Genomic DNA, 57,671 nt, shown 5'->3' on the forward strand with positions numbered 1-57,671 from the left:
ACACGGAACGCGACCGCCACCAGCGCCACGACGTTGACGATCACCCACGCCACCCATAACCGCGCCAGCCGCTGCCTGGTGACCCCGACGTCGAGATCGTCATGCATGGCGGCGGCCTCCCGCAGCAGCAGACCGGCACCGACGACGTTGACCAGTGGGACCGCCGCGAGGATCGCGACGAGCCAGCGCCGACGGGGATCGGCGAGTCCGTGCCGGCCGTAGGCCTCGATGCGCAGATGAATGACCCAGCGCGCGAAGAGGACCGAGGCGTAGGCGAACGCGGCCAGGGCGGCGAGCCCGCCGACGATGACGAAGAACCCGGTGGTCCGCTCCAGCCAGCCCGGGACCGGCGTGGACCTGTTGACGACCAGCAGGACATAGCGGGCCAGGTGTGCCACCGCCGCGACCGCGAGGGTGACCGCGAGCAGCCGCAACGCGAAGGACAGGACATCCGCGCGCGTTCGCACACTGGTGCGGGAGTCCTCCTCGGCAGCCACCGGGGCGTCGCGCAGCCCCCAGCGCGGCAGGTAGACGTAACGCGGAATGGGCCGCGGTCCCAGCGGAGCCGCCGACCGTCGGGCCGGGATCGCCTCGGGTGGCCGTCGCGCCACCCAGCGCACATGCCGGCTGCGATACAGCCGGGCGCTGCGTGGACCGCCGGGAGCCGGAGACGGTGAGGGCGGGCGGGCAGGCGGATGAGCAGGCGGCACAGCCGCACCGGCCGAAGGCGCAGGCGTTTGCGGTCCGGACGCACGGATCAGATCCGAGTCGACGACATCGAGCGGTCCACCGCATCGCGGGCAGCGCTCGCGGCCCGGTCGATGCGGCGCCTGAATCCGGCAGCGCGGGCAGAGATCGATCATGCCTACCCGAGACCGCCCGCCTCGACCGGCTTACCGTTCTCGATCCACGCGAGGATGCCGCCTCGCACGCAGCTGCCCTCGAAACCCATCTGATCGAGATACTGCAGCAGCCGCATCGAGCGGCCACTCGAGTGGCACATGACCAGCAGATCGGCGTCGAGATCGATCTCGTCGATCCGCGCCGGAACCTCGCCGAGCGGGATGTGCAGCGCGCCGCGCACGTGGCCGGCGGCCCACTCGTCCCGCTCGCGGACGTCGAGCAGGACCCGGTCGACCTGATCGGTGAAGTCGTCCGGAAGCTCCGTCACCGGCACCTGTCGGATATCGCCCATGCTCACCAATCCATGGTGGCACAGCTCCACGAGCCCGGGCACGACTGTGGACAAGTGCCCGGCCCGGCATCTGGAGTTGACACCCGAGGATCCACCGAATCGAGCACTATGATGACCTGCATACATCTATCCACATGCCGGTTTGACAACCGGCCGCTCCAGATGCGCGCACTCACCATCAACCTGTGGATGAGACTGTGGAAACTGTGGACGAACGATCGCCCAAATCGGACACGGGTGTGACCGCCATCACCTACCATGTGACGCCCGTCACCGATCTGATGCACTTCTGATGCAGAGTGTTCAGCACAGTGCAGATGGGTGCCACAGTCGCCGCGTCCTGTGGAATCCTTTCGCAACCTGTGGATAACTTGGGGAAGATTGTGCAGAACCTCTGCCGAGGCCCCCCGCGGGAGGGTCCCGACGGGATGTCCTCAGGGCGGCGGGCCCGCCGTCAGCGCAGGCGCGTCACGACACCGCGGTCCATCGCCGCGATCGCCGCGGTGACCGCGCTCTCCACCACCGAACTGGTGGTCAACTGTCCCCCGGTGATCCGGCTGAGCAGAGGTTTGGGAGCCTCGATCAGGGTGATCTCGGCGTCCGGGTAGCGCTCGGCGATGACCGACCGCATGACGCCGATACCGTCGACGAGGCCGACCTCGGCGGCCCGGCTGCCGACCCAGACATCGCCGCTGAACAACTCGTCGTCGGGCCCGGTGAGCTGCTTGCCCCGGCGCTGCCGCACCCAGGTGATGAACGCCTGATGGAGCTCGGCCTGCAGGCCCAGAATCCACTCGACGTCCTCGGGACGTTCCGGGGAGAAGGCGTCGAGGCGGGCCTTGTTGTCCCCGGATGTGTACAGACGCCGCTCGACACCCAACCGGGCCAGCACATCGGCCAAACCGAATCCCGACGACACCACGCCGATCGACCCCACGATCGAGGTGTGCGCGGCGAAGATCTCGTCGGCCGCGCAGGCGATCCAGTAGCCTCCGGACGCCGCGATGTCCTCGCAGAAGGCGAGCACCGGGACGGCTTTCTCCGCGGCGAGCTGGCGGATGCGTTCGGCGATGTATTCCGACTGGGCCGGTGAGCCGCCCGGCGAATTGATCATGACGACGACCGCTTTGACGTGTTCGGTCTCGAAGGCCCGTTTCAGGATCGGTTCGACCGACTCGATGGTGAGGCCGTGACGACCGGTCGGAGCGGTACCGATCACCCCGTCGAGGTGGACCACGGCCACCCGGTCCGGAAGCGGATGCCGCATACGCTTGGCCAGCTTCTTCCACGGTCGACGGTTCATATCGCCGAGTGTAATGGTCGCCGTCGACCCCCTAGACTTTCCGCGTGCACATCCGGTGGCTCACCGCATCCCTCGACTTCCCCTCGGATCAGTTCGGCGCCGAGGTCACGTTCTGGCGCGCCATCTCCGGCAGTACCGTGTCCCCGCCCCACGGTCGCAAGCGTGAGTTCGCCTCGCTCGAACCGTTCAACGGCGACCCGCACCTGCGGGTCCAGCGGGTCGACACCGGGCCGGGTGGGCTGCATCTCGACCTGCACGTCGACGATCCGCGGGATGCGGCGACGACGGCGATCTCGTTGGGGGCCAGCGTGGTTCGTGATGCCGCGGGACTCGGCCACGTCACCATGCGGTCACCGGCCGGTTTCGGATTCTGTCTCGTCGACTGGCAGGGTGAGTCGAGACGGTCGCGACCCATTCGGTGGCCGGGCGACACCATCAGCATCATCGATCAGGTCTGCATCGACGTCCCGGCCGCGCTCTACGACCGCGAGACGGTGTTCTGGGCGGGACTCACCGGTCGGCCCACCGAACCGACCAGCCGACCCGAACTCACGTGGCTACGGCGCGATCCGTCGCTTGCGATCGGTATTCTCCTGCAGCGCAAGGGCGCCGACGACGATTCCACGACGGCGAGCGGGCATCTCGACATGGCGTGCAGCAATGTCCCCGACGAGGTCGCCCGGCACGAGGACTGGGGTGCGCGGGTTGTCGACCGGTTCCCCAACTGGACGGTCATGGCCGATCCGGTGGGTCGGCGTTACTGCATCACCCGCCGCAACCCCCGCACCGGGCGGTGAGCCGCGACATCACTTCGTGCAGAACTCTTGCAACCGTTGGGTTTCCGCGTCGAGGTCGGCGCGCACAGCGCGCGTTGGATCGATCATCAAGGTGGTCTCGACCTGCCCGTCGGCGATGCGCCAGGTGCCGGCGAGGCGGCCGTCGACGAGCACCAAACCGGGCATTCTCCCGTTCGGGGTGGCCAGTGCCCGGTATCGGTCGTCGTCGGCGATCCGTCGTCGATCGGCTTGTGCGACGACGACATTGTCGTAGGGGGCGAGCAGCCGCACCGGCGCCGGAATGTCCTCGTCGACGATGTCGAGGCCGTCTAGATCGAACAGTTCCTCACCGTCGGGCCCCGTCATGGTGACGAGCTCCCAGTCGTCGACCATCGCCTGCACGACCCGACCCAGACCGGTGAGACCCGACCAGGTCCCGATGCCTTTCAGGGTGGCCGGCCCGAACCCTCGCAGATAGAGGCGGATGAGGTCTTTGCGGGCCTCGTCACCGGCCACCGCCGGCTCACCCGGTCCGGCCCAGTCGTCGAAGAGCCGATAGGTGGGCGCGGCCTTCCCCCGCCAGAGCCCGCGCGGGGGTATCTGCACCAACGGAAGGCCGCAGCGGGCGATGCCGACAAGGGCCGCGGGCGGATCGTCGGGATGGCGCGCACCGAGCGCGCGGCCGAGTTCGCTCGACGACAACGCGCGCCCGGACAGCAACTCGGCCGCGTCGTCGAGGACCGCTGCCGTCGTCGACCCCGTCAATTTCCGGGCGTGGAGCGCCATCTCGGCGGCCAGCACCGGCGCGGCGACCGGCCGTATCCACCGGGCGTCCTCGGTGTCGACGAGGAACACCGTCGAGCGCAGCAGGGCGATCCGCACGACCTCTCGCTCCGTGAGCAGGTCGTCGAGTTCGGCGGGATCGAAATCCGTTATTCGCGAACACAATCCGTAGAATGGCGCTTTCGGTTCCTGAGCCTGCAGTCCGACGCAGCGGTCGAGGACCTCGATGGCGTCGTCGTCGACGCGGCGCAGCAGGTGTTGCCGGTGCAGGACGGTCCGGTTCCACCGTCCCGCGGTGATCCGGTCGACCACCTCAGGCCGCGGGATAGTGCAGGCCGGTCGCCGCATGACAACGGTAGCCGTGCGGGTTCTTCGCGAGGTACTGCTGGTGATAGTCCTCGGCATGGTAGAAGTGCCCGTCGCCGGCCTCGGCGAGTGGTGTGATCTCGGTCGCGATCGGACCCAGCCCGGCGTCGGCGAGGACCTGCCCGAACTTCCCGGCGGTCCGTCGGGCGAGATCGGCGTCGGCCGGCGACAGCGTGAAGATGGCCGACCGATACTGCGTACCGATGTCGTTGCCCTGCGCCATCTCCTGGGTCGGATCGTGGGTCTCCCAGAAGATCTTCAGGATGCCCTCGAGGTCGAGCACCGCCGGGTCGAAGACCACCAGCACCGATTCGGTGTGTCCGGTCCGCGCTGTGCACACCTCCTCGTACGACGGATTCGGCGTATAGCCACCCGCATAGCCGACCGCGGTGGTGTGGACACCCGGAACCTGCCAGAAGATCTCCTCGACACCCCAGAAACAGCCGCCGGCGAGCACGACGGCGGCGAGATCGGCACCGAAGTCACCGATTCCGTTGCCGTCGGGATCGGTGACACCCCGCATCGGGTGGTGCAGGACGATGTTCTCGTCCGCGACCCGGACCGGGGTCGCGCGCCCCGGCAGGGCCTGCTCGGCGGCGATCATCCGACGCTTGTGCGATTGGGCGGAAAAAAGCTGGTCGAGCCACGACATGGGGCAATCCTACGCGTGGCGCGATGTCCTCGGGTTGAACGATTTCCGACGGTCTGCCTATCATGTGCCACACACAACGGCCTGTGACCACAGTCACTGGCCTCAGTGACTCATCGCTGTTGGATGAAGCGCCGCCCGGATGCGGCAGAAAGTCGCGATCAACGACGACGCGCGATCAACGACGACGAAGGGTTTCCATGTCATCACACGCGAGTACCCATCTCCTCCGCGTTTCGAGTCGGAGGCAGAACGCCCCGCGTGTCAGCTATGACGTCCGGTCCGCCTGTGTCTGGACCGCCCTCAGCATCATCGGACTCATCGCCGTGCTCGTCGTGTTGATCATGATCTGAGGCCGCCATCGCGGCGGCCGGAGTGTTCACCTGCACTTGACCACGATTCCTCACGTGTTGTTGCATTCCCCCATGCCGTGCGGAAGGGTGGAAGTACCCGCGTGACCGACGTCGAACGTCTGTTTTGTCACGCGCGCAGTGAGAACGAGCAACACCTCAGAGAGGAATACCGTGGCCGAATACACCTTGCCGGATCTCCCCTATGACTATGCGGCACTCGAACCGCATATCTCCGGCAGGATCATGGAGCTCCATCACGACAAGCACCACGCCACCTACGTGAAGGGCGCCAACGACACCCTCGAGAAGCTGGCCGCGGCCCGCGAGGACGGCACCATCGCCGGTAAGGTCTACGGGCTCTCGGCGACCCTGTCCTTCCACCTCGGTGGGCACACCAACCACTCGATCTTCTGGAAGAACCTGTCCCCCAACGGTGGTGACAAGCCCGAGGGTGACCTGGCGGCGGCGATCGACGACCAGTTCGGCGGCTTCGACAAGTTCCAGGCGCACTTCACCGCGGCCGCCACCACCCTGCAGGGCAGCGGTTGGGCGATCCTCGGCTACGACACCATCGGCAAGAACCTGGTGATCCTGCAGCTTACCGACCAGAGCGGCAACATCCCCGCGGCGATCATCCCGGTCGTCATGCTCGACATGTGGGAGCACGCCTTCTACCTCGACTACCAGAACGTCAAGCCGGACTACGTCAAGGCGTGGTGGAACGTGGTGAACTGGGCCGACGCCGCCGAGCGCTTCGCGACCGCGTCGTCGCAGGGCGCCGGGCTCATCGTCCCCGCCTGATCGACCGGTTCCCCATCGACGAGGTTGCCGTGTCGCCCGATCACCGGGCGACACGGCATTCTTTGTCTCACAGCAGGATCGTCACGACCACCGCGGCCACGCAGGCCACACCGACCACCGTCAGCACCACCGCGTCGACTCGCCGGGGACGCGACGGATAGGCGGTGAGCCGGCCGGTGCCGCCGCGGGCGGTGATGGCCTCGGCCATCTCCGCGCTGCGCCGCAGGGCGCTCGACATCGCGGCCGTGATCATGTCCACAACGCCCATCTCTGCCGCCGGGTGCCCCGACCGTGCGGGCGCCGACGGGCGCAGTCGGTGCGCCGCACGCAGCATGCGGAGTTCCTCGATGAGCAGCGGTAGGCCCCTCAGGCACAACGCGATCGCCACCGCCCATTCATCGACGGGCAACCGCAGCACCCGCAACGGACGCATCAATGCGGCGATCGCCGGGGCGATCTCGGCCATCGGGGTCGTCCAGATCACCAGGATCGAACTCGCGATCAGCACCAGTCCCAGGGTGACCGCACGCAGGTAGACGACGAGCGCCGGCGGCCCGAAGGTCAGATTCAGGGCACCGCCGGCGACGATCAGACCCCAGAACCACCAGGGCGGACGGGGGATGGCGCCGATCGGGATACCCGCGGTGATCGCGGTCACCAACACGACCACCGCGACCAGGCCGAGCGCGGGCCACGACGGCAACACCCAGGTCATCACCCCGAGCGCGAGGACGACGAGGAGTTTGGTGCCCGCCCACAGCCTGTGTACGAACGAGTCTCCGGGCACCTGCCGGAGCGGAACCGTGTGCATCGTCATTCGCCCCACCCCCGTGACGCCAGATCGGTCTGTTGTGCCGGATCGTCCTGTTGTCGCAGAACGGTTCTCGTCGGCGGTCCGGGGCGCGGCGGTGGCGGCGTGACCGATCCGTTCGTCAACTGCACCCGCCGGCTGACCACGCCCTCGAGTTCGGCGAGGTCATGGGAGATGATGACGATGGTCATCCCGTCGGCCCGCAACCGGGCCAGCAGCGCGACGATCTCGGCGCGAGCGTACGGGTCGACGCCGGCCAGCGGTTCGTCGAGGACCAGGACCTTCGCCCGGCGGGCGACGAGGCCCGCGAGGACCACCCGGCGCATCTGGCCGCCGCTGAGCGAGTCGATCTGACGTGCGGCGATCGCCCGGGGCAGACCGACGAGTTCGAGGACCCGCGCCACCTCGGCGGTGCCGACCTCGACGCCGCCTGCGGCCATGATCTCGTCGGAGACCGTCTGTTTCTGCAACTGCAACCGCGCATGCTGGAACGCCAGCGCCACCTCGCCGACATGGTCGGTGACCGGCTTGCCGGACAGGGTCGCCGAACCCGTCGTCGGCGCGAGCAGCCCCGCCATGATCCAGGCCAGCGTGGTCTTGCCCGACCCGTTGCCGCCGACGATGAGCAGGCCCTCACCCCGGTGGACGGTGAGGTCGACGTCGTGCACCGCTTCGACCTGCCATGGCGATCCCGGGAGGTAGGTGTATCCGACCTGGTCGAGGACCAGCAGCGGTTCGCCACCCGGTGCCCGGTGTCCGGCGACCGGGGCCGGTAGCGCGGCGCCCGGCGGCTCGTCGTCGCGGTCGGAGGCCCTGACCCAGTGCGGGGTCTCGGGCATCACCCGTCCGTGGTCGAGGTGGATGACGCGGTCGGCCGCGGCGGCTTCCGCACCGCGGTGGGTGATCAGCACGACGGCCACGCCGCGGCGGCGCGGCAGATCCGCGAGCAGCGTCAGCAACTCGGTGCGACCGTCCGGATCGACCATCGACGTCACCTCGTCGGCGATCAGCAGAGCGGGATCCCGGGCGAGCGCGGCCGCCACCGCCAGCCGCTGCTGCTGTCCGCCGGACAGATCCGACGTTTCCCGCTCACCGAGACCGTCCAGCCCGACCTCGGCGAGCAGTGCCTCCACGTCGACCTCAACGCCCGGCGGCAGACCCCAGACCACATCGTCGGCGACCCGTGACCCGAGCATCTGGGTCTCCGGTCGCTGCATCACCAGCGCGGTGCCGCCGTGGCGGCCCAGTCCCGCGGCCCCGGGCCGGGTGACGGTGCCCGAGTTCGGGGCCCGCCCGGCCATGACCTTCACCAGCGTCGATTTGCCGGACCCGTTGGCGCCGACCACCGCCACGAACTCGCCGGCGCGCACGGTCAGGTCGATGTCACTGAGCACCCACGGCCCGTCCGGCCGATACCGGAACCCGACCTTCGACAGGGTCAGCGGTAGGGGCGCGACCGCGTCGTCGACGCCGACGCGTCCGGCATCGAGGGTGTCCTCGGCGGGGACGTCGGCGAGCCGGTTGATCACCCCGCCGAGCAGCCACCAGGCGACCGCCAACGACAGGGCCGCCCCGACGGTGCCCGAGACCCACACCCAGATCCACCAGTAGTCGACCATGCTGTCACCCAGCGACCGCACGGTGTCGGCGGCCGACGTCAGCGATTCCACCTCGGCGAGCAGATTCGCCAACCCGCCGACCGTGTTGTGCAGCGCTTCGAGCGTCAAGTTGCGCAGCGGCACCAGAATCCACAGGATCAGCACCGACACCCCGCCGATCAGCGGAGCCGCGACCAGTCCGGTCAGCGCGATGGACGCGCCGCCGCGCCCGCGCCGTTTCGTGTTGCCGACGAGACCACCGATCAACGCCGACCCGACGACGCTGAATGCGGCTGCGGTCCCGGCCATGGCGAAGCTGACACCGGTGGCCGCCACCGACGCCGCGATCAGCGCCCGCGGGCGGGTACGCGCCGCGACCAGCGCCAACGGCACGGGAGCGACCAGGCCGACGGCCGAGGCGAGCGGGATCACCGCGGCCACCACGATGGCTGCGACGGTCAGGCCACCGAAGATCGCGACCGACGCCATCTCCATCGGACGCAATGGACCCGTAGTTCTCACCCCATCCAGTGTGCCTTCTGTCCGATTCCGGACCGGCGGCCCAGCCGACAGAATGGGTTACATCGTGTAAACGAACCGTCACAACACCCGTGTTCGAGTTGTCAGCGACCGGCCTCGGGAGGATTCTTTTTCCACAGGCTTCGCACGCTCCACGCGAAGCCGCTGTGGGAGACATGCGCAGTGGGAGACATGCCCTGTGGCAGAGGGGAGTCCAACGATGACGTCGTCCATCCCGATCGGCCTGACACCGTTCCAGCACGGGGGTCACCTCAACGGGATTCTGATCTCGGGGCGTTGGCCCTCCTCGACGCTGGAGTGGACCCAGACGCTGGTCGCCTCGGTCCGCATCGCATGCCGGCCCGGCTTCCTCCCGACCACCACCATCTTCGGTGTCGTCGAGGAGCGCCCCGACGACACCGACACCGACGCCGTGGGCATGATGGTCGCGGTGGGCAACGTCGTCGACGACAGCTTCATCGAGGCCGGCCGTTTCCTGAGCAATCCGCCCGCCCTCGTCATGCTGCACCCGCCGTCACAGACCCGTCCCTCCCTGCCGGAGTGCTCGCAGGTGGCGTCGGGCTGTGTGCTACTGCCGGGGCTGCCGGAACTCGGCCTCGAGCACCGGGCCGGATGGGCGGAGGCCGAGGCCGACGGCACGGTGGTGACCCTGCGCAACCAGGTCGGCATCGACCCCAACGCCGACCCGGACACCGCGGTCCTCGCGATGCTGCTGGCAGCCTGACCTGCGGCGTCGGAGTTAGGGCGCCCAAACTTATTGTTTTGTGGCCCCTACCTGCGGAAATACGGCCAGTCGACGAGTTGCACGCTCGAGTGTGGGCACCCTAACCTGAGTGTCATGATCGCTGCCCTGTTGCTGAGTTTCGGCGTGATCTTCGTCGCCGAACTCGGCGACAAGTCACAGCTGATGGCCATGACCTACGCCCTGCGCTACCGCTGGTGGGTGGTGTTGACCGCCATCACCGTCGCCACCGCCGCCGTGCACGCGGTGTCCGTGTTCTTCGGTCACTTCCTCGGCATGTCCATCCCGTCGGATCTGATGTCGATCCTGGCCGGGCTGGCCATGCTGGTGTTCGGGCTGTGGACGATCCGGGGTGATCATCTCGACGACGACGAAACCACCCGCGCCGACCGCGTCGGCAAGTCGGTGTTCCTGGCGGTCATGTCGTCGTTCTTCCTCGCCGAGCTCGGCGACAAGACGATGCTCGCCACCATCACGCTGGCGACCGACGGCGACTGGCTCGGGATCTGGATCGGGTCGACGATCGGCATGGTCGCGGCAGACGCGCTGGCCATCGCCGTCGGGGCACTGCTCGGCAGGCACCTGCCCGAACGCATCATCGCGCGCGGCGCTGCGGCACTGTTCTTCGGGTTCGGGGCGTGGCTGTTGTGGGAGGGCCTCGTCGGCGCCGCACCGGTCACGGTGATCTCCACGCTGACCGCGGCGGTGGTGCTGCTCGGGGTCGGCGCGGCCTACCTCCGGCATCTGCGCCGCACCGCGGCGATGACACCGCCCACCGATCGCGACGAGGAAACCCGAACGATCGCTCGGTGATCTCGAGGGCTGCGCGGGACCGCCCACATCGGCCTGACTAGGGTGATCGGTGACACCGGTCCCCCCGCCGGTCAGTTCGATCCCTGTGCACCCCGAAAGGACTCCCTCATGGACGTTTCCGGATCTGCCGTTCTGGTCACCGGCGCCGCCTCCGGCCTCGGCGCGGCGACCGCCATGCGCTTCGCCGCCGCCGGCGCGGACGTGTACGGCATCGACCTGCAGCCCTCGGTCAACAAAGCCGAGAAGTTGCCCGGGGTGACCCTGCTGCCCGCCGACGTCACGAGCGAGATCGAGGTCAAGGCGGCGATCGACACGATCTCCGACACCGGGACCCCGCTGCGTGTCGCCGTCAACTGTGCCGGGGTCGGCTGGGCCGCCCGCATCCTCGGCAAGGAGGGGCCGCACGATCTCGGGCTCTTCCAGAAGATCATCAACATCAACCTGGTCGGCACCTTCAACGTGATGCGTCTGGCCGCCGCGCAGATCTCGACCGAGTCGACCGTTGACGCCGACGGGCAGCGCGGCGTGATCATCAACACCGCATCGGTGGCGGCATTCGAGGGGCAGATCGGTCAGATCGCGTACGCCGCATCCAAGGGCGGCGTACATGCGATGACGATCTCGGCGGCGCGTGACCTCGCCCGCGTGGGCATCCGGGTGTGCACCATCGCGCCCGGCACCATCAAGACCCCGATGCTCGCGGGAGTCACGCCCGAGTTCCAGAAGACGCTGGCCTCGGCGATCCCGTTCCCGCCGCGTCTCGGTGAGCCCGAGGAGTATGCCCAGCTCGCCGAGTTCATCGTCGAGCACAACTACCTCAACGGCGAGACGATCCGCATGGACGGCGCGATCCGGATGGCCCCACGCTGAGCTGACCGTCCTTCCCGACTCGTTCGGGTCTCGTCAGCGGCTGTGCGCAGGCTGCTGTGCGACGGCTCTGGACAGCTGCAGAAGGGGTACGGCGTCGGCATCGAGGTCGGCGCCGTCCCCGGGGACGAGGTCTCGCACCGCACCTCGCGGTGGCTGTCCGTCGCGGTAGTCGGCGACGGCCGACCGGAGCATGACGACGCGGTCGTGTTCGTCGGCGGTCGCGAAATCCTCCGGGACACCGGGGCTGAGCTGGGTCAACGCATCCCGGATCTCGACGACCCGGCGGTGGAACATCATCGTCGGCGGAACCGGACCGTCGGGGGGCAGGACGACCTCCGGCACCGCGGAGGTGACGAGTTCCCACAGCGGGACGAGTTCGGCGGCATCGTGACGGTGGCGGCGACGGGCCCGCAGCCCGTACCAGCGGGCATGCAGCATCGGGTAGCTGATACCGACCAGGAATGCGACGACCCCGAAGACCGAACAGATCCGGCTGGCGGTGAGCAGCCAGGGGAAGTCGAAGAGCCTGGTGACCCCACCGACCACGAACAGGATCTGCAGCAGTGAGCTGACCGCGAGGAGGGTGAGCCCACCGAGGAGCAGACCGAGAGACACGCGCAGATACCCGTCGGCCAGTTCCAGAAAACGTCTGATGCTGCGGACACACACGATGAAGCCGTAGGCCAGGTAGCCGCTGGCGATCAGGACGAACGTCGCGTAGGCGACGTTGCGGACGGTCCACTGCGACAGGGACTCCAAACGCAGGTCGATCGGGATGACGAGCATCGTCACCTGCAGACCGATCAGCGCCACGACCAGCGGAATCGCCTCGTACTCCGCACGGCGCTCACGGGTCGTCGAACGGCCCGGGAAGAAGAAGACGACGATCAGCGCCGCCACACCCAGCGCGAGCAACGCGTAGAACAGCACCCGTTGGGCACCGGTGAACAGCGCGGTATTGAGGGCGTCGGCGACGTTGTCATTGGATACGACGAAGGCGAGGGTGATCGCGGCGATCGCGACCGTCATCGCCACCGCCTGCAGCCCGCCGCCCTCGCGACGGATCTGTTCCAGCCGCCAGGCCAGCGCCGCGGCGAAGACCACCGCGGCGAGCACATTGACCACGCCGACCACGATCACGCCGAAATCACCCCGTCACATCCAGCCCTTGTGCCCACCCAGCAACCGTTGAATCCCGCGCAGGTCGGCGTTGTCCGATGTGGCACCGACGGTAGCACTGGCCTCCCCGGCCCAACTCAGAATCATCGACGCGAGCATCTCGGCCTCCCACTCGCGGTCGTCGGAGTAGCAGGTGCGGCGTAGCGCGGCATCGGAATCCTCCTCCGACGGTCCGGCCAGCGCCGCGGCCGAGACCGCGCCAAGCATCTGATGACCGGCGATCAGGTGGCCGAACTCGTGGACGATGATCTGGTCCTGGTGCAGCTTGGATGTGTTCGCCTGGTAGAAGAAGTAATCCGCGTCGGAGGCGGCGAGCCAGACCCCGTTGGGCATCCCGGCGGGCAATGGATGCGCGATCAGACGGATCGGACGTCCACGACGCTCACCGTAGCGGTCGCACAACTGGTGGACGTCGAGCGGCAGATCGAGATCGAGACCCCGCAGGGTCTCCCGGACGAGAGCACGCAACGCACGTCGATCACGCATCAGGTACCGGTCCCGGAGCGATGCGGTCGATCAGTCTTTGGAGGTCTGTCCGCCGACAACCCGGAGATGTCCCTCGTCGGATGCCGGATCGGCGAACCCGGCGGCGGCGATGTCCGGCGGATCCTTCGGCAGACCCTGCTGTTCGCGCAGGACCTTGATGAGTTCGTTGACGACGGTGACCGAGTCACTGGACAGACCGGCCAACCGGAATGCGGCCAACTGCACGTCGGTGTCGGCCTGCAGGCGCATGAGGTCGATCTCGTCGCGCGTTCGTTGCGCGGCCCGATCTTCCAGGAAGTAATGCACGTCGACGCCGAATGCGGCCGCGATACCCTCGACGGTGCGGAACGACGGCGACTTCGCCTTACCCGAGCGCAACTGGCTCAGATAGGACTCACCGAGCCGGAACCCCCGCTCGGTGGAACGAGCCGCAATCGCCTTCGCGCTGTACGCGCGCCCGTTGGGCCCGGGTATCGTACGGAACAGCTCCTCCAGGCGACGCGCAAACAACCCTGGGTCCAGCGTCTCGGCCCCTGCAGCCCCCGAAGTCCCGGACTCGGCGCGACGACCGGCATCCCCCACGCCATCCGTCCCTCGTGCAGTCATTCTTCTCCCCGTCGATACCAAAACTTGAACTTGCAAACATTAAAGACCGGGTTGCATCGACCATGCAATGCTGAACGCGTTGGGTAACCTACCCTACGGTCCACCTCCAAGCGCTTCACCTGTACCAATACAGTAACGATCGCCTAGTGTGGCGTTGTTCACACTCGATCGTAAAGAACGTGCGATCGGACAAATCCGAGTTTACCGGAGCATGAACTCTAAACAACAATGTCAGTACGGCATTTCCGCAGAAGTTAACCCGGTAGGAGCCCATGAAGCACCGCGCGCCCCGACAATCGTCACCGCGCTCCCGCGGCAGCGCGCTGGCGGTTGTCATGGCGATCATCGCCACCGTCGTTCTCGCGATCGGCGCCGGCGCCGCTCTGTCCTCCCCGGAGAACGCGGCAGGTAATGCGGCCACCGCCGGCCAGGGCTCCTCGAACGGCAACCAGGGCAACGGCGGCGACAACGGCTCCGACAACAACAACGGCGTCGACGACGACTTCGGCAACAGCAACGGCAACGGCGGGACGACCGGCAACCAAGGCAACAGCGACAGCACCGGATCGAACGGCAACCAGGCAACAGCGACAGCACCGGATCGAACGGCAACCAAGGCAACAGCGGCGACAACGGCTCCGACAACAACAACGGCGTCGACGACGACTTCGGCAACAGCAACGGCAACGGCAACGGTTCTGACGACGAGACGACCACCCCCACCACCGACACAACCCCGACGAGCGACACCACCACGGCGACCACCACGACTCAGACGAGCGATACCACCTCCTCGACCAAAACGACTACGACGACTCGGACGAGCGACACCACCACCACCAAGACCAGCGACACCACCACCACCAAGACCAGCGACACCACCACCACCAAGACCAGCGACACCACCGACACCACCACTAAGACCAGCGACACCACAGGCACCAGCGACACCACCACCAAGACCAGCGAAACCACAGGCACCAGCGACACCACCAAGACCAGCGACACCACGAACTCCAGCAGCACGACGCAAACGAGCACATCCACCGCGACCTCGACTGGCGGGTCGGGACCGGTCATCGGCGTTCCGCCCGGACCCTGGACGTTTTCCCCGCCACCCTTGACGACTGGCGACGGTCCGTCGGGCGGTCCGTCCGGTTCGGGGTCCGGCGGTGCCCCCGGAACCGACAACGGCGAGGTGCCCATGGCACCGGAGAGCGCGGGTGTGCCCGACACCGGTCCGGGCGCCGCGAACAACCCGGGCGGCACTGGCAACAACACGGCTCAGGGGACGTCGGGTTCATCGACGGGTGGCGCCGCCAACGGCGTGGCCGGCCTCGGCGGCGCGGGTGGCAACGGATCGTCCGAATCGTCGTCGGCCGCGACCTCCGACGACTCGGACTCGAACGCTGCCCAGGGCGCGCCCGGCGCGAACACCCCTGGCTCGAACACCCCGGATGACATCACCCAGGCCGCTCCACCGGTCCCGGACAGCATTCTCACCGCGACCAAGAAGATCCTCGTGGGTCTGGCCCCCGGTGCTCTGCTCCTCCTCGGTGCAGTCGCGTTGCTCGGCAGTGGATCGTTCCTCGACGCGCTGCGCTCCTTCCGGCAGTGACTACGCGCCCGAACCGGGCTCGTGAGTCGAAAGAGGTTGCCGCCGGCTGCGCCGATCGCGACAATCCGCAACCCCGATCCGGGCGGCACCCGGGAGTTGTCCCTGTGACTCAGTCGCGGTGACGGAACCCGAGCACTTGATCCTCGTGCGGCACCTCGTCCTTGGCCCGGGTGTCGATCCATTCGCGGAGCACCTTGGTGGCCCGCACATCGTCCTCGTTGTACTCGAACAACCGCTGCCGCTGGGCGAGATCGGTGACCGCACCGCCGTGGCCGACCGCCTCGCGGTACCAGTCCATCGACGCCTCGCCGCTCGCCTCGGCATCGCGCCAGGTGAACCCCGCCACGGGTGCGATCTTCTTGAGACCTTTGCCGTTCGGGCAGATGAAATTGGTGCTGACGGCCTCGTAGATGTCCACCCATTCGTCAGAGGCGATGAAGGCTTCCACCTCGCTCACCGCCGGGATGCCGGGTTCCCCCGCGAACCGTTTGGCCGATCCGAGCAGCCACCGGTTCTCGGCTTGCTGCGAATAGCAGTACGCCGCAAAGGTTTTGCCCGCCGCGCGGGTGGCCTCCCGCTCGGCGGACAGCCAGCCCCAGAATTCCGCGAACGATCTCGCCTCGTCGCGGGTCGGCAGGGGTTCCCAGGTGACGAACGCGCGATACCGCACCGGTCGTGACGCGTCGGTTCGGTCGGTGAGCAGCGTGCCCCACAGATAGGCGCCGAGTTCGCCGTAGCTCTCCATGTCGACGTCCACCTCGACATCCGCCCGCACGACGGCGGGTTCGGGCAGTCGCCGCACGAGCGGGGTGCCGGTGAGCCAGGCGATCGCGTTGACGACCGTGTCCTCGAACCGGGCGTTGCTCGGCCATTCGGGCGGCGGATCGCCGCGGTAGTGCGCCAACTGGTCGATACTGGTGATCCCGGCCTCGGTGAGCACCGAGCTCTGGTGGCCTCCCACGACCAGGCTGACGTCGCGCCGTGCCTCGAGTTCCGGTCCGCAGCGCGTCCACCACGGGCAGCTGCGGCACTCTCCGATCCGCCGGGGTGTGGTCGCGACATGCTGCCCGGCGATGGCTTCTCGGCGCGTGAAGACTTCGGCATAGTCCTCGAGGAGCGTCGCCATCTCGTAGACGACGATGCAGTCGGCGTCGAGGCCGATCGCTCCGGCACGCAGCTGCGCCGGATCGGTCGATGTGGCGAGGTCGAGGTCGAGCAGCATCGTCGTCAGCTGGGCCAGACGGAGCTGATCGCGCCGGTGGTTTCGGCCGTTGCGCGACGGATCGGGAGCGGGCACCCAGGCCCAGACCGGGCTGGTGAGGGCCGAGCCGCCGTTGGGGACCGTGTCGTTGCGATGGGGCTTGGCCGGGTAGCTGACCCGATGATTCACGACGATGACCGGCAGATAGCCCGCGCCGTCACGGATGAGCAGCTCCGCATGTCCTCGTCGACCCCGATCCCGGTCGATGGGCAGCGTCGCGTTCCAGATCCAGGCGGCCTCGTCGGCGCAGGCTGCGAGCGTCTGCGCGACGCGCGTCGCGTGATCGGCCCGCGCGTCGACGATGACGACAGTGCCCGGTGGCTGGTCGCTGTGCAGGCCACGCACCATCTCACGGACGGCGGCCCGATGGTGTTCGGCGGCCTCTTTGCGGCGCTGCGCCTCCGGCGTGTCGGAACGAGACCGCATCAGACCGGGATGACTGTGGTCGAGGGCGAGGCGGTGTTCGCAACCGGCGAGGTCGCGCGGGTGCAACACCACTGCCGCCACAACCCCGTCCTTTCGGGAGTCACCTCACATCGACACCTCGCCGACGCTGAGCCGACCGCGCGCGCGGTCAACGCCTTCGAGCCTATGTAATGCTTGTACCAACGCATGCACGGCGCTCGGCGTTTCGGCACTCTGCGCCGCTCGAGCTCGATGGCACCACAGTATGGAGGTAGGTCCTCAGATGGGATTGTTCTCGTCCGACAAGACGACCCGTGCCCAGCGCAAAGCGGAGATGAAAGCCGCGAAGGCCAGGGCGAAGCTGGAGGCCAAACTCGACGCGAAGTCGAGGAAGAAGTCGCACAAGAGCCGCCGTCGCGACGAACGCAAGCTCCGCAAAACCGAGTACAAGGAGCAGCGCAAGACACTCAAGGCCACCGCCAAGGCCCAGGAGAAGGTCTCTCGGGCCGAAGCCAAGGCCATCGCGGCGAAGGCCAAGGCAGACGCCGATGCCAAGGCGTTCAGTCCGGTGAGCGTTCGCCGCTATCTGACGGTCGCCCGACTGCTGTCCCCGATCGTCGTCCCGCTGGCCTACCGGACCGCGGTCGCGGCGCGCGGACAGGTCACCGCGTTGCAGGCCTCGCGCGCCGGGGTCTCGCCCGACGCCCTGCGCCAGTACTCCGGTCACGGGGCGGCCCTGTCGGCGCGGATCAGTGCCTCGCGATCGGCGTTGCGGAAGGTCGCCAACCAGGACTCGTCGTCGGATTCCGCGGAGTTCGTCGCGGCGATGACGAGCCGACTCGACAATCTCGCGGTGGCCGTCGACGCCGCCGAGGTCATGCCCGCGGGCCAGCGCCGGACCGCACACGGGTCCATCGACGCCGAGCTCGCGGCCATCGACGCGGACGTCCTGGCCCGCCTCGGCGTGCAGGCCTGACCGGGCGCTTGGTCTCGGCCGCTTCACGGCTCCGGTGGCGCGCATCCTAGGATGGCTCGATACGGCAGCACCGATTGACCACGCAAGGGGGCGTGAGCACATGACCGAACCCGGACCAGGCGACACTCCGGACCCCTCCGCGGCGGACGGCGCCGACGCCACGCCCGCCGAGCCGGCACCCGTGAAGAAGGCCGGGGCGAAGAAGGCAGCCGCCAAGAAGACCCCGGCCAAGAAAGCCGCCGCAAAGAAGGTGCCCGCGAAAAAGGCCGCAGCGAAAAAAGCTCCCGCGAAAAAAGCTCCCGCGAAAAAGGCTCCGGTGAAAAAGGCTCCGGTGAAAAAGGCCGCGGCCAAGAAACCCCCGGCCAAGAAGGCTCCCGCAAAGAAAGCGCCCGCGAAGAAGGTCCCGCCCACCGCCGACCAGCCGACGGATTCCACCGCCCCGACCACGCCCACCGCCCCGGCCGCATCCAAACCGCCGACCTCCAAGCCCACGGTGAAGAAGACGTCCACCGGCCCGGCCGGTCGGGCGTCCACCGCGCCGAGCGCCCCGTCGCAGCGACCCTCACCCGCGGTCGTCGACGTCGTCGCCGAGGCCGATGCGCAGCAGGCGACCTTCAACCAGCTCCGCAGCGGCTTGCCGACCGAGGCGGAGCACACCAATCGGACCGTGCCGATCGCGGTGGCCGGCGCCCTCGGGCTCCTGGTGATCCTGATCGCGATCCTGCGTCGCCGGCGCTGACGACCCGGGTCATCCCCCGATACGGTCGATGATCGCGGCGGCGACGTCTGAGGGGTTCTTCTCCAGCAACCAGTGGTCGGCGCCGCGGATGACGCGGAACTCGTAGGGGCCTCTGACCCAACCTGCGGTCAGCCGGGCGGCGGGCCACCCGAGGTACGCGTCGTCGTCGCTCCACACGAATGTGGTGGGGACGGCGACGGGTGGGATGCGTTCACCCCGGAGCGAAAAAGGCATGCCCCGATACCAATTCAGCGCTCCGGGCAGTGCGCCGGAGATGACGATGTCGTCATGGAGCCGAGAGGAGAACCGCTCCGGGAGCCCCATACGGCCCAGGGCCGCACTCCCCGGACGAAAACTCCTCGCCAACAAGAACTCCGGGACGGCCGGCAGGGCGAAGAACGCCATGTACCACGAGCGCAGCAACTGCCCACGCGGCATCGCCTGCACGAACGCCGCCGGGTGCGGCGTCGAGATCGCGGTGAGGGTGCGAACCCGATCGGGATGACGCGCCGCCGCGGTCCAGGCGGCGGACCCGCCCCAATCGTGACCGACCAGATCGACTCGATCGACGCCGAGCGCATCGACCAGGGCGATGACGTCGCCGGCGAGCTCACCGAGCCGGTAGTCGCGGCGCCGGGGCGGCCGGGCCCGCGGCGAATAGCCGCGCTGGTCGGGGGCGATCGTACGAAATCCCTTGTCGTGCAACAGCGGTGCGACCAGTTCCCAAGCCGTGGCGCGCTGCGGGAAGCCGTGCAGAAGGACCACCGGTGGACCGTCGATCGGCCCGTCGTCGAGGACGTCGAACACCAGGTCGCCGTTGGCGAACTCGGTCAGCCGCTCCGTCATCGTGCCTCCCATCGGTTCCCCGCTCGAATGGTTCCCGCTCACCCATGTGCTTCCCGCTCACACAATCAGGTCCCGCTCACTCAATCACATCGGATCGGGTGAGCGGGACTCGATTTGGTGAGCAGGACTCGATCTGGTGAGGGGGATCAGATCAGCTTGTAGACCGTGGTCCCGCCGACGGTGGTCGCGGTGTAGTTCTCTGCGACCCATGCGGCGATCTCGGAGTTGCCGCCGGGTCCACCCTGTCCGCCACCGATGTAATAGGCGATCTTGCCGTCCTGCACGTAGACGATGAACTGTTCGAGGGTCGGTGCGGGGTCACCGCTCCAGCCGCCGATCGCCATCACCGCGGTGCCCGTGGCGATCTCGATGCCCGCTGCGGATTGCGAACCGTTGGTGGCCGCCGCCCAGGTGGTGGTCGTGTTCTGGAGCAGCTCGACCAGTTCGGTGTTCGACGAGATGTCGCCGCCCATTCCGCCGGGTCCGCCGCCACGCGCGCCGTCGGTGGTCACAGCGCCCTGTCCGTCCGTGGCACTCTGACCGTCCGTGGTGCCCTGACCGAACGCAGCACCCTGACCGTCCGCAGCACCCTGACCGTCCGCGCCGGCCTGGCCCTGGGCGCCGGTCGGCGGTGTCTCGCCACCGGGTCCACCCATGCCGCCACCGGGCCCAGCCATGCCGCCGCCCTCGATGGAGGTGTTGACCGCGGTCGGGATCGAACCGCTGTGCGCGGTTGCCGCGGTCGCGATGGAGAACGCTGCGGTGCCACCGAATCCGGCGAGTGCACCGGCGATCACCGCAGCAGCGACGGCCTTACGCCATCCCAACGCGCCCGCGACGAGCACCATGATCACGCTCACTGCGGCCACCGCGCCGATCAGCCACCGGCACCACTCCGGACCCCAGTCGTTGCGGTTGAGCAGAACGATCGACCACCAGCCGGCCAGTCCGATCATCCCGGCCATCGCGAGACGCCCGTCCCAGTGGCCACGACGCCGCCAGGCGAACACACCACCCAGGCCGATCAGCGCACCGATCGCCGGTGCCAGCGCGACCGTGTAGTAGGGGTGGATCGTGCCGCTCATGAAGCTGAAGATCAGCCCGGTCACCACCAGCCAACCGCCCCAGGCCATCACGGCGCCGCCCTCGACGCGGGTCAGGCCGTTGGTGACATGGAAGATCGGGAAGCTACGCAGGCCGAGATAGACCGCGAACACGAGCGCGAGCAACGCCACCGGGAGCAGCCAGGAGATCTCGTTGCCCATCTCCGATCCGAACAGCCGGTTGAGTCCGGTCGCACCGCCGAAGGAACCGCCCGTCTGCCCGCCCCCGCCGGGACCGCCGCCACCGGGGCCGTTACCCCCGCTGATGCGGCCGACACCGTTGTAGCCGAGCACGAGATCCATGAAGGAGTTGTCGGTCGACCCTCCGATGTAGGGCCGCGATGACGCGGGCACCATGATCGTGACGAGCACGAACCAGCCGGCCGAGACGATCAGTGCGAGGGTCGCGGCGAAAAGCTGCCCGATGCGCTTGAGCCAGCCGTTGTTGGCGAACACCAGGTAGGCCAGGCCGAAGGCCGGCAACACCAGCAGACCCTGCAGCATCTTGGTGAGGAAGGCGAAGCCCAGGGCCACACCGACCAGAGCGAGCCAACGACCGGAATTGGTGGCGATGGCCCGGGTCAGGGCGTAGCCGGCGGCGACCATCAGCAGCACGAGCAGCGCGTCCGGGTTGTTGAACCGGAACATCAACGCGGCGGCCGGGGTGAACGCGAGCACCGCGCCGGCGATGAGCCCGGCGGCCGTGCCGTACCGCAGATCGGTGAAGGTCCGACGCATCGCGAAGTAGAGGAGTGCGACGGCGGCCACCCCCATCAGTGCCTGCGGGACGAGGACCGCCCAGCTGTTCATCCCGAAGATGCGCACCGACAGGCCGGTCACCCACAGCGATGCCGGCGGTTTGTCGACGGTGATGAAGTTCGAGGAGTCGAGCGCACCGAAGAACCACGCCTTCCAGCTCTGCGAGCCCGCCTGGGCCGCCGCCGCGTAGAACGTGTTGGCGTAGCCGCTCGCCGACAGGTTCCACAGATAGAGCACGGCGGTGCTGATGAGCAGACCGGTCAGCGCGAACGGGCTCCATCCGACGGCGCGCCGCCGTCTCGGTTTGTCGGCCACGTCCCGGCCTCCGGTCTGGGACGGGGGTGGCGGTTCGCCGGGGGTGAATGCGCCCGGGCGCTCGATCACAGTGGTCATCGGGTTCTCCTGTCGGATGCCCGGCCGTCGGACATCGATGTCTACACGATGCGACGCGGGTCTCCGGCAGGGCTGGACGGTGGCTGGGAGAACTCTGTGAGCCCCGGTGGTGCTGTCATATCGCTCACAAAGAAGCAGATCAGGACCTTCGTCGGTGGCACATTTGGTAACAAGGAGTAATTCTGGAAGTGAAACAATAGCCGCGATCGTGAGGATCCCATGTCATCGCCGCACACACCGAGGAGAATCGGCCCGCCTGCACCGTGGTCGTCGAATCCCCTCATGCGGCGAGGGGACCGGCTCGTATCGGCGGCGCTTCTCCTCTCTGTGGTCATCGCACTGACCTTGGTGCCGCTGTTCTGGATGGCCGGCGCCGCGACCTACTCGTCGGTGACCGAACGCGCCGCACAGGCGACACCCGTCACCGCCACCATCGAATCCGTCGGCGCCGCCGACCCGACCGCGATGGACGCCACTGCGACCGTGAAGTGGATGCGCGACGGTGTCCCACGCACCGACACGACCGTCGTCCCGCGCGGCACCGAAGCCGGTGGCACGACGACGATCTGGACCGGCCCGAACGGCACCGTGGTGCCGGTCCCACCCGGGCCCTTCGAACGCGTCCTCAGCGCGGTGATGGTCGCCACGCTGGGCTGGGGTGCCGCGATCGGCCTCCTCGCCACGGCGGTCGCCATGCTCGGTCAGAGCGTCACCCGACGACACGAGCAGCTCTGGGATCGCGAGTGGGACCAGGCGAGTTCGGAGAACGGCTGGGCGTCTCACTGAGCGCTGCACTGGTCTGAGCGCCCGGATCTGCTCCCGCGGAACCCGCGCGTGGCCGGCAGCCATCGTCGCTCACCCTCAGATGAGGGCGAGGACGCGCGCCGGGCCACCCGTGCCACCCGCGAACTTCGGGGCTCCGACCATCACGGTCGCTCCCGCGACGGGAACCTCGGCCAGATTCGCCATCGCCTCGACCGCATAGCGTCCGGCACCGAGGATCGCGGTGTGCGCGCCGACATCGTCGAACCTGTCGATGCTGAGGGTGTCGGTGCCGATCGCGACGACGTCCCGCTCACCGATCAGCATCTCGACGGCCGCGGGATCGAACCCGGCCGCGTGTGGTCCGCCGGTCCGGGGCTGCCAGCCGGTATGCATGGCCACCAGTGCCCGCGGCGGGATGCGGCCGTGCCGCTGTTCGTACCTGTCGATGTCGCGTTCGGTCAGCAGCGCCCGACGATCCGTGCGGGCGCGGGTGGCGATGCTGATCACCACCAGCGGCGCGACCAGGTCGGCGGGCGCGATCTTCTCGACCGTGATGCCGTCGCCGATCTTGTGGGCGGGCGCGTCGACATGGGTGCCGGAGTGCTCGGAGAACGACATCCAGCGCGTCGCGAATCCCGTGTTGCCCGGCCCGACCCCGGAGGTCGGTACGGCGACAACGGGCGCACTGCCCGGCCAGAGTGGGAAGTCCCCGGTCAGCGTGTGGGTCAGGTCGACGACACGGGCACCGCTCGGTGCCGCCTCCGCCCTGCCCGCGACGGCGGAGGCGAGTCCCAGCGCGCCTGCGGTCGCTCCGCCGGTCATCCGCAGCGCGGCGCGCCGGGAGAATCGCCGGGCCTCCTCGTAGGCGTGCCGGACAACCTTGTCGTCACACATCGATCAGCCCGCCCGAACCCGCAGGATCCGATCGGCGTGATCACCATTGTCGGTGCTCACCAGCAGCGATCCGTCACGATCCACGGCCAGTCCGCGTAGCCGTCCGAACCGGCCGTGCAGGGCCTCGGTTGCGCGCACCACGCGTGTGCCATCGGCCGACAGATTCACGAACACGAGACGTTCACCCTTCTGGGCGGAGATGACGACCGCGGTGTCGTATGCGCCCCACCCCGATGCGGGCAGGAACTGGAGCGCCGGAGTGGCGATCGTCGGATCGCCCGATCGCCACACCGGTCCCAGCGCACCGGGCACCCGCACCGGATCGGTCATCGGCACCGATTCGTCGTAGATGAACGGGGCACGGTCCGGGCGGTACCCGTAGTTCCCGCCGGCCCGTAGGAGGTTCAGCTCGTCATCGACGTCGGTACCCTGCTCGATGCCGTACACACGCCCGGAACCGGGCTGGATCGCGACTCCCTGTACGTTGCGGTGCCCGAGCGTGAAGACGGGGCTGGATGGATCGGGATTCCCGGCGGCCGGGGTGCCGTCGGCGTTGATGTGGAGCACCTTGCCGGCCAACGACGAGCGGTTCTGCGGGTTCGTCGGTTCGGCGTTGTCACCGGTGCCGACGTAAAGAGTGCCGTCGGGTGCCGCGGCGAGCCCACAACCGGCATGGCGGCCGCTCGACGTCACCGGGATTCCGGTCAGGACGGTGCGTTCACGATCCATCCGCGACCAATCCGGGCTCACCCGCCAGGCGACCACGTTGACCACCTGTCCGGTGTTCGGCCACGGGATCGGCAAGATCGCCACCGAGCCCGGGACGTCGATACCCGCCGGCCCGGTCCGCTCGGCCTGACAGGAGTAGATCCGGCGATTCGCGGCAAAACCAGGGTCGACGGCGAGGCCCATCAGCCCGGCCTCTTTGTGGACATAGAGCCTGGAGAGATCCGCCTGTACGGTTCGGGTTCGCCCGCCGGGTCGGATGGCGACGAAGCGGCCGGCGCGCTCGCTCACCAGGATCCCGCCGTCGGGGGCGACGAGCACATCCCAGGGATGGTCCAGCCCGGTCGCGACCACTGTGGCCGACAGCGTCGGCGCGGCACCGGCACGACCCGCGCCGACCGCACCCCCGACCACGAGCACGAGACCGACCACCAGACCGACCACGAGAGCTGCCATACGGGTCGTCACCTGACCACGCTGAGCCGACATTCCGTCACCGTAGCGCAGGGAAGGCCCGCATCACCCGTCTCAGCCCGTCTCAGCCCGTCTCAGCCCGTCTCAGCGACCGGGCAGGTACTTCATCGCACGCATCGCATACGGGGTGACGGCCCGGTAGACACCCTTCGGGATACCCGGCGCGCGGTCGACCCCGAGGAAACGCTGCTCGGCGATTGTCTGCGGCTCGGTGTACTTGAGCAGACCCTCCTCGCCGTGGCGGCGGCCGACGCCGGAGAGTCCCATCCCGCCCATCGGTGCCGCGGTCGATGCCCAGGCCGACGCGTACCCCTCGTTGATGTTCACCGTGCCGGCCCGGAGTCGGTCGGCGATCGCGTGGGCCTCGGCGCTGCTGCCGGCGAACACGCTGGCGTTGAGGCCGTAGTGCGTCTGGTTCGCCAGTTTGATCGCCTCGTCGGTGGAGTCGACGGGGTAGATCGAGACCACCGGGCCGAAGGTCTCCTCGGCATGACAGACCATCTCGTCGGTGACATCGGTGAGCACTGTCGGCTCGTAGAAGAACGGGCCCAGGTCGGCGCGCCGCCGACCGCCTGCGAGTAGCTTCGCCCCCTTGGCGACCGCATCCTGGACGTGGGTCTCGGTGGAGTCGATCTGCGCGGCGGACGCCAGCGACCCCATATCGGCGTTGAAGTCGTAGGTGGCGTCGAGTTTCATCGAGGAGACGTGCGCGGCGAATCGGGCGGTGAACTCGTCGGCGATCACCTTGTCCACGTAGAGCCGCTCGATGGAGATACACAACTGACCCGAGTTGGAGAAGCAGGCCCGCGCGGCTCCCTCGACTGCACGGTCGATGTCGGCGCCGGCGGTCACGATCATCGGGTTCTTGCCGCCGAGTTCGGCGGAGAAGCCGATGAGTCGTCGGCCCGCCTGCTGCGCGAGCGCCGCGCCGGTCGCCGTCGACCCGGTGAACATCACGTAGTCGGTGGTGTCCACGATCGCCTGCCCGACGACGCTGCCCGGTCCGGGGACGACCGCGAACAGTTCACGGGGCAGGCCGGCCTCGTAGAGCAGTTCGGCGAGGGCGAGCGCACAGTACGGCGTCTGGCTGTCCGGCTTGATGACGACGCCATTGCCGGCCACCAGCGCCGCGACGGCGTCGGAGGCGGCGAGCGTGAGCGGGTAGTTCCACGGGCTGATGACACCGACGACACCCTTGGGCAGGTATCGCACGCGAACGCTCGTAGCGCCCGGCAGCATGCCCTTGACCCTCTGCTCGGCCAGGAACTCGGCGCTCTTCTTCGCGTAGTAGCGGGCGGTGAGCGCGACGTCGATGACCTCTTCCTGCGCGTAGATCCGCGCCTTGCCGGTCTCCGCCTGCGCGATGTCCATCAGCTCGGCGGCATGGGAGTGCACCAGTCGGGAGAACCGGTCGAGCACGTCGGCGCGCTGCGCCGGCGTCCGCTGCGCCCACCCCTCCTGCGCCGCGCGCGCACGCGCCACCGCGGACTCGAGATCCTCGGCGGTGCCGACCGGTATGGTCGCCATCTCGACGCCGCTGAACGCCTCGAGCACCGGCCGGGTGGGGCGGTCCTGCGCGGCATCGATGGCGACCAGCGGGGCCAGCCGCCGGAAGTAGTCGGGTGTGGGCTTCGGCATGATTCGGCCGTCCTCAGTTCTCGGTGGTCTGGCTCTCGTCGTGGTGACTCTCGTAGGCACTGTCCGGCGTGACGGCACTGTCCGGCGTGACGGCACTGTCCGGCGTGACGATGACGATGCCGTCGTCATCGGAGTAGACGATGTCGCCGGGATGGAATGTCTCGCCGCCGATGGTCAGCGGGATGTCGCGTTCGCCGACACCGGTCTTGGTGGACTTGCGCGGGTTGGTGCCGAGAGCCTTCACGCCGATCTCCATGCCGCCGATCACCGCCGAGTCGCGGATGGCGCCGTTGACGATGATGCCGACCCATCCGTTGGCGCGGCCCAGTTCGGCGATGAGGTCACCGACGAGAGCGGTGTGCACCGACTCCGCGCCATCGACCACCAGCACGCCGCCCGGGTTGGACTCGCCGAGGATCGACTTGAGCAGCGCGTTGTCCTGGAAGCACTTGACCGTGGTGACCCGGCCCGCGAACTCGCGGTGTCCGCCGTACTGGGTGAACTGTGTGTCGCAGCTGCGCACGAGATCACCGATCTCGTCGACGAGGTCGGCGGTCGGGATGAAGGTCAACTCGCTCATGTCGACAGTCTAGGCGGGCGCCGATCTAGGTGTGACGCAGCGGCACACCTACCTACATCAGTGGTCCGTCGCGGCGTGCGGCCGCAACGGCGGGTGCAGTTCGTCGATCACCCGCGCCACCGCGTCCGGTCTGTCCAACACGAGGAAATGCCGGGCCGGTGCCACGACCTCGAGCCGCGCCCCCAACATCTGGGCGTACCGGCTCTGCTTCCACAGCCAAAACCCGCGCCACAGCCGTGGTCCCGACACGGCGGCCACCACCACACACGGCGCCGACGGCATCGGATACGCGGCACGCAGCGCGCGGAGGTCGGCGTTCATCGCCGGGAAGGCGGCGTTTTCCACGAGCGTCGCCAGCATCATCGAGGGCTGCCCGAAGAGGGTCGCCGCCCATCGACGCTGGTCGTCGTCGAACCCCTCCGGCGGTCCGGGCAGCACTCGGGTCCGGAATGACCCGCCGCCCCATCGGCGGACGCCGAGCCGCCCGGTCAACGCCTCGGCGGCCGCGATCAGCCGATTGGCATTGGCGACGCGGAGGGTCGTGGGCACGATGCGCCACGGCAGCATCACATAGGAACCGTCGAGCATGACGACACCCGCGATACGGTCCGGGTAGCGCCGCGCGAAGGCCTCGGCGTAGAGCGACGCCATCGAGTGCGCCGCCACGGTGACCCGTTCGGCGACGCCGAGTTCGTCGATCACCGCACGGATTCGTTCGACCTCCGCGTCGAGCGTCGGGATGAACGCCTGTCCCGGCCGCTCCGAGAACCCGTAGCCGGGTCGGTCGTAGCGGATGACGCGCCACGACCCGCGCAGCCGCGCCACCAGCGGATCGAGGTCGAACCAGTTGCTGCCGAGGGCGGCGAGCAGCACCAGCGGCGGTCCGGCACCGTCCTCGACGACGTGCAGCCGCAGACCGTCGACCTCGACGATCCGTCCCGGCGGTTCACGGCCTGCCCGCATCATCTCTCCTGCGGTTTCACCAGCGGGAACGCCAGCGATTCCCGGATCGACTGGCCGGTGATCAGCATGACGATGCGGTCCACGCCGACGCCGAGTCCGCCGGTCGGCGGCATCGCGTATTCGAGGGCCTGCAGGAAGTCCTCGTCGAGTTCCATCGCCTCGGGGTCACCGCCGGCGGCGAGCATCGACTGTGCGGTGAGACGTTTGCGTTGCTCGACCGGGTCGGTGAGCTCGGTGTAGGCGGTGCCGAGTTCGACTCCCCACGCGACGAGGTCCCACCGTTCGGCCACCCCCGCGATGGAGCGGTGCGCCCGGGTCAGCGGGGAGGTGGAGGTCGGGAAGTCGACGTAGAAGGTGGGGAAGGTCGTCCTGTCCTCACCGAGGTGCTCGTAGAGTTCGAGCACCACGTGTCCGGCATCCCAGTCCGGCCGATGGGCGATGCCGAGGCGATCGCAGACGGCGCGCAGCGTCTCCACCGGGGTCGACGGGGTGATCTCCTCGCCCGCCCCTTCCGACACCGCGTCGTGCACCGATCGGATCGGCCAGGGCCCGGAGATGTCGATGCGGGCGGTGCTGCCGTCCGGTTCGGTGCGGAAGATGACCGGCTCGCCGTGCGCCGCGATGGCCGCGTTCTGGATCATCTCGCGGGTCAGGTCGAGCATGGTGCGGTAATCGCCGTGCGCGGCGTAGGCCTCGAGGCTGGTGAACTCGGGGTTGTGGCTGAAGTCGACACCCTCGTTGCGGAAGTTGCGACCGATCTCGAACACCTTCTCCACACCGCCGACGCAGAGTCGCTTGAGGTAGAGCTCCGGCGCGATACGCAGGTAGAGGTCGAGGTCATAGGCGTTGATGTGCGTCTGGAACGGTGTGGCATTCGCACCGCCGTGGATCTGCTGCAGGATCGGCGTCTCCACCTCGAGGAACCCCCGGCCGGACATGAAATCGCGCAACGACTTCACCACCAGGCTGCGCGTCGCGAGCAGCTCCCGGCTTCGCGCGTTGATGGCGAGGTCGACGTAGCGTTGGCGTACACACGCCTCCGGGTCGCTCAGCCCGCTCCACTTGTCCGGCAACGGCCGCAGACACTTGCCGAGCATCCGCCACGACGTCGCGAGCACCGACAGCTCCCCGGTCCGGCTGTGGCCGATCTCACCCGACACCTCGATCAGATCCCCGAGGTCGGTGCAGCACGCGAAATCCGGTGCATCCGGGTCGATCCGGGACGCCTCGACGAGTACCTGGACCTCCCCGGACCAGTCGTGCACCGCCGCGAAGGCGACCTTGCCGAAATCACGCAGGCGGGTCACCCGCCCGGCGATCCGGACCACCGTGCCGGCGGGGGCCGCCGTGGCGGTCGCGATGGTGTGGCTGGGTGGGCGGGCCGGCGGGTACGGATCGATGCCGTCGGCGGCGAGCCGTTCCATCTTGGCGACCCGTACCCGGACCTGTTCGGGCCGGGATACCTCCGCGCTCTGCGGGCCGGCCTCCGCCTCGAGGTCGGCGACGAGGATGTCCACGTCGACCCCGGGCGGGATCGACGACGCACCCCGCGTGTAGTGCCGGGCCCGGCCGAACTGGGGCAGCCGGACGAAGCCCTCGGTCACGATCCCGGCCAGGGCGACCCGCGGCAACATCCGGTTGTCCTCGTAGCAGAGATAGCGCGGCTGCCAGTCCGGCCGATACTTCGCATTGGATTTGTACAGCGACTCCATCTGGAAGAACCGCGAGCCGAACATGAGCACCGAGTAGGTCGCCCGCATCACCGGGCCCGCGCCGATCTCGGCGCCGTGTTCGAAGAACGCGCGGAAGGTCGCGAAGTTCAGTGAGATCTCGGTGATGCCGTGCTGTTCGGAGTTCCGGACCAGTTCGGTCACCATCGTCTCGATGACACCGTTCACCGATCCGCGATCACGGCGCATCAGATCCAGCGACACCCCCGTGCGGCCCCACGGCACGAAGGACAGCATCCCGACGACCTTCTCGGCGGCAGTTCCCTCCGCCTCCACCGCCTCCACCAGCAGGCAGTTCCCGTCGGCCGGGTCGCCCAGCCGGCCCAGTGCCATCGCGAAACCGCGTTCCTCGTCGGTGTCGCGCCACGCATCCGACCGGGCGATCACCTCGGACATCTCCGCATCCGACAACTCGCCGTGCCGCCGGATCCGGACGGTGATGCCGGCCCGCTTCGTCCGGGTGACCGCCTGCCGGACACCCTTCATCGCGGGTCCGTTGATGCTGTAGTCGCGGGTGTACAGGATCGCCTCGTCGCCGATGGCCAAGGACCCGAATCCGGCCTCGTCGTAGGCCGCGGCGCCGAGGGCACTCGACCCCATGGCCGCCGGGTGCCAGCCGTACCGGTCGCAGAGGGCGAGGAACTCGACGATCGCGTCCCCCCAGGAGCTCGGATCACCGATGGGGTCGCCACCCGCGATGCCGACACCGAGTTCGACCCGGTAGGTCACCGCGGCGCGACCGTCCGGCGAGAACACCACGGCCTTGTCGCGGCGTGTGGAGAAGTAGGCAAGCGAGTCGTCGTCGCCGAACCTCGTAGTCAGGGCGCGGATGAGTTTCTCGTCGTCGGCGGTGATCAAGGATCTCAGTCGCACCGACCGGAACAACACGACTGCCGCGGCGATGAGCGCGAGCGCACCGAACAGTCCGAGCAACCCGTTGACGACCGCGTAGCTGTGGCGACCGTCGAATGCGGCATCCTGGTCGACCGAGCCGAATGCGACGACCCGGTTGAAGGCATACGGCAGTCGGTCGGCCCTGGTCAGCGTGTGCGGGAGGAGCCAGACCAATCCCCAGCCCAGCAGTGTGCCCAGCACGAGACCCGACACGAGCACTCCGAGGGCGGCGGGGAGCGCACCCCGACGTACCCGCGTGTAGAACTGCCGATAGGTCGCGATCAGGAACACGAGGGCCGCGACGTCGACGGCGATGCCGAGGACCAGGTTGACCCTGTCGGTCTCGGTCACCTCCAGTGTGTCCGCGAACGCCGGCACCAGGTACAGCGCGTTGCCGGCGATGTACAGCACGAGGTAGACGACGCAGATCCACCACGCGATGCGTTTGCGCGCGGACAGCGCGAAGGCGAGGAGAGCGAGAACGAACGCCCACGCGAAACTCGTGTCCGGCAGGGTGATGATGAAGGTGTCCACGTAGTCGCGCGGCACGTGGATGAGATTGCGCAACCACGGGAACAGACTCGACAGCAGCGAGATCGCGGACAGCACGCCGACGACGGTGCCGGCGATCCGTGGCGCGTTGCGGCCGAAGCCGCGGGGAGTGCGGATGCGATCGATCAGATCGTTGGAGCGCCGCTGCGCCGACGCCCGGTCGCGGGGCGGGCGTAGGGTACCGAGGTCATCGTCGACGACGGGTGGTACGAGGTCGGACGCTTGCGCAGCCATGATGCCGACGGTAGTCGGAGGTCGCGTCCTCGGCCGGGCTTGGGCAAGATGATGACGTGGACGATGTACCGATTCGCGACGACTCGATCCGACTGGGCCAATTCCTCAAGCTCGCCAACCTGATCGACTCCGGGTCGGAGGCCAAAGAGGTGATCGCCGAAGGCCTGGTGCGGGTGAACGGAGAGGTGGAGACCCGGCGGGGACGGCAGCTGATGCCCGGTGACGAGGTCGCGTTCGCCGGCCACGGCGCCCGTGTCACCCGAGGGTGAGCAACGATCCGTCAGGAATGCAGTCGCTTGAGTTCTGCGGGCGTGGCGAGGCGCTCCGCCTCGGCCGGGAACATGCGCGCGGTGCGGCCACGCCCGAAACGACCGGCAATGGAGCTCAGCACTGAGCTACGACGTGAGTGTGAGGGTGAGTAAGTCAATCTCATGACCAATCACTTCCCTGATTTACTGCAAGAGACTCGATCTTCGTTTTACTGTAGTAGGCCTGCGGTCGGCACCCAAGAGATTTTCCGTCCGGGAATCGTTGGTTACGTCACACCCGGATACATCGATGATGGCACGGTCGGTGTTACGTCCACGGGAGCGACGCGGCGCTCAGGCGAGGCCGGCGAGGAAGTTTCGTGCCCAGGCCACGGCCGTGACGCCGGGCTTCACCTCGAAGGCCTGATAGTTACCGTGGGAACCCGAGTTCAGGAACCGGTCGAAAGCGAGGATCTGTTGGCGGGCGCGCGCGTTGCTGAGCTCGTATGTGACCTTACCCAGCCCGCCCTGGCGGAGGAGCTCGTCGACGATCGCCCCCGCCTCGGCCTGGTATTGCCCGAGCTGGCTGGGTGTCGGGTCGCTGGTCTCGGCGAGGTAGCCGGCGATCCGCGTGACGTAGAAGTCGCGCGGGACATTGCAGTAGAGGTCCCGTGGTTCGCAGATCGTGAACGCGCGCGGGAGGAGCCATCCCATGCCGCCGCGGCGCGGACCCCCGCTGCCCTGGCCCTCGAGCGGCGGACCGACGAGATTGTTGTCGTGGGATCGCCGCGGGTCGGACAGCAGCACCACGCCGGCGACCTGGCCGGGACGGATACCCGCGCGTCCGGTCCCGATCTCGGACGCCACGTCACCGGCCGCGTCCGCGCCCTGGCTGTAGCCGGTGAGCGCGATGCGGGTGCGCGGGCAGCGGCGCAGCATGGTCACTGCCAGACCGGTTGTGTTGGCCACCGCCTGCGCCTTGGATTTGCCGTAGACGGCCTTCTCCCAGGGGAATGCGGTGGCGTCGTAGCCGACGTAGTCGACGCGGGTCTCGGGTCCGAGCCCCGCGGTCACCGCGCCGAGTAACCCGGGATTCTGGTTGTTCGCCCAGGTGCCGGGTATCGCGAGGACATAGAGCTTGGGACATCCCCGAGGTCCGGGAGCGGCCTGTGCCGGCGCAGCAAATCCCGCCATGACCGCGACGGTGATGACCAGCGTGACGATCGCGGTGACCGTGGCGCGAAGTCGCATCCGACCCCTCCCGACTCGGAGTCCGTTCAGGTCACGAGTCTAAACGTGTCGGACGCTTCTCGGCGGGGTCTGGCGACCGCGTGTCCCCGGCGCGCGGCGGCGTCGACCACAGCACTGCCGTGGCCAGGTGGCGGGCGTAGTCGGGAAGCGCCGGCGAGCGCACCGACGGCACGCGCACGACGCCGTTGATGACGGCGATCGCCAGGTCCACCAGTGCCTGCGCCTCCATGGGGTCGAGTTCGGGGCGGACCATCATCAGCAGTCGCCGCCACTCGGCGACGTACTCGCTGTAATTACGGGCGACCTCGTCTCCCGCCGGTCCGTCGATGAGCGCACCGAACGACAGGGACACCGTGACGAGGTCCCAGTGCCGGTAGGCCATGAGCGAATACATGGCGACGAGTTCGGCCAGCGCGTTCTCGGGGCCGCGGAATTGATTCAGCAGACCTCCCAGATGCAGCCACAGCCCCTCGAAGATGCGGGAGACACCACGGACGATGATGTCGCGTTTGCTGGGGTAGTAGTTGTAGACGCTGGGCCCGGCGATGCCCACGACCTCGCCGATGTCGTCCATGCTGACCGCCGCATAGCCCCGCTGCGCAAACAATCGGATCGCTGCGTCGAGCACCGCCTCGCGACGCGACAGGGGCTGCAGCACGGTGGTCTCCGGGTCACCGGTGTCTGTCGTCGTCGAGTCGAACCTCTCCCGCCCGGCCGCCACGACCGCGTTGGCCGCCGACACGAGATACTCTTTCTGCATCGCCGGGGGCACGTCCAGCGGTCGGTGCCCCGGCCAGTCGATCACCGAGAAGATGCCCCACGTCGTGACCCTCGGCGGGATGCATCCCTCGTCGGCGCCCACGACGATGGAGTCGGCGACGAATCGTGCGACCTCGGACACCCGCGCGACGAATCGCGTCATCTCGTCGGCGGTGAGATGCCCGGAGTCCCGGGACCAGACGAGGTCGAAGGCACCGGCGGCCAGGGCCGCCTCGGCCACTCGCCCGCCGATCTCCGACCAGTCGTCGGCCCCCTCGGCCGTCAGCGTCGCCAACAGCGCCTCGTACTTGCTGACCTTCGTGTCGAGCACCTCTACGAGGAGTTCGTGTTTGCTGCGATAGTGCCGGTAGAGAGCGCTCGGGACGATACCGACGGCCGCGGCGATGTCGCTCATCCCGACGTCGTGATACCCCTTCGCGGCGAACAACTCGCCTGCGGCGGCGAGGATGCGCTGCCGGCGGTCCTTGGGACGGCTGCGCCTTTCCTGGGAGCCTCCTCCGGGGGTCGACGTCCGCATCGAGTTCCTGTCATTCAGTGGAATCCGTGTCCTCTGTTCGGGGTACATGGCGGGCTCTTCCACTGTGCCCTACCCATACATGTGAGGCGACCCGATCCGGCAAGGTCGTCGACAAATCTTCACAGTCGTCGACATCAGTGGCCTGCGCAGCCGCGACGCTCGTAATCGGCGGGCGAACGAAGGTACCGGGCGGTGGGCAGATACGAACCCATCGTGGCGCGTTCCCGTCCCGGCGCGGCCTGCTGCACCGAGGATGTGAACCCGGGGTCGGGCAGCATGTTGCGCAGGAGGAGCATGGCCTGCGGGCCGGCGCCGGCGGGCAGCCAGGTCACCCCGCAGGCCGCGCGGGCGTTGGCCGGACGCCGGTCCGCCGCGGACACCACGACCGTGTACCAACCATCCGCGTCCACCGGGATCTGCTCGTCGTAGGCGCACCCGAGGTAGGCGGTCGTGAGGGCATTCTCGGTGCAGACCGACCAGTAGCGCACCTGTCCGCCGCCCATCGTGGTCTCCCCCGACGCCGTTCGTGGTGCGGTCGGAGCCCGTCCGCGCAGTTCCAGCACGCTGCCGTAACCGGCATCCGTCGTCGCGAAGACGTACTTGTTGTCGGGGTTGTCGAAGAAGCCGCCTGTACCGAGCGGCCCCGCGAGGTCACCGATGCGATCGGCGATGTCCCGTCCGGGCCTGCCACCGGCCAGGACGATGGCGAGCGCCTGCGCGGTCCCGGTGAACTTGTGCCAGCTCGGTGGATTCGTCCCGAAGGTCCCCGCAGGTCGCGGGAAATATGCGGCCGGTGCGAGACCGGCGGCCGAGGGACCGGTGACGACGGCGCCGGGCGCGCCACCCGCGCACGACGGCATCGGGGCCCGGGCACCGCGTGCATCCACGGTTGTCAGTGTCGGCAGGCCGACACCTCCGGACTGATCGGTCCCGTCGTCGGGGACGTAGACGCGCCAGAGCACCAGCGCAAACCCCGGTGGCGACGTGCGCGTACCGTCCGCGCTCGTCGTGTAGAGGGTGTTGGCGGCCCGTCCGGTCCGCGGCACGCGCCCATCGGTGAGGCGGACGGTGAAGTCGCGTCGCGATGCGGCGCGATCGGCGCCCACATGAAACGGGTTCGTCGATCCCGGGTCCGGACGGATCTCGATATCGGACAGACCGTCGATGGACTGCGCTGCCACCGAGTAGGTCGCCAACGAGACGTAGCGTGCGTATGGGTAGGCACCACGGATCTCGACGTGGCCGCCGGCGGGCACCCGAACCGCGCTGACCCAGTACGCGGCCGCCGAGTCCGGATAAGCGATGTTGCCGGAGTCGGGCGCAACCTTGCGCATCCACGCACACGACGTGGGCAGCGCCGGCTGCGCGGTCGCGGGTGCTGCGACCACCGTGACACCCGCCGCGGTGCTGAGCACCGCGAGCAGTGCGGCGATCCATCGAGATCTCCTGGTCCTCGGCATCGTTCCTCGATCCCCTAAGCAGGACTGATCCGTGGTGATGCGACCGCCCGTTCACCGAGCAGCTGCGCGATCGGTGTGTCGGTGGCGCTGTGGGCGGCGATCGACAGGATCACCGTCGCCGTCGTCAGGGCGAAGACCTCCGCCGCCGAGTCGATACCCGACGACATCACCAGCAGTCCGTAGACCACACTGGCGAATCCTTTCGGCCCGAACCACGCCGCGGCCAGACGTTCGTTGCGGGCCAGTCGGCTGCCGATCAGTGCCAGCATCACCGGGACGGGACGACCGACGACCAGCACCAGCACGGCGAACACCCATCCCGCCACACCGATCGAACCCAGCAGCTCGGCGGTGATCAGGGCACCGAATGCGAGCAGTGCGGCGTTCTTCGCCAGCTCACTGACCAGTTCACCCACGGGTGCGAAGGAGTCCGATGCCCCGGGGCTGACCGTGGCCAGCGTGATACCGGCGGTGAACGCCGCGATGTAGGGGTTCGCACCGAGCTGATCGGACGCGATGTAGAGCAGGATCGCGATCGCCAGCGGCCCGACTGCCGCAGCTCGGGGCGTCACCCCCAGCACCGGCAGACGCACCAGCCCCTCACCGATCAGTGGTGCGATCACCCCCAATGCCAGACCGAGGACGATCTCGATGAGCACCGTGCCCACCGAGGTCTCCTCCCCGCCGACCTCCCCGCCGAGCGTGCCGATCAGCACGAGGACGGCCGGCAGCGCCAGCCCGTCGTTCAACCCGCTCTCGATGTTCAGCAGACTGCGCAGCCCACCGGGGACGTCGTCGCGCCCCACCAGCGCCGAGGCGAACACGGGATCGGTCGGCGCCAGGATGGCGCCGAGCAGCATCGAGGTGGTCCAGTCGAGTCCCACCAGCCAGTACGCGAGTGCGCTGACGACCAGGAAGGTCAACGGCATGCCGATGAGCAGCGCCCGGGCCGGGTCTCGCCACTCTCGCCGCAACTTCGGCAGCGGCGCGCGCTGACCGTCGGAGAACAGCACCGCGAACAAGGTGATCGACGCGATGTCGCGCACCGTGTCCATGCCGAGGTGCTCGGCGTCGAGCACGAGCGGTCCCGCCAGCAGACCCGCGAACAGGAAGATCCCCGACGTGGACAGCGGGCTGCGTGACGACAGGTTCGACAGCAGGACCGCGGCCAGCAGCGCCAGACCGAACGTGGTGGCGAACGCCGTCATCGGCGGATCAGCGCTGTGCGACCTGGGTCGGATAGATCGGCGTCGGCAGCTCGGACCCACCGGTCAGATACGCGTCGGCCGCCGCCGCAGCCGATCGGCCCTCGGCGATCGCCCACACGATCAGTGACTGTCCACGACCGGCGTCACCGGCGACGAACACGCCGTGGAGGCCCACCGCCGCGAAGTTGTCGTCGCGTTTGATGTTGCCGCGCTGGTCGTATTCGACGCCCACCTTGTCCAGCAGGTCGCCGCGCTCGGGCCCGACGAATCCCATGGCCAGGAGCACCAGGTCGCACTCGAGTTCGAAGTCGGTACCTTCCACCTTCTGGAAGCGACCGTCGCGCATGGCGACCTCGTGCGCCTTCAGGTGGGTGACGGTGCCGTTCTCGCCGAGGAATTCCTCGGTGTTGACCGAGAACACCCGCTCGCCGCCCTCTTCGTGCGCCGACGACACGCGATACATCAGCGGGTAGGTCGGCCACGGGGTGGAGGAGGCGCGCTCCTTCGGCGGGCGCGGCATGATCTCGAACTGGTGGACGATCTCGGCGCCCTGCCGCAGCGCGGTGCCCAGGCAGTCGGCCCCGGTGTCACCGCCGCCGATGATGACGACCTTCTTACCCTTCGCGGTGATCTGGTTCTCGACGGTGTCGCCGAGCTGCACGCGGTTGGCCTGCGGCAGATACTCCATCGCCTGATGGATGCCGTCGAGTTCGCGGCCACTGATGGGCAGGTCGCGACCGATGGTCGACCCGTTGGCCAGGATGACCGCGTCAAAGTCGGCGCGCAGCTGCTCGACGGTGACGTCGACACCCACGTTGACGCCCGGCCGGAAGACGGTGCCCTCAGCCTCCATCTGCTCGAGCCGGCGGTCGATGTGCCGCTTCTCCATCTTGAACTCGGGGATTCCATAGCGCAGCAGACCACCGATGCGGTCGGCACGCTCGAACAGGGTCACGTCGTGGCCGGCGCGGGTGAGCTGCTGGGCGGCGGCGAGCCCCGCCGGACCGGAGCCGACGACGGCGACCGATTTCCCGGTCTTTTCGGTCGGCAGAACCGGTGCCACCCAGCCGTTTTCGAAGGCGTTGTCGATGAGCTCGACCTCGACCTGCTTGATCGTGACGGCGGGCTGGTTGATGCCGAGCACGCACGACGCCTCACACGGGGCCGGGCACAGCCGCCCGGTGAACTCCGGGAAGTTGTTGGTGGCGTGCAGCCGCTCGATCCCGTCGTGCCAGCGACCCTTGTAGACCAGGTCATTCCACTCGGGGATCAGGTTCCCGAGCGGGCAGCCGTTGTGGCAGAACGGAATTCCGCAGTCCATGCAGCGACTGGCCTGGGTCTCGAGCTCGGCGTGGCCGAAGTCGGTGTAGACCTCTTTCCAGTCGAGCAGTCGCAGCTCGACCGGCCGGCGGTCGGGCACTTCCCGCTCGGTGTGCTTGAGGAATCCTCTGGGGTCAGCCACGTGCGGCCTCCATGATCGCTTCGTTCACGTCTCGTCCGTCGCGCTCGGCGTTGGCGATCGCCAACAGCACGCGCTTGTAGTCGCGCGGCATCACCTTGCGGAACATGCTCTGCGCATCGTCCCAGTTGTCGAGCACGGCGGTGGCGACGGGGGAATCCGTCTCGGCCCGATGCTCGGTGATGATGCCGGCCAGGAACTCGATGTCGTCGAGTTCGAGTTCCTCGATCTCGACGAGTTCGGTGTTCAGGTTGGCCGCGAGTTGCCGATCCGGGTCGTACACGTAGGCGATACCGCCCGACATACCCGCCGCGAAGTTGCGCCCGGTTGTCCCGAGCACCACCACACGACCACCGGTCATGTACTCACAGCCGTGATCGCCGACGCCCTCGACGACCGCGGTCACACCCGAGTTGCGGACACAGAACCGCTCGCCGACGACACCGCGCAGGAAGATCTTGCCCTTCGTGGCGCCGAACCCGATCACGTTGCCGGCGATGATGTTGTCCTCGGCGACGAAACCTTCCGGCGCGTTGCGGGCCGGACGGACCACGATGCGGCCACCCGACAGACCCTTGCCGACGAAGTCGTTCGCGTCGCCGTCGAGCCGCAGCGTGATGCCCTTGGGCACGAACGCGCCGAAGCTGTTGCCGGCCGAACCGGTGAAGTCGATGCTGATGGTGCCTTCCGGAAGTCCCTGCGCACCATAGGCCTTCGTCACCTCGTGGCCGAGCATGGTGCCGACGGTGCGGTTGACGTTGGTGATCTTCGCGGAGAAGTTGACCCGGACGCCGTTGTCGATGGCCTCGCGGCTCTGGGCGATCAGTTGCTGATCGAGCGCCTTGTCGAGGGAGTGGTCCTGGACACCGGAGCAGTACAGATCCTGGTTCATGAACGGCGATTCCGGCATGGACAGGATCGGTGACAGGTCGAGCTTGCCGGCCTTGGACGAGCGCCAGTGCGCAATCGCCTTGGTGGTGTCGAGCGCCTCGACGTGCCCGACGGCCTCCTGCAGGGTGCGGAATCCGAGGCGCGCCAACAGTTCCCGCACCTCCTCGGCGATATACAGGAAGAAGTTCTCCACGAACTCCGGCTTGCCCGCGAACCGCTCACGCAGCAACGGGTTCTGCGTCGCGACACCGACGGGGCAGGTGTCGAGGTGGCAGACCCGCATCATGATGCAGCCGGCGACGACGAGCGGCGCGGTCGCGAAACCGAACTCCTCACCGCCGAGCAACGCAGCGATCACGACGTCTCGGCCGGTCTTCATCTGGCCGTCCACCTGCACGACGATGCGGTCGCGAAGACCGTTGAGCAGCAACGTCTGCTGGGTCTCGGCCAAGCCGATCTCCCACGGCGCACCCGCATGCTTCAGCGAGGTCAACGGCGATGCGCCGGTACCACCGTCGTGGCCGGAGATGAGTACCACGTCGGCGTGCGCCTTGGAGACACCGGCGGCAACGGTGCCCACGCCCACCTCGGACACCAGCTTCACGTGGATGCGGGCCGCGGGGTTGGCGTTCTTCAGGTCGTGGATCAGCTGCGCGAGATCCTCGATCGAGTAGATGTCGTGGTGCGGCGGCGGCGAGATCAGGCCGACACCCGGTGTCGAGCCGCGCACCTCGGCGACCCACGGGTACACCTTGTGCGGCGGGAGCTGGCCGCCCTCACCGGGCTTGGCACCCTGGGCCATCTTGATCTGGATGTCGGTGCAGTTGGTCAGGTAGTGCGACGTCACGCCGAACCGGCCGGACGCGACCTGCTTGATCGCGCTGCGACGCCAGTCGCCGTTCTCGTCGTGGTGGAATCGACGCGGATCCTCGCCGCCCTCACCGGAATTCGACCGGCCACCAAGCCGGTTCATGGCGATCGCGAGGGTCTCGTGTGCCTCGGCCGAGATCGACCCGAAGCTCATCGCACCGGTGGAGAACCGCTTGACGATCTCGCGGGCCGGTTCGACCTTGTCGATCGGGATGGGGTCGCGGTCGCCGAAGTTGAAGTCGAAGAGACCACGTAGCGACGCCATCTTCTTCGACTGGTCGTCTACCAGCTTGGTGTACTCCTTGAAGACCTTGTACTGCCCGGTGCGGGTCGCGTGCTGCAGCTTGAACACGGTGTCCGGGTTGAACAGGTGGTACTCGCCCTCACGGCGCCACTGGTATTCACCACCGACCTCGAGTTCGCGGTGGGCCCGCTCGGTCGGCCGCTCGCTGAACGCCAGGGCGTGACGGGCGGCGACCTCCGCGGCGATCTCGTCGAGGCCGATGCCGTCGAGCTGGCTGCGCAGACCGGTGAAGAACTCGTCGACGGTTGCCTGCGAGATACCGATGACCTGGAACAGCTGGGCACCGGTGTAGGAGGCGAGGGTGGAGATGCCCATCTTGGACATCACCTTGAGCACGCCCTTGCTCGCGGCCTTGATGTAGTTGCGGCGCGCCGTCGGGAAATCGATGTCGCCGAGCGCACCGCGCTCGACCATGTCCTCGATCGACTCGAACGCCATGTACGGGTTGACCGCGGCCGCGCCGAAGCCGACGAGGGTGGCCACGTGGTGGACCTCGCGGCAGTCGCCGGACTCGACAACCAGACCGACCCGGGTGCGTTTGCGCTCCCGCACCAGGTGGTGGTGCACGGCCGCGGTGAGCAGCAGAGACGGGATCGGCGCGTGGATCTCGTCGGACTCCCGGTCCGACAGCACGATGAGGTTGACACCCTCGTCGATCGCCGCGCTGACGGTCGCGCGCACCTCGTCGAGAGCCTTGCGCAGACCCGCACCGCCCTCGGCCACCGGATAGAGGCCGTGGACGTGGCGGCTGCGGAAACCGGGCAGGTCGTCGGTGTCGTCGATGTTGAGGATCTTGGCCAGGGTGTCGTTGTCGAGGACCGGCTCCGAGAGCACGATCTGCCGGCACGACTCCGGACCCGGGTGCAGCAGGTCGGCCTCGCCGCCGATGGTGCCGCCGACACTGGTGACGACCTCCTCGCGGATGGCGTCCAACGGCGGGTTGGTGACCTGGGCGAAGAGTTGCTGGAAGTAGTCGAACAGCATGCGCGGGCGCGCTGACAGCACCGCGATCGGGGTGTCGGTGCCCATCGAGCCGAGCGCCTCGCCACCGGTCTTGGCCATCGGCGCGACCAGCAGGTTCAGCTCCTCGGTGGTGTAGCCGAAGACCTGCTGACGCAGCGTGACCCGATCGTGCGCCATGTGCTCGTGCGGCACCGGCGCAACATCGCCGATCTGAACCAGGCCGGCGTCGAGCCAGTCCTGGTACGGATGCTCGGCAGCGAGTTCGTCCTTGATCTCCTCGTCGTCGACGATCCGGCCGGCCGCGGTGTCCACGAGGAACATGCGACCCGGCTGCAGACGCATCTTCTGCACGACCTCGGAATGGTCGATGTCGAGGACACCGACCTCCGACGCCATCACCACGAGCCCGTCCTTGGTGACCCAGATGCGGCTCGGGCGCAGACCATTGCGGTCCAGCACCGCGCCGACGACGGTCCCGTCGGTGAAGGTGACCGACGCCGGTCCGTCCCAGGGCTCCATCAGCGAGGCGTGATACTGGTAGAAGGCGCGATGGGCGGGCTTCATCGACTCGTGACGTTCCCACGCCTCGGGGATCATCATCAGCACCGCATGCGGCAGGCTGCGGCCGCCGAGGTGCAGCAGTTCGAGCACCTCGTCGAACCGCGCGGTGTCGGAGGCGCCGGGCGTGCACACCGGGAAGATCTTCGAGGCGGCGTCTGCAACATTCGCCCCGCTCGCTTCGCTCCCGGCGGCGGACGCGAACACGGCCGTGTCGATCAGCGCCTCGCGGGCACGCATCCAGTTCTCGTTGCCGGTGACGGTGTTGATCTCACCGTTGTGGGCGATGCGGCGGAACGGATGCGCGAGCGGCCACGATGGGAAGGTGTTGGTGGAGAACCGCGAGTGCACCAGACCCAGCGCGCTCTCCACGCGCGAATCCTGCAGGTCCAGATAGAACTCCCGCAGCTGCGGGGTGGTCAGCATGCCCTTGTAGACGAAGGTCTGCCCGGACAGGCTCGGGAAGTAGACGGTCTCACGGCCGGGACCGTCGGCGCCGGCGCCCTTGGTCCCGAGTTCGGACTGCACGCGCTTGCGGACGACGAAGGCCCGGCGCTCGAGCTCCATGTCGGAAGCACCGGCGATGAAGACCTGACGGAACGTCGGCATGGCGTCGCGGGCGAGCGCACCGAGCGAGTTCTCGTTGGTGGGCACCTCACGCCAGCCGAGCACGCTCAGACCCTCGGCCTCGACGATCTTCTCCACGCCCTCGCAGGCGGCCTGCGCATCGTGCGAACCCTGCGGCAGGAACGCGATACCCGTGGCGTAGGAGCCCTCGGCGGGCAGCTCGAAGTCCACGCTCTCGCGCAGGAAGCGGTGCGGGACCTGGATCATGATCCCGGCGCCGTCGCCGGTGTTCGGCTCCGCGCCCGCCGCACCTCGGTGCTCGAGATTGATCAGCGCGGTGATGGCCTTCTCGACGATGTCCCGGCTGCGTCGCCCGTGCATGTCGACGACGAATGCGACGCCACAGGAATCGTGCTCGTTGACGGGGTCATAGAGCCCCACCGGGCCCGGAGCATGCTTCATAAGTTCGCCTCACTTGGTGCGCGACGCTGCGCACACGTTCACCGTTATGTGTCCGTTGGGGACACCGTTGTTCTCGTGTCCCTTGGTGACACCGTCGCGCGGCCGCAGTGAGAACCACCCAATCCATGGGCTGACCTGGTCAGTTCCCGGCCACGTGGCGGCGGTGTCCGTGTCAGCGTCGTTGCTGACGGCGCACCCGGGTTCGACTGTGACCCGGCACCACTCTGCTGTCGGAAGCATTGTTCGCCATTTTTCCATGCCGGGTGGCCAGTATCGAAATCCGGCTAGCACAATCGTGACGATCACGCAGCGTACACACCGAAAATCCGCCCTGCGACGACGCCGCATCGTCTACCGTCGCAACCGTGCGTACGCCGCCCCCGATGATGCCGGGGTATCCGATACCGCGGGCTTCGCTGCGAGCCCGCGCGGTCAACGGATGTCTCAGCCGCCTCGCGCATCCGCTGATGGGCGCCGCGGGCCTGGGCGGGTCGGCACCGGCGGCGCGTGTGGTCAGTGTAATGCGCTCGGGCCTGAACCAGTCGCTGGCGGCGGTGTCGCCCGTCCCGGACGGCACTGTGGTCGAGCCGGTGCGCGCGCTGACCGATACCGGGCAGGTGCGTGGCGAATGGGTCACCCATGCCGGTCCGGCGCGTCCCGCACCGACCGAGACCGTCATCTACTACCTGCACGGCAGCGGCTACGTCGTCTGTTCGCCGCGCACCCATCGCGGCCTGGTGGCCCGCCTGTCCCGGCGCACGGGATGGTCGGCATTCAGTCTCGACTACCGGCTCGGACCCGAGTACACGTTCCCCTCTGCCGGCGACGACGCGATCCGCGGCTACCACTGGCTGCTGGACCGGGGCCATCGCCCCGAGAGCATTATCGTCGCCGGTGACTCCGCCGGTGGCCACATGGCGCTCGACCTGATCGCCGACAACACGCGACGCGCCATCCCTCAACCGGCGGGCCTGGTCTTGTTCTCGCCGCTCTACGACCCCACCTTCGAACTGGCCCGGGCCAGCCAGCGGCGCGGTGTGCGCGACCCGTTGATCGACGCCGACGCCGCACAGCGGATCCTGCAGCTCTACACCCGGGATGCACCCGCCGACCATCCGCGCATGCGGATCGCGCTACAGCGGGGGATGGCGCTGCCACCGACGCTCATCCAGGTCGGCGCACTCGAGGTGATGGGCGACGACGCACGTGCCATGCATCGAGCACTCCGGGCGGCCGGCGGCGACGCACGACTGCAGGAATGGCCAGATCAGGGCCACGTGTTCCAGATGTTCCCACTCTTCTCCGGAGAGTCCCGGCACGCGCTGCGCGAAGCTGCGGGCTTCATGCGCTCGATGGCCGGCACGCCGCCACTCTGAGCCCCCGTGCGTCGTGGAGAGCGCAAACGCGCAGGTCCCGCGACGACATCCGCCCTCTGGGCGACTTGTCCGATTCTGCGTCCAGGCGGTGGGTAGCCCCGCTCCGCACACATCGCCGTCCTCTTGACAGCGCCCGCGCCAGGCCGCAGACTTGTTGCGTTGAACGCGCAGAGTTGCGTGTCCTGCAACATCTGCGGCCAAGTGGCCATTCGTCATCCATTCCCTGTGAAGATCGTCCAGAGAGGCATCCACCCCTGATGACCGCACCCTTCGCTGCTCGCGTCGACGCACAGTCTCCAGAGCCCGGCTCCCAGGCCCTGATCGCCGACCGCGTAGTGGGCCAGAGCCTGCCTGCGCCCTTCTATGTGAGCCAGGAGTTCTTCGACCTGGATCTTGACGAGATCTTCTCCAAGTCTTGGCTTTTCGTGGCGACCGAAGCAGAGATCCCGGAGCCCGGGGACTTCGTGACCATCAACTTCGGGACGCGATCGGTGATCGTTGCCCGCGACGATCAGGGCCGGGTCCGCGCCCACCACAACGTGTGCCGGCATCGAGGCGCCCGACTACTCACCGAGCCCAACGGGTCCACCGGGACCATCGTGTGCACCTACCACTCGTGGACCTACGGCATGGACGGGCGTCTCCAGTACGCCGACGCCCAGGCGCCCGGTTTCGACAAGTCCTGCTTTTCTCTGCGATCGGTCCATGTCCGCACCATCGCCGGCCTGGTGTTCATCTGTCTCGCCGAGGAGGCCCCGAGCGACATCGACGAGGTGGCCGCCGTCGTCGAGCCCTACCTCGCCCCACACCGTCTCGCCGAGGCGAAGGTGGCCAAACAAACCGACCTCGTCGAGGACGGCAACTGGAAGCTCACCATGGAGAACAACCGTGAGTGCTACCACTGCGGCGGGCACCCGGAGTTGCTGAACGTGTTCTTCCCCACCTGGGGCTACAGCAGCACCGACGCGATTCCCGACCGCCTCGCCCCGGCATTCGATCGTTACCGCCGGGCCACCGCCGAGCTGGTCGACATCTGGGACGGCCACGGGCTCCCCTACCCTCGCGTCGAGGAACTCGACACGCGCGCAACAGGTTTCCACATCGAACGGGACGCGATGGACCTGGCGGGCGAGTCGTTCACTCTGGACGGCACCGCTGCCTGCACCCGCCTGCTGACCGACATCCCCGAAGCACGGCTCGGCCGACTGTCGATGCACCTGCAACCCAACATGTGGCTGCACATCACCAGCGACCACGCGCTGTTGTTCTCCGTCATCCCGATCGCCCCCGACAAGACCCTGGTACGGACCACATGGCTGGTCCACCGTGACGCGGTGGAGGGTGTCGACTACGACCTCGACCGACTCACCGGGGTGTGGGAAGCGACGAATCAGCAGGACGCCGATCTGGTGGCCCTCGCCCAGCAGGGAATCAGCAGTCCCGCCTACGTTCCCGGCCCCTACGGCCCCTCGGAGTTCCAGGTCGAGGCCTTCGTCAACTGGTACATCACGATGCTGCGACAGCGGCTCGGCATCTCCGCCGTGCGTGCCGCCTCCGACGCTGCGACCGCGTGAGGACGACGATGGCCGACGACATCTTCCTGCAGTGTGTGGCACGGACAGACACCACCCGTGACATGGCCACGTTCACATTTCGTGTGGCCGGTGGCGCAGCGCAGGCCCCCGACACCACCGGGGACCCGGACGACTCGCACACCTTCGTGTTCCAGCCCGGTCAGTTCCTGTCGATCACCCTGGACATCGACGGGCGCGCGGTCCAGCGCTGCTACAGCATCTCCTCCCCGCCGACCCGTCCGGGCTCGTTGTCCATCACGGTCAAGCGGGTGGATGGCGGCCACGTCTCGAACTGGCTGCACGACAACATGGTCGAGGGCATGATGATCACCGCGACCGGCCCCCTCGGACGATTCACCTATACCGCCCGGCCGGCCGAGAAGTACCTGTTCGTCTCCGCGGGCAGCGGCATCACCCCGGTGATGTCGATGCTCCGCTCGGTGACCGACACCGCCTCACCGCTCGACATCACCTTCGTCCACAGTGCACGCAGCGTGGACGACATCCCGTTCCGGGACGAGCTCGAGGACCTCGCCCACCAGCACCCCAACGTCGCGCTGGCGTTCGCGGCGACCCGGATGCTCGCCGACGAACTGCCCGACTGGACCGGTCATCGCGGACGCATCGACCGCGCGATGCTCGAACGGGTGTGTCCCGATCTCGGCGAGCGCGAGGTGTTTCTCTGCGGCCCCGGTCGTTTCCGCAGCGAGGTCCGCAGCTCTCTGCTCGCGGCGGGCTCCGAGCTGACGCGCATCCACGAGGAGAGCTTCGGCTTCGCGCTGCCCGACAGCAATTCCGACGCAGACGGCGGCGTGGTCGTGGACTTCTCCCGACGTGCGCGGCAGGTCACGGTCACGCCGGGTTCCACCATCCTGGCGGCCGCCGCGGCGGCCGGGGTCACGCTGCCCGCGTCATGCGGAGTGGGACTGTGCGGGTCGTGCAAGGTCCGCAAGGTCTCCGGCGATGTCGTGATGAACCACCAGGGCGGCATCCGCCCACGCGAGATCGCGCAGGGCAAGATCCTGCTCTGCTGTTCCGAACCCCTCTCGCCGGTCGTGATCGACTTCTGATCCGATCGGGTTCGTGATCGGCCCGTCCGGCTCGAAGCCACCTTCGAACCGGACGGGCCGGTGGTCACCTGTTCGCCCTGGTCGCCCGTCCGCACTGGTCACCCGGACCCCGACAAACCCGGCAGGTACCCTGAACCTGCTATGGCTGAGGAGAATAGTGCGTCGGACCGACCTGCCGGAGCGGTCGAGCGGGCACTACAGATCATGGAGCTCATCGGGGCCGCGGGCACAGCGGGCGTCACCGAACTCGCCCTCGAACTCGGCGTGCACAAATCCACCGTGTCGCGCATCATCTCGTCGCTCGAGGCGCGGGGTTTCGTCGAACAGGCGCCGGACGGCCGCAAGTACCGGATCGGGCTGACCGTGGTGCGGCTGGCGGGATCCACGATGGCCACTCTTGACATGACCAAATGTGGGCAGGACATGTGCGACACCCTCGCCGCACAGACCGGCGAGACAGCCAATCTCGCGGTCCTCGCCGACTCGCAGGCGATCAACGTCATCGAGGCCGCCGGCTCGTCGAACGTCGCACTCCAGACCTGGGTGGGCCAGGCGTCGCCGGCGTATGCGACGTCATCGGGCAAGGTCTTACTCGCCGGGCTCACCGAGAGCGAGCTGCGCACAACTTTGTCCGGTGAACTGACCCGGTTCACCGACAACACCATCGTCGACCTCGATGCCCTGGTCGAGGATCTCGCAAAGGTCCGCCGCCGAGGGTGGGCGATGGCGGTCGACGAATTGGAGGTCGGTCTGGTCGCGATCGCCGCGCCGGTCCGGGATCACACGGGGGCCATCGTCTGGGCACTGAGTGTCTCCGGTCCCCGCTACCGGCTCGATCCGGATGACGCGGAGGAGCTCACGGACACGGTCGTGACCGCGGCGGCCGATCTCAGCCGGCTGTTCGGCTACCGCAGCGCCGGTTCCTGACTTCTGTTCCCACACGCGCACTCACCTGGTGAGCGCCCATGTCGCGACGCGCGCGTGCACCCGACGGGTGTGGGTTCAGGTCACGGGTCGTGCGGGACGCTGCGATCGGATCGATAAACGACGGCGGTGGCTACCGGCCTCCGAGCCGTAGCCCTGCCGGTCGGCCGCCGACGCGAGCCACTGGTCGAGCGGGTCCGGCCAGTCCCGTTCGGCCTGGCGGTCGAGGGCATCGAGCCGACTGCAGATCGGGGCCTGCTGTTCGTCGGGACACTGCTCCGCGAGGGTCTCCAGCAGCGCCCGCAGCCGGCGCTGAACCTGTGCCGAGCCCCGCGAGTACTGCCGGACCTGGTCGGTGCCGATCGCCAGGAAGTCATCCCAACTGCGCCCGTAGCCGCTGATCTTGCTCAGCTCGGGAGAACTTTGTTCGGCCAGGACGCGGGGCGCGAGCATCAGCAGGAGATCCTCGATGTGGTCGAGGGCCTGCACCCCCCGGCTCGGGTCGTTGATCCCCGGTGACAGCGCCTTCAGCGCGATGTCGGAGATCGCCTGCAGCGCCGCGGCGGGGCTCGCCGCCGGGCTGTGGGTGTCGCCGAACAGCAGGCAGGACAGCAACTGTCGCCGACGAACCTGCTGCGGGGAACCGAGGATCTCGAACACCGGGGCGTTGTGCGTGACATGGTCACCGACACCGACCAGGAGGTCGATGCGGACACCCCACCGGATCGCGAGGCGTTGCAGGCGCGGGAGATTCACCGCGAGGAGCACCCGCCCCTGGGACGGTACCTCGCGCAATGTGATGACCATCGACGGTTCGGTCCCGTCGCGCTCGACCTCCGGTGGTGGCGTGAGGATCGACGCGGCCGGCGGCGGCGCGTCGACCGGGTACCGGCGGTAGATCGCACCGCGGCCTTCGGCTGCGAGCCATCTCAGGAGTTGCGAGGAGTTCAGGATGTTGCCGACCTTGCCCACCAGTGCGATGAACAAGTAGGCGCTGGCCAGCGTCAGTATCGCCGCGATCGTGGCCGAGATGCCGGGAGCGTGACCGCTTTCGCGCGAGGCGGTGATCTCGGCCGCAATGATCAGTGTGTATGCGAATGTCGCCAGGAACACCCCGATCGACCAGCGCATCATCGGTTGCTGCTGCAGCATCGGGATAACCCGCACGGAGATCTGCGACCCGCCGAACTGCATCGCCAGCGTGACCGCGGTGAACACCAGACCGGTGAGTGTGGCCATCGCGCCCGCGATGACGGCCAGCAGGGTTGCGGTGGTACCGACGTCGATTGACTCGATGCGGACCGCGTCGTCGACGGCCGTCGACACGAGGGCTGCCACGATGGCCAGCGATACCAAGGTCACCGGGAGGCGCCAGACGGGAACCGAGTCGAGCCGACGGCGGGTGCTCCGCCATTTGAGAGCGGATAGCACCGGATTGGGTGCGCGTTCGCCGCGATCCGGCGGCGGCAGGTCGGGCACGCGCGCCGTCTGACTCTTTTCCGGCAGGTCCTCCGGCAGGCCGAACCGCCCGGCCACCGCCTCCTGGAATGCGACCTTCCACCGGATCAGCGGTTCGCGGTAGCGCGTCTCCCGGGCGACCGCCTTCTCGTATTTCCGTGGGCGAGTGCCGTAGCGCCACCGCGACCACGGCGAGCGGGGGCGAGCAATGCGGATCGCCCCGAAGAGGAGCAGGACCGGCAGGAACAACCCGACCAGGCCCGTCCATACCTTGCCCTTCAGCAGAGTGATGGTGGCGAGCACGACGTTGATCGCCACGGTGATGCCGGCACCCACCCGGACCACGACGTCGCCCTCCCCGGCGCTCACGTTGGCCGTTGTCTCGGATGTCCACAGCGGGGTCATGCCCAACAGGAACAGCAGACCGATCGCGACGGCGACGAACACGGCGTCGATGGAGGTGCGGCCCTCCTCCTCCCAGTACACGTCGCGCAGATGCAGGACGAGCGCGAACTCATCGAGGACGAGTGCGGCGCCGATGCCGAAGAGGATCGCCAGCAGGCTGTCGACGAGCAGCGAGTCCCACGGCGCGGCGACGACGAACCCGAAACCCGAGATCAGCATCATGATCACGCCGAAGAAGACGTGATGCACATGCACACCGCCCGGTGTGACATTTCCCGGCCACCAACTGACCTCGGCGCGGATCATCCGGACACTGAACCGAATGAACAGGAAGGTGAGGACGAAGGCCACCAGCAAGAAGAACTGCGGCAGCCGACCGGTGTCAACGATGGACTCACCGAACCACTGACCCATAGGTCGACCCTACTGTGCCTCCCCGACCGGCTCCTCCAGAACGTCGCGGGCGAGTTGGTGGGTCAGTTCGCGTGCATAGTCGAGGTGGCGAGCGAGCTTCTCGCACGATTGCACCGCACGCGTATGGAAGTCGGCGAGAACCCGCGCCGCATCCTCTCGCTCGCCTGCCGTGGCGGCCGGATCGTCGACGATGTCCTGGGCGGTCAGGAGGCGGCGCATGTCGTCGAGGGTGAAGCCGAGGGGTTTCATCCGGCGGATCGCCAGCAGCCGATCGATGTCGGCGCGGGTGTAGAGCCGGAACCCGCCCGCCGATCGCGCCGACGGTGTGACCAGCCCGACCTCGTCGTAGTGACGGATGGTCTTGATCGACAGCTCGGTTTCCGCGGCGACCTCACCGATCTGCAGATGAACCCCGTCGAAGTCGCCGCCGTCGACAGCACGTGACTGCATCACACCTCCCCCCGATCCCGTGTCAGTGTGCGCCTGCGACATGACCGCTGAGACGTTCGTGCCGCTCGGCACTGTTGTCGTTGAGGCCGATGATCGTCGCGGTCTTTCCCTTGGCCCGGTACTTGGTGGTGATCGCGTCCAGGGTGGCCACCGTGGATGCGTCCCAGATGTGGGACTCACTCATGTCGATGATCACGTTCTCCGGGTCGCCGACATAGTCGAACTGATAGACCAGGTCGTTGCTGGAGGCGAAGAACAGTTCCCCGCGCACGGCGTAGATGCGGGTGTTCTCGTCGGGATGGCCTACGTCGACGACTTCGGTCAGGTGGGCGACGCGGCGCGCGAACAGCACCATCGCGGTGATGACGCCGACGATGACGCCGTAGGCCAGGTTGTGGGTGGCGACGGTGACGCCGACGGTGGCGAGCATGACGGTGGTCTCGCTCTTGGGCATCCGACGCAAGGTCTTCGGGTTGATGCTGTGCCAGTCGAAGGTACCGACCGAGACCATGATCATCACTGCGACGAGGGCCGCCATCGGGATCAGCGCCACGACGTCGCCGAGGCCGACGACCAGAATCAGCAGGAATACGCCGGCCAGGAAGGTCGAGATGCGGGTCCGGGCACCGGAGACCTTCACGTTGATCATCGTCTGCCCGATCATGGCGCAGCCGCCCATGCCACCGAAGAACCCGGTCACGATGTTCGCGACACCCTGGCCGATGCCCTCACGCGACTTGTCGGAGTGGGTGTCGGTCAGGTCGTCGACGAGCTTGGCGGTCATCAGCGATTCCATCAGGCCGACCAGCGCCATGGTGAACGCGTAGGGGGCGATGATGGTGAGGGTGTGCCAGGTGAACGGCACATCCGGGATCAGCAGCGACGGCAGACTGTCGGGAAGCTGTCCCTCGTCGCCGACATTGGGCACGGAGAACCCGGCTGCCACGGTCACCGCGGTCAGCAATACGATCGCGACGAGCGGGGCGGGGACGACGGTGGTCAGCTTCGGCATCCCGACGATGATGACGAGGCCGACCGCGACCATCGGGTACACCAGCCACGGCACTCCGAGCAGATGCGGCAGCTGTGCGCTGAAGATGAGAATGGCCAGCGCGTTCACGAAGCCGACCATCACGCTGCGCGGAACGAACCGCATCAGCCGCGCGACACCGAGCCCGCCGAGGAGCATCTGGAAGACACCGGCGAGGATGACCGCCGCGATCAGATAGTCCAGGCCGTGGCTGGTCACGAGCGGCGCGACCACCAGCGCCACCGCGCCGGTCGCCGCCGAGATCATCGCCGGCCGTCCGCCGACGATGGCGATGGTCACAGCCATGGTGAACGATGCGAACAGCCCCACGCGCGGATCCACGCCGGCGATGATCGAGAACGAGATCGCCTCCGGGATCAGCGCCAGCGCGACGACGACGCCCGCGAGGACCTCGGTGCGCAGCCGCCGCGGGGAGCGCAGCGCGGCGAGCACCGACTGCTCCTGCTGGGGCGAGACCAGTGTTGTGGCTGATGACATGCGTCAACTCCTTCGGACACCGCGCGCACATGGGCGCACGCGGTGACGTCGTCACCGCATGGACGGGGGCACACGACGCATCGTTGCCGCGTGTGCAGAGAAGTGCCTCGACGACCATGTGGGTCCGACAGGCGCGGTCGGAACTCTACCCTCCGGGGAGGGTAGGGTTCCAATCCTCAGGCACTCCTGTGACCGGAGACACACGGCGGCTGCACGGCTTCCCGCGGCCGCCGCCCGGTCAGAACGGTGCGTCACCGTCGGTGTTCCGGCGCCGGCGATTCCGGTACCGCTCGGCGCGTCGTCGGGCGTGTTTGTTCTCCACGCGGGGACGTGCCCGGGTCGGTCGGTCCTCCCCGCGGTGTTCGCCGTCCTCGTCGTGATCGCGGCCGTTGAGATGGGGTCGCCGCGGCGGGCCCTGGGCCGGGGCGGAGAACCGAATACGACGCAGTCCGGGGAACAGGTCCTCGTTGGTTTCCGCCTCACCAGGGATGACGAGGCCTTCCGGGGTGATGAACTCGGTCCGCAACCGCCCGTCATCGTCACGCCATTGATCGTCGAGCCACTCGCCGAAGGTTTTGCGCAGGTGGTCGAGGCGGCACTTGACGTTCATGTTCTCGGCGTCCGTCTGCCCACCCCGAGCCGGGTCGGCGTGGTCGAACTCCGCGACGTGCTCCATGTCGCCGCGCCAGGCCGAGACCTCGCAGCCCGGGTCGGCGCAGATCCCGTCACGCACCCGCACGAACGTGTCCAGAGCGCTCGATGGCCGGTAGGGATCCGACGGGAGGTGCGCGGGCAGCGTAAACGTCCCGTCGTCGTCGTCGGGTTCGGTACCGTTCGGGACGAGTGGCTTGATCGTCGTGTCCGGTCGCGCCGCGATGTCGCGGACGTGCTCGGCGGAGATGACGCCGTGGCCGTCCATGTATCCGGCGTTGGCCTTCGTCCCGGCGAGTGTGCCCTCGTCGCAGACGACGTGGAGCACGATCTTGGCGTCCACCGGCGGGATGGTGCCGGGCTCGGGGATCTGCGCGGTGCAGTCGACTCGACCGCACTGGCACTCGAAGGCGGTGCCCGACAGCAGGGCGAACATGGCGTCCGAGGCGCGCTGCGGCTGGGTGCGGCCGTCGTGCTCACACGCGGTGTCGGCGAGTGCGGAGACTGCGGCGGCGGCGATCTGCACGTTCTCCGCCGACATCAGCCCGGTGATCGTGGCCGTGCCGTCCTCACGCGGGTCGGTCCATACGCCGCGGTCGTCGAGCGCGTGCTTGCGACGTTCCCGCACCGCATCCGGGTCGTGCCGATACACGATCCGATCGCACATGTCGCGCAGACGTTTCCGCGACCACGACCCCGTGCGGCCGCGAAGCAGAGCCGCGATCTCGGCATCGACATCGAGTGCCGACGCGCAACCGTCGAGCAGGTCGGTACGCGCGATGACGAGTTGCGCCTGCCACGGCGCGATCACACCGTCACGCAGACAGTCGAACACCGCCGGCAGCCGATCCCGCAGGGCGACCGCCTCGCTCAGGAGGACCTCGGCCCGACGCTGGGTGATCCCCTGCACCTTGGAGATCCGGGCGGCGCAATCGGCGAAGCCGTCCACGACGAATCCGTCCGTGTCCTCGCGCGCGGCCACGAGTCGGTCGAACATGACTGTGACCGAACGGTATTCGGACCAGGCGAGATACGACTTTCCCCGGCCGATCTCGGCCATCCCACACAGCAGCGCGTTCATCTCGGTCTCGTCCGGGTACGCGGGATCGACGTCACCGAGGAACCCGAGGGGCAACCCGGGCCAGGGTGAGGGCGACGCCAACACGGACGACACGACAGACCTTTCGACACGACGGACACTCCGCACAGGGCACCGCGTTCACCGCGGCCCGTCATCCGGCCGAAAGGCCTTGTTTCACTGTAGGTTTGAACCGCTGGGCCTGAACCACTGTGCGGTCTGAACCACTCCGTCGTATCTCTACTCGCTCTGCGCTGACAACAACCTACAACAGCCCACCGACAACAAAGTCCACCTCGCGGCGGTGATCGAATGTGGTCTCGATACGCCACTCGCCTGGCGGCTCGCGGCTACTCGACCATCAGTAGGGGCGGCTCGCGGCTACTCGACACACCGGTAGGAGCCGATCGTGGAATGATCGAGAAGGTGAGCACCATCGTCTTCGTTCATGCCCATCCCGACGACGAGGGCACCAACACCGCGGGCAGCATGGTCCGAGCCTCACGCGAGGGCCACCGAGTGGTGGTTGTCTACTGCACCGACGGGGATCCGGGAGACGTCCCCGACGACCTCGAACCCGGAGAGACGGTGGCGAGCCGACGCCGCGGTGAGGCGGAGGCCTCGGCGGCCATCACCGGCACCGCGCGCGTGGCCTGGCTGGGATATGCCGACTCGGGGATGACGGGCTGGGCGCGCAACGACGCCGAGGGCGTCTTCTCGCGGGCCGATATAGACGAGGCGGCACGCCGCCTGGCCGATCTCTTCGACGACGAGGCCGCCGACGCCGTCGTCGGGTATGACTGGCACGGCGGTTACGGCCATCCGGATCACATCATGCTGCACAGGACGACGATCGCCGCGGTGGAGCTCGCGGCGAAGCGACCCCGCTACCTCGAGGTCACGATGAACCGGGACCTCATGCGGCAACTGTTCGCCCTCGCGGCCGAGATCGGCATGGAGGGATTCAGTGACGAGGACGGATTCGATCCGGATACCGGCGATGACGGTAATCCGATCGGCACACCCGAGACGGAGTTGCACTGGGCCGTTGACCTCGGTGACGACGTGATCGCCAAACGCGAGGCACTCGCATGTCACGCCAGTCAGACCGACGTCAAACAACTCCTGGCGATGCCGGCCGAATACTTCCCCTTCGCCTTCGGCACCGAGCACTACATCGAACCCGGTCGGCCACCCGGGATGGTGCGGGGCTGGTGGCTCGACCACCCGCCGACCGGTTAGCTCGACGCACGCGGCCGACAACGAAATGCCGGAAACGCCCCGCTGCGTCAGGCAGTGGGCGCGAGCGATACCAGGTCAGACCGATCTCACGTGACTCCCCGGCCAGGGGCACCAGGACGACGTCCGCGTGCGGATCGGAGCCCTCGACCGGGACCACCCCGACACCGAGCCCAGCACTGACGAGGCCGGTGATGGTCGTGAGTTCGCTCGATTCGAAGGTGACCGCCGGCGTGATCTCCGCGGCCGCGCACAGTTCGTCGAAGATCCGGCGCATACCGAATCCCGTTGCAATGACAATGAATTCCTCGTCAGCGGCCTCTGCGAGTCCGATCGAAGCGCGACCGGCGAATCGGTGACCACTCGGCACCACCAGGGCCAGACGCTGCTCAGTGATCGGCGCCCACGCCATGTCGGTGCGCATCGGACGTGGCGCCACGATCGCGAGGTCGGCGTCGCCATCGACGACGTGGCCGACCACGGTGGCAGCGGCGTCCTGCGTGAGGCTGAACCGGGCCTGCGGGTTCTCCCAGGCAGAAGCGCCGGATCAGATCCGGTACCAACCGCACCCCAAACGAATGCAGGAACGCAAGGTGTATTGCTCCGCGCGCGGGCGTGTGCAGCTCGTCGATCTCGCGTCGTGCGGCATCCAGTTGGGCGACTGCACGTCGGGCACGGTCGAGATGATCTGCCCGAACCGATTGAGCACGATGCTGCGGCCCCCGTCGGTCGAACAGGGCCACACACTCGGCTCAGCGGGCTACCGACCTACCACAGTCGCCCTGTTCGCCGCCGGCATGACAACGTTCATGGCGCTCTACTACGTCCAGGCGCTGCTGCCGCAGTTGTTCGACCACTTCGGCATCTCCCCCACCACCTCGGCGCTCGCGGTCTCGCTGACCACTGGCTTCCTCGCCGTTGCGATCATCCCGGCGAGCGTGCTGTCCGAACGGTTCGGCCGCGTGCGCGTGATGGTGGTCCCCGCGGTCGCCGCCTCGCTCATCGGTGTGGTGCTGCCGTGGTCGCCCACAGTGGAGATCCTGCTCGCCGGACGAGCCCTGCAGGGCGTGCTGTGCGCCGGCGTGCCCGCGGTCGCGATGGCCTATCTCGCCGAGGAAGTCGAGGGCCGCTCCCTCGGCACCGCGATGGGTCGCTACGTCGTGGGCACGACGATCGGCGGGCTGGCCGGACGTCTGATTCCCGGATTCGCCGTCGACGTCGTGTCGTGGCAGTGGGCGCTGGAGATCGCCTGCCTCGTATCGCTGGGATTCGCGGTGGTTTTCGCGCGCACCGTGCCGTCGGCGCGGTTCTTTGTGCCGCAACGTGTTTCGCCGAAGGTCATGCTGCGGAATCTGCTTGTGCACCTGTGGGATCCGCAGTTGCGGCGGCTGTTCCTGCTCGGCTTCGTCCTGACGGGCGGGTTCGTGACGGTCTACAACTTCGTGGGCTACCGGTTGCTACGCCCGCCGTTCGGACTCGGCGAGGCCGTCGTCGCCCTGGTGTTCCTGATGTACCTGGCCGGGACGTTCTCGTCGGCTTCTGCGGGCCCTGTTGCCGATCGGGTGGGCCGATGGCCCGTGCTCTGCGCCGGGATTCTGGTCATGCTCACCGGTCTGGCGCTAACCGTGCCCGACCGACTGCCGCTCGTGCTGATTGGGATGTTTCTATTCCCGGCAGGCTTCTGCGCAGCCCACTCGGTGGCCAGCGCCCGGGTGTCGGCGCGAGCAACCGAGCATCGAGCGGAGGCGTCGTTGTATCTCTTCCACTACCACATGGGCAGTTCGGTGGTGGGAGCACTTGGGGGTCTGGCGTTTTCGATGTTCGGCTGGGTGGGTGTCGCAGGCTACGTAGGGATGCTGGTGGGAGTTGGGCTGCTGGCGGGATTCCGATGTGGGGAGAGGACACGAGGCCGGAATCCTGAGAGATTGATCACGCAGTCACCTGATGGGCCGGTCTGACCTCCGCCCGCGGTGCCAGGTGAACTTCTGGCTCAGAGGTGCCGTCCGAAACCAGGCTGAACCGGGCATGCTTCGACGCTTAACCGCGCCGACTCAGGTGAGTGACGTCGCAACATCACGGCCGCGTTCGACAGGCTGAATGGCGTGCTGTCGGACGCCACGCAGGCCGACGAGATGTCGACGATACTGGCAATGTTTGAAGCGCTCTACGGAGATTCGATCACTGTTGCAGTGCGGACCGCGGAAGATGTCGATGACGTCGAAGTAGGTTTCGTCGGCGAGATACCGCACGCGCACGAGTTCGGACCGATGCAGCGGGACCTTCTGTTGTCTCAGGTGAGTCCGGCACCGGCAGACCTGCCATTCGTCGTGGGGCTCGATCACCACGGCGGTGGCCAGCCGCGGGAACGCCGCGGGGTTGGGGAAGATTGACATCGGCGCGCCGTGTGATCTTCTTGTTCAACCGTTCGATATCGGGTTGTTCGACCAGATCTTCGGCGAGTGCGCCTTAGGGAACGCGTTGAACGCCAACACATCTGCTTTGGCCTCCCGCATCATCGCCGCGACCTTCGGAAACGAAGGATTCC

At 67.9% G+C, this 57,671-nt stretch carries 49 protein-coding genes and 2 pseudogenes (1 of these 51 running past the window's edge); 17 read left to right on the top strand and 34 right to left on the bottom strand.

Translation table 11 applies throughout. The features are described 5' to 3' along the window. The 3 genes from GORHZ_RS13930 to GORHZ_RS13940 all read right to left on the bottom strand — a co-directional run. The coding region (locus GORHZ_RS13930) for a DUF4328 domain-containing protein (RefSeq protein ID WP_169330670.1) at positions 1–611 on the bottom strand (611 nt) is incomplete at its 3' end. A 254-nt stretch (positions 612–865) separates the two neighbouring features. After that, a complete protein-coding gene (locus GORHZ_RS13935; protein ID WP_006334028.1) occupies positions 866–1,195 on the bottom strand; it encodes a rhodanese-like domain-containing protein in 330 nt (109 codons plus the stop codon). A 454-nt stretch (positions 1,196–1,649) separates the two neighbouring features. Next, positions 1,650–2,498, bottom strand: a complete 849-nt coding sequence (locus GORHZ_RS13940) for a S49 family peptidase (RefSeq protein ID WP_040531949.1) — start codon at positions 2,496–2,498, stop codon at positions 1,650–1,652. Between the two features lie 44 nt (positions 2,499–2,542). On the opposite strand from GORHZ_RS13940, the gene GORHZ_RS13945 reads away from it, so the two are divergent. Then, entirely contained in the window at positions 2,543–3,295 is a 753-nt protein-coding gene (locus GORHZ_RS13945) for a VOC family protein (RefSeq protein ID WP_006334033.1), read from the top strand. 9 nt (positions 3,296–3,304) lie between these two features. Here GORHZ_RS13945 and GORHZ_RS13950 read toward each other — a convergent pair whose 3' ends face one another. Both GORHZ_RS13950 and msrA read right to left on the bottom strand, forming a co-directional pair. After that, positions 3,305–4,369, bottom strand: coding sequence for a winged helix DNA-binding domain-containing protein (locus GORHZ_RS13950; RefSeq protein ID WP_006334035.1), 1,065 nt, complete (start codon positions 4,367–4,369; stop codon positions 3,305–3,307). A gap of 1 nt (position 4,370) precedes the next feature. After that, positions 4,371–5,075, bottom strand: coding sequence for a peptide-methionine (S)-S-oxide reductase MsrA (msrA, locus tag GORHZ_RS13955; RefSeq protein ID WP_006334037.1), 705 nt, complete (start codon positions 5,073–5,075; stop codon positions 4,371–4,373). 521 nt (positions 5,076–5,596) lie between these two features. Here msrA and GORHZ_RS13960 point away from each other — a divergent pair. Further along, on the top strand, positions 5,597–6,226 hold the full coding sequence (locus GORHZ_RS13960) for a superoxide dismutase (protein WP_006334039.1): 630 nt from the start codon (positions 5,597–5,599) through the stop codon (positions 6,224–6,226). Positions 6,227–6,293: 67 nt separating this feature from the next. On the opposite strand, the gene GORHZ_RS13965 is transcribed toward GORHZ_RS13960, so the two are convergent. Together GORHZ_RS13965 and GORHZ_RS13970 are read right to left on the bottom strand one after the other, a co-directional pair. Continuing rightward, complete coding sequence (locus GORHZ_RS13965; protein ID WP_006334040.1) at positions 6,294–7,043, bottom strand: energy-coupling factor transporter transmembrane component T family protein; 750 nt, start codon at positions 7,041–7,043, stop codon at positions 6,294–6,296. Further along, positions 7,040–9,130 carry an ABC transporter ATP-binding protein gene (locus tag GORHZ_RS13970; RefSeq protein ID WP_040531951.1) on the bottom strand — a complete coding sequence of 697 codons (2,091 nt, stop codon included), beginning with the start codon at positions 9,128–9,130 and terminating at the stop codon, positions 7,040–7,042. The genes GORHZ_RS13965 and GORHZ_RS13970 overlap by 4 nt, the downstream gene beginning before the upstream one ends. 244 nt (positions 9,131–9,374) lie before the next feature. On the opposite strand from GORHZ_RS13970, the gene GORHZ_RS13975 reads away from it, so the two are divergent. The 3 genes from GORHZ_RS13975 (at position 9,375) to GORHZ_RS13985 (ending at position 11,600) form a co-directional block, all read left to right on the top strand. Then, positions 9,375–9,899 (top strand): hypothetical protein, encoded by a 525-nt coding sequence (locus GORHZ_RS13975; RefSeq protein ID WP_006334042.1) that lies wholly within the window; start codon positions 9,375–9,377, stop codon positions 9,897–9,899. A 114-nt stretch (positions 9,900–10,013) separates the two neighbouring features. Then, a complete protein-coding gene (locus GORHZ_RS13980) occupies positions 10,014–10,730 on the top strand; it encodes a TMEM165/GDT1 family protein (RefSeq protein WP_006334043.1) in 717 nt (238 codons plus the stop codon). A 108-nt stretch (positions 10,731–10,838) separates the two neighbouring features. Continuing rightward, on the top strand, positions 10,839–11,600 hold the full coding sequence (locus GORHZ_RS13985; RefSeq protein ID WP_006334044.1) for an SDR family NAD(P)-dependent oxidoreductase: 762 nt from the start codon (positions 10,839–10,841) through the stop codon (positions 11,598–11,600). Between the two features lie 33 nt (positions 11,601–11,633). Here the strand turns inward: GORHZ_RS13985 and GORHZ_RS13990 are convergent, their stop codons facing one another. The 5 genes from GORHZ_RS13990 to GORHZ_RS14010 form a co-directional block, all read right to left on the bottom strand. Next, positions 11,634–12,740 (bottom strand): MAB_1171c family putative transporter, encoded by a 1,107-nt coding sequence (locus GORHZ_RS13990; RefSeq protein ID WP_006334050.1) that lies wholly within the window; start codon positions 12,738–12,740, stop codon positions 11,634–11,636. A gap of 15 nt (positions 12,741–12,755) precedes the next feature. After that, positions 12,756–13,265: a hypothetical protein gene (locus GORHZ_RS13995; protein WP_006334051.1), complete on the bottom strand. Its 510-nt coding sequence runs from the start codon at positions 13,263–13,265 to the stop codon at positions 12,756–12,758. Between the two features lie 30 nt (positions 13,266–13,295). Next, a complete protein-coding gene (locus tag GORHZ_RS14000) occupies positions 13,296–13,871 on the bottom strand; it encodes a helix-turn-helix transcriptional regulator (protein WP_040531957.1) in 576 nt (191 codons plus the stop codon). A gap of 115 nt (positions 13,872–13,986) precedes the next feature. Beyond that, positions 13,987–14,448 carry a hypothetical protein gene (locus GORHZ_RS14005; RefSeq protein ID WP_157205182.1) on the bottom strand — a complete coding sequence of 154 codons (462 nt, stop codon included), beginning with the start codon at positions 14,446–14,448 and terminating at the stop codon, positions 13,987–13,989. A 194-nt stretch (positions 14,449–14,642) separates the two neighbouring features. Next, complete coding sequence (locus GORHZ_RS14010; RefSeq protein WP_157205183.1) at positions 14,643–14,951, bottom strand: hypothetical protein; 309 nt, start codon at positions 14,949–14,951, stop codon at positions 14,643–14,645. Between the two features lie 124 nt (positions 14,952–15,075). On the opposite strand from GORHZ_RS14010, the gene GORHZ_RS14015 reads away from it, so the two are divergent. Beyond that, the gene (locus GORHZ_RS14015) at positions 15,076–15,489 is read left to right on the top strand and encodes a hypothetical protein (RefSeq protein ID WP_006334053.1); all 414 of its coding nucleotides are present in this window, start codon (positions 15,076–15,078) and stop codon (positions 15,487–15,489) included. Positions 15,490–15,598: 109 nt separating this feature from the next. On the opposite strand, the gene GORHZ_RS14020 is transcribed toward GORHZ_RS14015, so the two are convergent. After that, positions 15,599–17,257 (bottom strand): TM0106 family RecB-like putative nuclease, encoded by a 1,659-nt coding sequence (locus tag GORHZ_RS14020; RefSeq protein ID WP_006334054.1) that lies wholly within the window; start codon positions 17,255–17,257, stop codon positions 15,599–15,601. A gap of 181 nt (positions 17,258–17,438) precedes the next feature. Here GORHZ_RS14020 and GORHZ_RS14025 point away from each other — a divergent pair, with 181 nt between their 5' ends. Both GORHZ_RS14025 and GORHZ_RS30045 read left to right on the top strand, forming a co-directional pair. Further along, positions 17,439–18,131, top strand: a complete 693-nt coding sequence (locus GORHZ_RS14025; RefSeq protein WP_006334055.1) for a DUF6474 family protein — start codon at positions 17,439–17,441, stop codon at positions 18,129–18,131. A gap of 100 nt (positions 18,132–18,231) precedes the next feature. Next, positions 18,232–18,870: a histone H1-like repetitive region-containing protein gene (locus GORHZ_RS30045; protein ID WP_083877301.1), complete on the top strand. Its 639-nt coding sequence runs from the start codon at positions 18,232–18,234 to the stop codon at positions 18,868–18,870. A 9-nt stretch (positions 18,871–18,879) separates the two neighbouring features. Here the strand turns inward: GORHZ_RS30045 and GORHZ_RS14035 are convergent, their stop codons facing one another. Then, a complete protein-coding gene (locus GORHZ_RS14035) occupies positions 18,880–19,716 on the bottom strand; it encodes an alpha/beta fold hydrolase (protein WP_006334057.1) in 837 nt (278 codons plus the stop codon). A gap of 146 nt (positions 19,717–19,862) precedes the next feature. Next, on the bottom strand, positions 19,863–21,971 hold the full coding sequence (locus tag GORHZ_RS14040; RefSeq protein WP_006334058.1) for an ArnT family glycosyltransferase: 2,109 nt from the start codon (positions 21,969–21,971) through the stop codon (positions 19,863–19,865). A 219-nt stretch (positions 21,972–22,190) separates the two neighbouring features. On the opposite strand from GORHZ_RS14040, the gene GORHZ_RS14045 reads away from it, so the two are divergent. Next, a complete protein-coding gene (locus GORHZ_RS14045) occupies positions 22,191–22,757 on the top strand; it encodes an Rv1733c family protein (RefSeq protein WP_051998901.1) in 567 nt (188 codons plus the stop codon). 75 nt (positions 22,758–22,832) lie between these two features. Here the strand turns inward: GORHZ_RS14045 and GORHZ_RS14050 are convergent, their stop codons facing one another. The 6 genes and pseudogenes from GORHZ_RS14050 to lysX form a co-directional block, all read right to left on the bottom strand. Beyond that, positions 22,833–23,630 carry a cyclase family protein gene (locus GORHZ_RS14050; RefSeq protein ID WP_006334060.1) on the bottom strand — a complete coding sequence of 266 codons (798 nt, stop codon included), beginning with the start codon at positions 23,628–23,630 and terminating at the stop codon, positions 22,833–22,835. A gap of 3 nt (positions 23,631–23,633) precedes the next feature. After that, positions 23,634–24,812 carry a PQQ-dependent sugar dehydrogenase gene (locus GORHZ_RS14055; RefSeq protein WP_006334061.1) on the bottom strand — a complete coding sequence of 393 codons (1,179 nt, stop codon included), beginning with the start codon at positions 24,810–24,812 and terminating at the stop codon, positions 23,634–23,636. A gap of 102 nt (positions 24,813–24,914) precedes the next feature. Next, entirely contained in the window at positions 24,915–26,468 is a 1,554-nt protein-coding gene (locus tag GORHZ_RS14060) for a succinic semialdehyde dehydrogenase (RefSeq protein ID WP_006334062.1), read from the bottom strand. Positions 26,469–26,562: 94 nt separating this feature from the next. Next, positions 26,563–27,048, bottom strand: a pseudogene (gene rraA / locus GORHZ_RS14065) (ribonuclease E activity regulator RraA); the annotation flags it as partial. A 57-nt stretch (positions 27,049–27,105) separates the two neighbouring features. Beyond that, positions 27,106–28,011 (bottom strand): alpha/beta fold hydrolase, encoded by a 906-nt coding sequence (locus GORHZ_RS14070; protein ID WP_006334065.1) that lies wholly within the window; start codon positions 28,009–28,011, stop codon positions 27,106–27,108. Then, positions 28,011–31,421: a bifunctional lysylphosphatidylglycerol synthetase/lysine--tRNA ligase LysX gene (gene lysX, locus GORHZ_RS14075; RefSeq protein ID WP_006334067.1), complete on the bottom strand. Its 3,411-nt coding sequence runs from the start codon at positions 31,419–31,421 to the stop codon at positions 28,011–28,013. Before lysX ends, GORHZ_RS14070 begins: the two co-directional genes overlap by 1 nt. A 56-nt stretch (positions 31,422–31,477) precedes the next feature. Between lysX and GORHZ_RS14080 the strand changes: the two genes are divergently transcribed. After that, positions 31,478–31,690, top strand: coding sequence for an RNA-binding S4 domain-containing protein (locus GORHZ_RS14080; RefSeq protein WP_006334069.1), 213 nt, complete (start codon positions 31,478–31,480; stop codon positions 31,688–31,690). A 333-nt stretch (positions 31,691–32,023) separates the two neighbouring features. On the opposite strand, the gene GORHZ_RS14085 is transcribed toward GORHZ_RS14080, so the two are convergent. The 6 genes from GORHZ_RS14085 to gltB form a co-directional block, all read right to left on the bottom strand. Continuing rightward, positions 32,024–32,863, bottom strand: a complete 840-nt coding sequence (locus GORHZ_RS14085) for a cutinase family protein (protein WP_051998903.1) — start codon at positions 32,861–32,863, stop codon at positions 32,024–32,026. Between the two features lie 88 nt (positions 32,864–32,951). Then, on the bottom strand, positions 32,952–34,217 hold the full coding sequence (locus tag GORHZ_RS14090; RefSeq protein ID WP_006334079.1) for a TetR/AcrR family transcriptional regulator: 1,266 nt from the start codon (positions 34,215–34,217) through the stop codon (positions 32,952–32,954). A 134-nt stretch (positions 34,218–34,351) separates the two neighbouring features. Then, positions 34,352–35,677, bottom strand: a complete 1,326-nt coding sequence (locus tag GORHZ_RS14095) for a hypothetical protein (RefSeq protein WP_006334081.1) — start codon at positions 35,675–35,677, stop codon at positions 34,352–34,354. Between the two features lie 14 nt (positions 35,678–35,691). Next, the gene (locus GORHZ_RS14100) at positions 35,692–36,885 is read right to left on the bottom strand and encodes a cation:proton antiporter (RefSeq protein WP_006334083.1); all 1,194 of its coding nucleotides are present in this window, start codon (positions 36,883–36,885) and stop codon (positions 35,692–35,694) included. 7 nt (positions 36,886–36,892) lie between these two features. Continuing rightward, a complete protein-coding gene (locus tag GORHZ_RS14105; protein WP_006334084.1) occupies positions 36,893–38,347 on the bottom strand; it encodes a glutamate synthase subunit beta in 1,455 nt (484 codons plus the stop codon). Beyond that, positions 38,340–42,959, bottom strand: a complete 4,620-nt coding sequence (gene gltB, locus GORHZ_RS14110) for a glutamate synthase large subunit (protein WP_006334085.1) — start codon at positions 42,957–42,959, stop codon at positions 38,340–38,342. The genes GORHZ_RS14105 and gltB overlap by 8 nt, the downstream gene beginning before the upstream one ends. A gap of 365 nt (positions 42,960–43,324) precedes the next feature. Between gltB and GORHZ_RS14120 the strand changes: the two genes are divergently transcribed. From GORHZ_RS14120 to GORHZ_RS14135, 4 genes are all read left to right on the top strand, one after another. Next, positions 43,325–44,335: an alpha/beta hydrolase gene (locus tag GORHZ_RS14120; protein ID WP_245551424.1), complete on the top strand. Its 1,011-nt coding sequence runs from the start codon at positions 43,325–43,327 to the stop codon at positions 44,333–44,335. Positions 44,336–44,592: 257 nt separating this feature from the next. Next, positions 44,593–45,909 carry an aromatic ring-hydroxylating oxygenase subunit alpha gene (locus GORHZ_RS14125; protein ID WP_006334087.1) on the top strand — a complete coding sequence of 439 codons (1,317 nt, stop codon included), beginning with the start codon at positions 44,593–44,595 and terminating at the stop codon, positions 45,907–45,909. Positions 45,910–45,917: 8 nt separating this feature from the next. After that, positions 45,918–46,979 (top strand): FAD-binding oxidoreductase, encoded by a 1,062-nt coding sequence (locus GORHZ_RS14130; protein WP_006334088.1) that lies wholly within the window; start codon positions 45,918–45,920, stop codon positions 46,977–46,979. Positions 46,980–47,120: 141 nt separating this feature from the next. After that, the gene (locus tag GORHZ_RS14135) at positions 47,121–47,906 is read left to right on the top strand and encodes an IclR family transcriptional regulator (protein WP_006334089.1); all 786 of its coding nucleotides are present in this window, start codon (positions 47,121–47,123) and stop codon (positions 47,904–47,906) included. Positions 47,907–47,981: 75 nt separating this feature from the next. Here GORHZ_RS14135 and GORHZ_RS14140 read toward each other — a convergent pair whose 3' ends face one another. The 4 genes from GORHZ_RS14140 to GORHZ_RS14155 all read right to left on the bottom strand — a co-directional run bounded on the left by GORHZ_RS14140 (position 47,982) and on the right by GORHZ_RS14155 (position 53,983). Continuing rightward, complete coding sequence (locus GORHZ_RS14140; RefSeq protein ID WP_006334090.1) at positions 47,982–50,180, bottom strand: DUF2254 domain-containing protein; 2,199 nt, start codon at positions 50,178–50,180, stop codon at positions 47,982–47,984. Between the two features lie 9 nt (positions 50,181–50,189). Continuing rightward, a complete protein-coding gene (locus tag GORHZ_RS14145) occupies positions 50,190–50,630 on the bottom strand; it encodes a MerR family transcriptional regulator (RefSeq protein ID WP_006334091.1) in 441 nt (146 codons plus the stop codon). Between the two features lie 22 nt (positions 50,631–50,652). Continuing rightward, complete coding sequence (locus GORHZ_RS14150) at positions 50,653–52,158, bottom strand: SulP family inorganic anion transporter (protein ID WP_006334092.1); 1,506 nt, start codon at positions 52,156–52,158, stop codon at positions 50,653–50,655. A 238-nt stretch (positions 52,159–52,396) separates the two neighbouring features. Continuing rightward, a complete protein-coding gene (locus tag GORHZ_RS14155) occupies positions 52,397–53,983 on the bottom strand; it encodes a DUF222 domain-containing protein (protein ID WP_006334097.1) in 1,587 nt (528 codons plus the stop codon). Positions 53,984–54,301: 318 nt separating this feature from the next. On the opposite strand from GORHZ_RS14155, the gene GORHZ_RS31635 reads away from it, so the two are divergent. Continuing rightward, positions 54,302–55,129: a PIG-L deacetylase family protein gene (locus GORHZ_RS31635; RefSeq protein WP_006334099.1), complete on the top strand. Its 828-nt coding sequence runs from the start codon at positions 54,302–54,304 to the stop codon at positions 55,127–55,129. 73 nt (positions 55,130–55,202) lie between these two features. Here GORHZ_RS31635 and GORHZ_RS31640 read toward each other — a convergent pair. Then, a pseudogene (locus tag GORHZ_RS31640) lies at positions 55,203–55,607 on the bottom strand (LysR substrate-binding domain-containing protein); the annotation flags it as partial. A 229-nt stretch (positions 55,608–55,836) separates the two neighbouring features. Here GORHZ_RS31640 and GORHZ_RS14165 point away from each other — a divergent pair. Next, positions 55,837–57,084: an MFS transporter gene (locus GORHZ_RS14165; protein ID WP_040532000.1), complete on the top strand. Its 1,248-nt coding sequence runs from the start codon at positions 55,837–55,839 to the stop codon at positions 57,082–57,084. 144 nt (positions 57,085–57,228) lie between these two features. Next, a complete protein-coding gene (locus GORHZ_RS31645; RefSeq protein WP_245551425.1) occupies positions 57,229–57,516 on the top strand; it encodes a hypothetical protein in 288 nt (95 codons plus the stop codon). A gap of 27 nt (positions 57,517–57,543) precedes the next feature. Here the strand turns inward: GORHZ_RS31645 and GORHZ_RS32255 are convergent, their stop codons facing one another. Continuing rightward, entirely contained in the window at positions 57,544–57,618 is a 75-nt protein-coding gene (locus GORHZ_RS32255; RefSeq protein WP_373279608.1) for a hypothetical protein, read from the bottom strand. Then, positions 57,593–57,671: the final stretch of a transposase gene (locus GORHZ_RS14170; protein ID WP_245551426.1), read on the bottom strand. It continues 425 nt past the right edge of the window; 79 of the gene's 504 nt are visible here — the last part of the coding sequence; its start codon lies off the right edge, out of view — the gene reads right to left on this strand; it ends in the stop codon at positions 57,593–57,595. The genes GORHZ_RS32255 and GORHZ_RS14170 overlap by 26 nt, the downstream gene beginning before the upstream one ends.

This window comes from Gordonia rhizosphera NBRC 16068 (assembly GCF_000298195.1).
Lineage (GTDB): Bacteria > Actinomycetota > Actinomycetes > Mycobacteriales > Mycobacteriaceae > Gordonia > Gordonia rhizosphera.

Coding starts and splice junctions, on each gene's coding strand:
- GORHZ_RS14125 (WP_006334087.1), top strand. CDS start 44,593: ATGACCGCACCCTTCGCTGCTCGCGTCGACGCACAGTCTCCAGAGCCC.
- GORHZ_RS13965 (WP_006334040.1), bottom strand. CDS start 7,043: ATGACGATGCACACGGTTCCGCTCCGGCAGGTGCCCGGAGACTCGTTC.
- GORHZ_RS14145 (WP_006334091.1), bottom strand. CDS start 50,630: ATGCAGTCACGTGCTGTCGACGGCGGCGACTTCGACGGGGTTCATCTG.
- GORHZ_RS14140 (WP_006334090.1), bottom strand. CDS start 50,180: ATGGGTCAGTGGTTCGGTGAGTCCATCGTTGACACCGGTCGGCTGCCG.
- GORHZ_RS14070 (WP_006334065.1), bottom strand. CDS start 28,011: ATGCGGGCAGGCCGTGAACCGCCGGGACGGATCGTCGAGGTCGACGGT.
- msrA (WP_006334037.1), bottom strand. CDS start 5,075: ATGTCGTGGCTCGACCAGCTTTTTTCCGCCCAATCGCACAAGCGTCGG.
- GORHZ_RS14130 (WP_006334088.1), top strand. CDS start 45,918: ATGGCCGACGACATCTTCCTGCAGTGTGTGGCACGGACAGACACCACC.
- lysX (WP_006334067.1), bottom strand. CDS start 31,421: ATGGCTGCGCAAGCGTCCGACCTCGTACCACCCGTCGTCGACGATGAC.
- GORHZ_RS13980 (WP_006334043.1), top strand. CDS start 10,014: ATGATCGCTGCCCTGTTGCTGAGTTTCGGCGTGATCTTCGTCGCCGAA.
- GORHZ_RS13970 (WP_040531951.1), bottom strand. CDS start 9,130: ATGGAGATGGCGTCGGTCGCGATCTTCGGTGGCCTGACCGTCGCAGCC.
- GORHZ_RS13985 (WP_006334044.1), top strand. CDS start 10,839: ATGGACGTTTCCGGATCTGCCGTTCTGGTCACCGGCGCCGCCTCCGGC.
- GORHZ_RS31635 (WP_006334099.1), top strand. CDS start 54,302: ATGATCGAGAAGGTGAGCACCATCGTCTTCGTTCATGCCCATCCCGAC.
- GORHZ_RS14045 (WP_051998901.1), top strand. CDS start 22,191: ATGTCATCGCCGCACACACCGAGGAGAATCGGCCCGCCTGCACCGTGG.
- GORHZ_RS30045 (WP_083877301.1), top strand. CDS start 18,232: ATGACCGAACCCGGACCAGGCGACACTCCGGACCCCTCCGCGGCGGAC.
- GORHZ_RS14055 (WP_006334061.1), bottom strand. CDS start 24,812: ATGGCAGCTCTCGTGGTCGGTCTGGTGGTCGGTCTCGTGCTCGTGGTC.
- GORHZ_RS14085 (WP_051998903.1), bottom strand. CDS start 32,863: ATGGCGGGATTTGCTGCGCCGGCACAGGCCGCTCCCGGACCTCGGGGA.
- GORHZ_RS13975 (WP_006334042.1), top strand. CDS start 9,375: ATGACGTCGTCCATCCCGATCGGCCTGACACCGTTCCAGCACGGGGGT.
- GORHZ_RS14040 (WP_006334058.1), bottom strand. CDS start 21,971: ATGACCACTGTGATCGAGCGCCCGGGCGCATTCACCCCCGGCGAACCG.
- GORHZ_RS14100 (WP_006334083.1), bottom strand. CDS start 36,885: ATGACGGCGTTCGCCACCACGTTCGGTCTGGCGCTGCTGGCCGCGGTC.
- GORHZ_RS14000 (WP_040531957.1), bottom strand. CDS start 13,871: ATGACTGCACGAGGGACGGATGGCGTGGGGGATGCCGGTCGTCGCGCC.
- GORHZ_RS14060 (WP_006334062.1), bottom strand. CDS start 26,468: ATGCCGAAGCCCACACCCGACTACTTCCGGCGGCTGGCCCCGCTGGTC.
- GORHZ_RS14010 (WP_157205183.1), bottom strand. CDS start 14,951: ATGACCGGTCCCGACCCGCCAGTCGAGGTCGCGGTGGATGTGCTCGTT.
- GORHZ_RS14095 (WP_006334081.1), bottom strand. CDS start 35,677: ATGCCGAGGACCAGGAGATCTCGATGGATCGCCGCACTGCTCGCGGTG.
- GORHZ_RS13940 (WP_040531949.1), bottom strand. CDS start 2,498: ATGAACCGTCGACCGTGGAAGAAGCTGGCCAAGCGTATGCGGCATCCG.
- GORHZ_RS14135 (WP_006334089.1), top strand. CDS start 47,121: ATGGCTGAGGAGAATAGTGCGTCGGACCGACCTGCCGGAGCGGTCGAG.
- GORHZ_RS14090 (WP_006334079.1), bottom strand. CDS start 34,217: ATGCGGACGTCGACCCCCGGAGGAGGCTCCCAGGAAAGGCGCAGCCGT.
- GORHZ_RS14050 (WP_006334060.1), bottom strand. CDS start 23,630: ATGTGTGACGACAAGGTTGTCCGGCACGCCTACGAGGAGGCCCGGCGA.
- GORHZ_RS14015 (WP_006334053.1), top strand. CDS start 15,076: ATGGCACCGGAGAGCGCGGGTGTGCCCGACACCGGTCCGGGCGCCGCG.
- GORHZ_RS14035 (WP_006334057.1), bottom strand. CDS start 19,716: ATGACGGAGCGGCTGACCGAGTTCGCCAACGGCGACCTGGTGTTCGAC.
- GORHZ_RS13995 (WP_006334051.1), bottom strand. CDS start 13,265: ATGCGTGATCGACGTGCGTTGCGTGCTCTCGTCCGGGAGACCCTGCGG.
- GORHZ_RS13935 (WP_006334028.1), bottom strand. CDS start 1,195: ATGGGCGATATCCGACAGGTGCCGGTGACGGAGCTTCCGGACGACTTC.
- GORHZ_RS14025 (WP_006334055.1), top strand. CDS start 17,439: ATGGGATTGTTCTCGTCCGACAAGACGACCCGTGCCCAGCGCAAAGCG.
- gltB (WP_006334085.1), bottom strand. CDS start 42,959: ATGAAGCATGCTCCGGGCCCGGTGGGGCTCTATGACCCCGTCAACGAG.
- GORHZ_RS14165 (WP_040532000.1), top strand. CDS start 55,837: ATGCTGCGGCCCCCGTCGGTCGAACAGGGCCACACACTCGGCTCAGCG.
- GORHZ_RS14150 (WP_006334092.1), bottom strand. CDS start 52,158: ATGTCATCAGCCACAACACTGGTCTCGCCCCAGCAGGAGCAGTCGGTG.